Annotated in this window: 58 protein-coding genes (1 of these 58 cut by a window edge); 24 read left to right on the forward strand and 34 right to left on the reverse strand. The window is 72.7% G+C overall.

Annotated elements, in window-relative coordinates:
* Positions 1-257: 257 nt before the first annotated feature.
* Genes ACIQUC_RS08885 through ACIQUC_RS08895 form a run of 3 tightly spaced genes read right to left on the reverse strand, consistent with a single transcriptional unit; the run spans position 258 to position 2169 of the window.
* On the reverse strand, positions 258-962 hold the full coding sequence (locus tag ACIQUC_RS08885) for an anti-sigma factor family protein (protein WP_402265735.1): 705 nt from the start codon (positions 960-962) through the stop codon (positions 258-260).
* Positions 959-1471, reverse strand: coding sequence for a sigma-70 family RNA polymerase sigma factor (locus ACIQUC_RS08890; RefSeq protein ID WP_402265738.1), 513 nt, complete (start codon positions 1469-1471; stop codon positions 959-961). Before ACIQUC_RS08890 ends, ACIQUC_RS08885 begins: the two co-directional genes overlap by 4 nt.
* A complete protein-coding gene (locus ACIQUC_RS08895) occupies positions 1471-2169 on the reverse strand; it encodes a YceI family protein (RefSeq protein WP_402265741.1) in 699 nt (232 codons plus the stop codon). The genes ACIQUC_RS08890 and ACIQUC_RS08895 overlap by 1 nt, the downstream gene beginning before the upstream one ends.
* 89 nt (positions 2170-2258) lie before the next feature.
* Between ACIQUC_RS08895 and ACIQUC_RS08900 the strand changes: the two genes are divergently transcribed.
* Positions 2259-3122, forward strand: a complete 864-nt coding sequence (locus tag ACIQUC_RS08900; RefSeq protein WP_402265744.1) for an NAD-dependent epimerase/dehydratase family protein — start codon at positions 2259-2261, stop codon at positions 3120-3122.
* A 114-nt stretch (positions 3123-3236) separates the two neighbouring features.
* Here the strand turns inward: ACIQUC_RS08900 and ACIQUC_RS08905 are convergent, their stop codons facing one another.
* Complete coding sequence (locus tag ACIQUC_RS08905) at positions 3237-3422, reverse strand: hypothetical protein (RefSeq protein WP_022905848.1); 186 nt, start codon at positions 3420-3422, stop codon at positions 3237-3239.
* A gap of 62 nt (positions 3423-3484) precedes the next feature.
* On the reverse strand, positions 3485-4450 hold the full coding sequence (locus ACIQUC_RS08910; protein ID WP_402267246.1) for a DNA-3-methyladenine glycosylase family protein: 966 nt from the start codon (positions 4448-4450) through the stop codon (positions 3485-3487).
* A gap of 126 nt (positions 4451-4576) precedes the next feature.
* Between ACIQUC_RS08910 and ACIQUC_RS08915 the strand changes: the two genes are divergently transcribed.
* The 4 genes from ACIQUC_RS08915 to ACIQUC_RS08930 all read left to right on the forward strand — a co-directional run bounded on the left by ACIQUC_RS08915 (position 4577) and on the right by ACIQUC_RS08930 (position 8370).
* Entirely contained in the window at positions 4577-5605 is a 1029-nt protein-coding gene (locus tag ACIQUC_RS08915) for a 6-phosphofructokinase (protein ID WP_031261459.1), read from the forward strand.
* 183 nt (positions 5606-5788) lie between these two features.
* Positions 5789-6766, forward strand: a complete 978-nt coding sequence (locus tag ACIQUC_RS08920) for an MDR family oxidoreductase (protein ID WP_402265748.1) — start codon at positions 5789-5791, stop codon at positions 6764-6766.
* 124 nt (positions 6767-6890) lie between these two features.
* Complete coding sequence (locus tag ACIQUC_RS08925) at positions 6891-7556, forward strand: GntR family transcriptional regulator (protein ID WP_022905844.1); 666 nt, start codon at positions 6891-6893, stop codon at positions 7554-7556.
* 22 nt (positions 7557-7578) lie between these two features.
* A complete protein-coding gene (locus tag ACIQUC_RS08930) occupies positions 7579-8370 on the forward strand; it encodes an ABC transporter ATP-binding protein (RefSeq protein ID WP_022905843.1) in 792 nt (263 codons plus the stop codon).
* A gap of 9 nt (positions 8371-8379) precedes the next feature.
* Here ACIQUC_RS08930 and hemL read toward each other — a convergent pair whose 3' ends face one another.
* The 11 genes from hemL to hemE form a co-directional block, all read right to left on the reverse strand.
* Positions 8380-9711: a glutamate-1-semialdehyde 2,1-aminomutase gene (gene hemL, locus ACIQUC_RS08935; RefSeq protein ID WP_402265752.1), complete on the reverse strand. Its 1332-nt coding sequence runs from the start codon at positions 9709-9711 to the stop codon at positions 8380-8382.
* Positions 9708-10703: a porphobilinogen synthase gene (gene hemB / locus ACIQUC_RS08940; RefSeq protein WP_402265755.1), complete on the reverse strand. Its 996-nt coding sequence runs from the start codon at positions 10701-10703 to the stop codon at positions 9708-9710. Before hemB ends, hemL begins: the two co-directional genes overlap by 4 nt.
* Positions 10700-11281 (reverse strand): uroporphyrinogen-III synthase, encoded by a 582-nt coding sequence (locus tag ACIQUC_RS08945; RefSeq protein WP_402265758.1) that lies wholly within the window; start codon positions 11279-11281, stop codon positions 10700-10702. Before ACIQUC_RS08945 ends, hemB begins: the two co-directional genes overlap by 4 nt.
* 258 nt (positions 11282-11539) lie before the next feature.
* Entirely contained in the window at positions 11540-12580 is a 1041-nt protein-coding gene (hemC, locus tag ACIQUC_RS08950) for a hydroxymethylbilane synthase (protein ID WP_402265761.1), read from the reverse strand.
* Complete coding sequence (locus tag ACIQUC_RS08955; protein ID WP_402267249.1) at positions 12577-13800, reverse strand: ferrochelatase; 1224 nt, start codon at positions 13798-13800, stop codon at positions 12577-12579. Before ACIQUC_RS08955 ends, hemC begins: the two co-directional genes overlap by 4 nt.
* A gap of 11 nt (positions 13801-13811) precedes the next feature.
* Positions 13812-14537 carry a hydrogen peroxide-dependent heme synthase gene (hemQ, locus tag ACIQUC_RS08960; RefSeq protein ID WP_402265763.1) on the reverse strand — a complete coding sequence of 242 codons (726 nt, stop codon included), beginning with the start codon at positions 14535-14537 and terminating at the stop codon, positions 13812-13814.
* 57 nt (positions 14538-14594) lie between these two features.
* Complete coding sequence (locus ACIQUC_RS08965; protein ID WP_022906123.1) at positions 14595-14825, reverse strand: DUF3618 domain-containing protein; 231 nt, start codon at positions 14823-14825, stop codon at positions 14595-14597.
* 45 nt (positions 14826-14870) lie between these two features.
* On the reverse strand, positions 14871-15329 hold the full coding sequence (locus ACIQUC_RS08970) for a phage holin family protein (RefSeq protein WP_031261654.1): 459 nt from the start codon (positions 15327-15329) through the stop codon (positions 14871-14873).
* Positions 15326-15580 carry a hypothetical protein gene (locus ACIQUC_RS08975; protein WP_031261656.1) on the reverse strand — a complete coding sequence of 85 codons (255 nt, stop codon included), beginning with the start codon at positions 15578-15580 and terminating at the stop codon, positions 15326-15328. The genes ACIQUC_RS08970 and ACIQUC_RS08975 overlap by 4 nt, the downstream gene beginning before the upstream one ends.
* Positions 15581-15679: 99 nt before the next feature.
* Positions 15680-16993, reverse strand: a complete 1314-nt coding sequence (locus ACIQUC_RS08980) for a protoporphyrinogen/coproporphyrinogen oxidase (protein WP_402265768.1) — start codon at positions 16991-16993, stop codon at positions 15680-15682.
* Complete coding sequence (gene hemE, locus ACIQUC_RS08985) at positions 16990-18114, reverse strand: uroporphyrinogen decarboxylase (RefSeq protein WP_402265771.1); 1125 nt, start codon at positions 18112-18114, stop codon at positions 16990-16992. Before hemE ends, ACIQUC_RS08980 begins: the two co-directional genes overlap by 4 nt.
* 90 nt (positions 18115-18204) lie before the next feature.
* Between hemE and ACIQUC_RS08990 the strand changes: the two genes are divergently transcribed.
* Together ACIQUC_RS08990 and ACIQUC_RS08995 are read left to right on the forward strand one after the other, a co-directional pair.
* Positions 18205-19527: a glutamyl-tRNA reductase gene (locus ACIQUC_RS08990; protein WP_031261659.1), complete on the forward strand. Its 1323-nt coding sequence runs from the start codon at positions 18205-18207 to the stop codon at positions 19525-19527.
* Between the two features lie 47 nt (positions 19528-19574).
* Entirely contained in the window at positions 19575-19955 is a 381-nt protein-coding gene (locus tag ACIQUC_RS08995) for an NUDIX domain-containing protein (protein WP_022906128.1), read from the forward strand.
* Positions 19956-19964: 9 nt separating this feature from the next.
* On the opposite strand, the gene ACIQUC_RS09000 is transcribed toward ACIQUC_RS08995, so the two are convergent.
* Positions 19965-20237 (reverse strand): hypothetical protein, encoded by a 273-nt coding sequence (locus ACIQUC_RS09000; protein WP_402265775.1) that lies wholly within the window; start codon positions 20235-20237, stop codon positions 19965-19967.
* Positions 20238-20343: 106 nt separating this feature from the next.
* On the opposite strand from ACIQUC_RS09000, the gene ACIQUC_RS09005 reads away from it, so the two are divergent.
* Both ACIQUC_RS09005 and ACIQUC_RS09010 read left to right on the forward strand, forming a co-directional pair.
* The gene (locus ACIQUC_RS09005; protein ID WP_402265778.1) at positions 20344-21030 is read left to right on the forward strand and encodes a DUF4232 domain-containing protein; all 687 of its coding nucleotides are present in this window, start codon (positions 20344-20346) and stop codon (positions 21028-21030) included.
* Positions 21031-21049: 19 nt separating this feature from the next.
* Positions 21050-21466, forward strand: coding sequence for a GNAT family N-acetyltransferase (locus ACIQUC_RS09010; protein ID WP_402265781.1), 417 nt, complete (start codon positions 21050-21052; stop codon positions 21464-21466).
* A gap of 110 nt (positions 21467-21576) precedes the next feature.
* Here ACIQUC_RS09010 and ACIQUC_RS09015 read toward each other — a convergent pair whose 3' ends face one another.
* The 3 genes from ACIQUC_RS09015 to ACIQUC_RS09025 all read right to left on the reverse strand — a co-directional run bounded on the left by ACIQUC_RS09015 (position 21577) and on the right by ACIQUC_RS09025 (position 25357).
* Positions 21577-22533: a serine hydrolase gene (locus ACIQUC_RS09015; protein WP_402265784.1), complete on the reverse strand. Its 957-nt coding sequence runs from the start codon at positions 22531-22533 to the stop codon at positions 21577-21579.
* Positions 22533-24497 (reverse strand): M13 family metallopeptidase, encoded by a 1965-nt coding sequence (locus ACIQUC_RS09020; protein ID WP_402265787.1) that lies wholly within the window; start codon positions 24495-24497, stop codon positions 22533-22535. Before ACIQUC_RS09020 ends, ACIQUC_RS09015 begins: the two co-directional genes overlap by 1 nt.
* 77 nt (positions 24498-24574) lie before the next feature.
* Entirely contained in the window at positions 24575-25357 is a 783-nt protein-coding gene (locus ACIQUC_RS09025; protein ID WP_402265790.1) for a helix-turn-helix transcriptional regulator, read from the reverse strand.
* 79 nt (positions 25358-25436) lie between these two features.
* Here ACIQUC_RS09025 and ACIQUC_RS09030 point away from each other — a divergent pair, with 79 nt between their 5' ends.
* Together ACIQUC_RS09030 and ACIQUC_RS09035 are read left to right on the forward strand one after the other, a co-directional pair.
* On the forward strand, positions 25437-26513 hold the full coding sequence (locus ACIQUC_RS09030; protein WP_402265793.1) for a zinc-binding dehydrogenase: 1077 nt from the start codon (positions 25437-25439) through the stop codon (positions 26511-26513).
* 79 nt (positions 26514-26592) lie between these two features.
* Positions 26593-27930, forward strand: a complete 1338-nt coding sequence (locus ACIQUC_RS09035; protein WP_022906134.1) for a uracil-xanthine permease family protein — start codon at positions 26593-26595, stop codon at positions 27928-27930.
* A gap of 60 nt (positions 27931-27990) precedes the next feature.
* Here ACIQUC_RS09035 and ACIQUC_RS09040 read toward each other — a convergent pair whose 3' ends face one another.
* Entirely contained in the window at positions 27991-28653 is a 663-nt protein-coding gene (locus ACIQUC_RS09040; protein WP_402265797.1) for a GAP family protein, read from the reverse strand.
* Positions 28654-28770: 117 nt separating this feature from the next.
* Between ACIQUC_RS09040 and ACIQUC_RS09045 the strand changes: the two genes are divergently transcribed.
* Both ACIQUC_RS09045 and ACIQUC_RS09050 read left to right on the forward strand, forming a co-directional pair.
* Positions 28771-30102 (forward strand): MATE family efflux transporter, encoded by a 1332-nt coding sequence (locus tag ACIQUC_RS09045; protein ID WP_402265800.1) that lies wholly within the window; start codon positions 28771-28773, stop codon positions 30100-30102.
* Positions 30099-31325, forward strand: coding sequence for a lipopolysaccharide biosynthesis protein (locus tag ACIQUC_RS09050; RefSeq protein ID WP_402265803.1), 1227 nt, complete (start codon positions 30099-30101; stop codon positions 31323-31325). Before ACIQUC_RS09045 ends, ACIQUC_RS09050 begins: the two co-directional genes overlap by 4 nt.
* An 85-nt stretch (positions 31326-31410) precedes the next feature.
* Here ACIQUC_RS09050 and ACIQUC_RS09055 read toward each other — a convergent pair whose 3' ends face one another.
* Positions 31411-32415, reverse strand: a complete 1005-nt coding sequence (locus ACIQUC_RS09055; protein WP_402265806.1) for a helix-turn-helix domain-containing protein — start codon at positions 32413-32415, stop codon at positions 31411-31413.
* Between the two features lie 45 nt (positions 32416-32460).
* Between ACIQUC_RS09055 and ACIQUC_RS09060 the strand changes: the two genes are divergently transcribed.
* Both ACIQUC_RS09060 and ACIQUC_RS09065 read left to right on the forward strand, forming a co-directional pair.
* A complete protein-coding gene (locus tag ACIQUC_RS09060; RefSeq protein WP_402265809.1) occupies positions 32461-33501 on the forward strand; it encodes a hypothetical protein in 1041 nt (346 codons plus the stop codon).
* Positions 33498-33665, forward strand: coding sequence for a hypothetical protein (locus tag ACIQUC_RS09065; protein WP_402265812.1), 168 nt, complete (start codon positions 33498-33500; stop codon positions 33663-33665). The genes ACIQUC_RS09060 and ACIQUC_RS09065 overlap by 4 nt, the downstream gene beginning before the upstream one ends.
* A gap of 23 nt (positions 33666-33688) precedes the next feature.
* Here the strand turns inward: ACIQUC_RS09065 and ACIQUC_RS09070 are convergent, their stop codons facing one another.
* Complete coding sequence (locus tag ACIQUC_RS09070) at positions 33689-34855, reverse strand: LacI family DNA-binding transcriptional regulator (RefSeq protein WP_402265815.1); 1167 nt, start codon at positions 34853-34855, stop codon at positions 33689-33691.
* 93 nt (positions 34856-34948) lie between these two features.
* Here ACIQUC_RS09070 and ACIQUC_RS09075 point away from each other — a divergent pair, with 93 nt between their 5' ends.
* Together ACIQUC_RS09075 and nucS are read left to right on the forward strand one after the other, a co-directional pair.
* Positions 34949-36274 (forward strand): MFS transporter, encoded by a 1326-nt coding sequence (locus ACIQUC_RS09075; RefSeq protein WP_402265818.1) that lies wholly within the window; start codon positions 34949-34951, stop codon positions 36272-36274.
* A 9-nt stretch (positions 36275-36283) separates the two neighbouring features.
* Positions 36284-36979 (forward strand): endonuclease NucS, encoded by a 696-nt coding sequence (gene nucS, locus ACIQUC_RS09080; protein ID WP_022906141.1) that lies wholly within the window; start codon positions 36284-36286, stop codon positions 36977-36979.
* 45 nt (positions 36980-37024) lie between these two features.
* Here nucS and ACIQUC_RS09085 read toward each other — a convergent pair whose 3' ends face one another.
* Both ACIQUC_RS09085 and ACIQUC_RS09090 read right to left on the reverse strand, forming a co-directional pair.
* Positions 37025-38764 carry a glycosyltransferase gene (locus tag ACIQUC_RS09085; protein WP_402265821.1) on the reverse strand — a complete coding sequence of 580 codons (1740 nt, stop codon included), beginning with the start codon at positions 38762-38764 and terminating at the stop codon, positions 37025-37027.
* On the reverse strand, positions 38761-39930 hold the full coding sequence (locus ACIQUC_RS09090; RefSeq protein ID WP_402265823.1) for a hypothetical protein: 1170 nt from the start codon (positions 39928-39930) through the stop codon (positions 38761-38763). Before ACIQUC_RS09090 ends, ACIQUC_RS09085 begins: the two co-directional genes overlap by 4 nt.
* Positions 39931-40143: 213 nt before the next feature.
* On the opposite strand from ACIQUC_RS09090, the gene ACIQUC_RS09095 reads away from it, so the two are divergent.
* From ACIQUC_RS09095 to ACIQUC_RS09105, 3 genes are all read left to right on the forward strand, one after another.
* Complete coding sequence (locus tag ACIQUC_RS09095; protein ID WP_402265826.1) at positions 40144-40806, forward strand: HAD hydrolase-like protein; 663 nt, start codon at positions 40144-40146, stop codon at positions 40804-40806.
* Positions 40803-42068: an MFS transporter gene (locus tag ACIQUC_RS09100; RefSeq protein WP_402265828.1), complete on the forward strand. Its 1266-nt coding sequence runs from the start codon at positions 40803-40805 to the stop codon at positions 42066-42068. The genes ACIQUC_RS09095 and ACIQUC_RS09100 overlap by 4 nt, the downstream gene beginning before the upstream one ends.
* A 157-nt stretch (positions 42069-42225) precedes the next feature.
* On the forward strand, positions 42226-44460 hold the full coding sequence (locus ACIQUC_RS09105) for an ArnT family glycosyltransferase (protein WP_402265831.1): 2235 nt from the start codon (positions 42226-42228) through the stop codon (positions 44458-44460).
* Here ACIQUC_RS09105 and ACIQUC_RS09110 read toward each other — a convergent pair.
* Both ACIQUC_RS09110 and ACIQUC_RS09115 read right to left on the reverse strand, forming a co-directional pair.
* Complete coding sequence (locus ACIQUC_RS09110; RefSeq protein WP_402265834.1) at positions 44355-45188, reverse strand: SDR family oxidoreductase; 834 nt, start codon at positions 45186-45188, stop codon at positions 44355-44357. The two genes, ACIQUC_RS09105 and ACIQUC_RS09110, sit on opposite strands and share 106 nt — an antisense overlap.
* A gap of 37 nt (positions 45189-45225) precedes the next feature.
* Positions 45226-45867: a nucleoside/nucleotide kinase family protein gene (locus ACIQUC_RS09115; protein ID WP_402265837.1), complete on the reverse strand. Its 642-nt coding sequence runs from the start codon at positions 45865-45867 to the stop codon at positions 45226-45228.
* 54 nt (positions 45868-45921) lie between these two features.
* Here ACIQUC_RS09115 and ACIQUC_RS09120 point away from each other — a divergent pair, with 54 nt between their 5' ends.
* Positions 45922-46290 (forward strand): VOC family protein, encoded by a 369-nt coding sequence (locus tag ACIQUC_RS09120; protein ID WP_022906876.1) that lies wholly within the window; start codon positions 45922-45924, stop codon positions 46288-46290.
* 22 nt (positions 46291-46312) lie between these two features.
* Here the strand turns inward: ACIQUC_RS09120 and ACIQUC_RS09125 are convergent, their stop codons facing one another.
* The 4 genes from ACIQUC_RS09125 to ACIQUC_RS09140 all read right to left on the reverse strand — a co-directional run bounded on the left by ACIQUC_RS09125 (position 46313) and on the right by ACIQUC_RS09140 (position 50242).
* Complete coding sequence (locus tag ACIQUC_RS09125; RefSeq protein WP_022906875.1) at positions 46313-46753, reverse strand: NUDIX hydrolase; 441 nt, start codon at positions 46751-46753, stop codon at positions 46313-46315.
* Positions 46754-46845: 92 nt separating this feature from the next.
* Entirely contained in the window at positions 46846-47436 is a 591-nt protein-coding gene (locus tag ACIQUC_RS09130; protein WP_402265841.1) for a TetR/AcrR family transcriptional regulator, read from the reverse strand.
* Between the two features lie 112 nt (positions 47437-47548).
* Positions 47549-48871: a carboxylesterase family protein gene (locus ACIQUC_RS09135; RefSeq protein ID WP_402265843.1), complete on the reverse strand. Its 1323-nt coding sequence runs from the start codon at positions 48869-48871 to the stop codon at positions 47549-47551.
* A 75-nt stretch (positions 48872-48946) separates the two neighbouring features.
* The gene (locus ACIQUC_RS09140) at positions 48947-50242 is read right to left on the reverse strand and encodes an MFS transporter (protein WP_402265846.1); all 1296 of its coding nucleotides are present in this window, start codon (positions 50240-50242) and stop codon (positions 48947-48949) included.
* Between the two features lie 256 nt (positions 50243-50498).
* Here ACIQUC_RS09140 and ACIQUC_RS09145 point away from each other — a divergent pair, with 256 nt between their 5' ends.
* From ACIQUC_RS09145 to ACIQUC_RS09155, 3 genes are all read left to right on the forward strand, one after another.
* Positions 50499-51299 carry a sugar phosphate isomerase/epimerase gene (locus tag ACIQUC_RS09145; protein WP_031262134.1) on the forward strand — a complete coding sequence of 267 codons (801 nt, stop codon included), beginning with the start codon at positions 50499-50501 and terminating at the stop codon, positions 51297-51299.
* Positions 51296-52399: a Gfo/Idh/MocA family protein gene (locus ACIQUC_RS09150; RefSeq protein WP_022906870.1), complete on the forward strand. Its 1104-nt coding sequence runs from the start codon at positions 51296-51298 to the stop codon at positions 52397-52399. Before ACIQUC_RS09145 ends, ACIQUC_RS09150 begins: the two co-directional genes overlap by 4 nt.
* A gap of 139 nt (positions 52400-52538) precedes the next feature.
* On the forward strand, positions 52539-52805 hold the full coding sequence (locus tag ACIQUC_RS09155) for a hypothetical protein (RefSeq protein WP_402265850.1): 267 nt from the start codon (positions 52539-52541) through the stop codon (positions 52803-52805).
* A 64-nt stretch (positions 52806-52869) separates the two neighbouring features.
* On the opposite strand, the gene ACIQUC_RS09160 is transcribed toward ACIQUC_RS09155, so the two are convergent.
* The 3 genes from ACIQUC_RS09160 to ACIQUC_RS09170 form a co-directional block, all read right to left on the reverse strand.
* Complete coding sequence (locus ACIQUC_RS09160; protein ID WP_402265853.1) at positions 52870-53139, reverse strand: hypothetical protein; 270 nt, start codon at positions 53137-53139, stop codon at positions 52870-52872.
* Positions 53140-53500: 361 nt separating this feature from the next.
* Positions 53501-53710: a hypothetical protein gene (locus ACIQUC_RS09165; protein ID WP_402265856.1), complete on the reverse strand. Its 210-nt coding sequence runs from the start codon at positions 53708-53710 to the stop codon at positions 53501-53503.
* 449 nt (positions 53711-54159) lie between these two features.
* Positions 54160-54898, reverse strand: partial view of an RHS repeat-associated core domain-containing protein gene (locus ACIQUC_RS09170; protein ID WP_402265858.1) — the 3' portion only. The gene runs 578 nt beyond the window's last position; only the last 739 of its 1317 coding nucleotides appear in the window; the start codon falls outside the window, past its right edge — the gene reads right to left on this strand; the stop codon is at positions 54160-54162.

Raw genomic sequence — 54898 nt, forward strand, 5'->3', positions numbered from 1 at the left:
GCCGAACGCGGCACCGCCGAGCACGAGCGCACCCGTGGTCGCGAGGGTGATGGAGGTCTTCAGGGACTTGCGCATGGGATCTGTCCTTTGCTGTCGTCGCGCTCGGCGCGGTGTGCTGTGTGCGCACCGAACGCACCCTGGTGCAGGGTGGAGAACCAGCGGTGAGCGGCTGGTGAGCGCCTCCCGGGGAGGTTCCCCGGGCTGATGCAACTCATTCGGCACCCTCACCCCACCGGATTGGTCCCGATCCAGAACCGTCAGAGATCGACGTCCGCGAGCACCCGGTCGTCGCCGCGGAGCCGCACCTGCACGCTCGCGATGTCGTCCCGCTGGACGTCGGTCGAGGCGGACAGGCCCCGTGCGTCCTCGCCGGCGGCGGACCACGACGCCACGGTCTGCACCGTGCCGTCGTCCTGCACGACCACGAGGTCGTACATCACCGACCCGTCCGCGGCCCAGGACGTCCCGCCGTATGAGCAGCCCCAGTCGAAGCGCGTGCCCCACGGCTCGCCGCTGACCGCCAGGTCGACGTCGAGTCCCCGCTCGCCGACCAGCGCGTACCGGTCCGCCGCAGCCGACGCCGAGGCCGGTCCCGCCTGCACGGACGGGTCGACACGGGCCGTGCCGACCGCGAGCCCGCCGAGCACCGCGGCGACGACCGCGGCGGCGGCCGTGGCCGCGACCCAGACGCGCCGGCGACGCCGACGGTGTCGGACGCGGTGCGCGACCGAGGCGAGGGTGCTCTCGGAACCGGTGTCGCGCCTCCCGTCCGGCTCCGCGATCTCCACGGCCTGGTCCGCCGGGAGCTTCGACAGCAGGCCCGGCAGACCGACGAGCTCCGCGACGGCGGCCGCACAGCGGTCGCACGTCTCGAGGTGTCGCTCGTACTCGAGCCGCTCGTCCGGCGGCAGGGAGCCGAGGACGTACGCGGCGTCCCACTCGGCGTAGCGGTCCTCGCTCATCGGGTCACTCCTCGTTCCTGCAGCGCGAGCCGGAGGGCCCGCAGCCCGTAGTGCAGGCGCGACTTCGCGGTGCCCTCGGGGATGTCGTGTCGTCGGGCGATCTCGGGGACCGTGTGCCCGAGCCAGTACGCGTCGACCACCACCCGACGGTGGTCGGGGCTGAGCGATGCGAGGGCGTCCGCGACGACGATACGGTCGAGGACGGCGTCGGTGCGGTCGGCCTCGACCCGGTCGACGGGCAGCTCCGTGCCGTGTTCGCGGCGGTTGCGCGCCGACCGGGCGTCGTCGACGACGAGGTTCCTGGCCACGGTGAAGAGCCAGGCGCGTGCACTGTCCGGGGCGCGTTCGAGCACGGCCGGCCGCTGCCACGCGCGCACCATGGTCTCCTGCACCACGTCCTCGACGGTGTGCCCGTCGCGGGTCAGGTGCCGGACGTACCGGGTGAGCGCGTCGCCGTGCTCGCGGTAGAGGGTCGCGAGCAGCTCGTCGGCGGACCTGCCCGTGGCCATCACTTCGCCAGGTCGAGGGAGAACTCGACGGACCCCTTCGGGTCCACCGTCACGAAGCCGAGCGAGGGTGCCTCGACGCCGTAGTCGGCGAAGGTGATCGGGACGCTGCCGGCGACCTGGACCGTGCCGTCCTTCGCGACGGCGACCTGCGCGTCGGCGGTGACGGGCTTCTGGACGCCGTGCAGGTCCATCGTGCCGGTGAGCGTGACGTCCTGCGTCGTGCCGTCCAGCGCCTTCGACACGTCGACCGGTTCGGTCAGCGTGAACGTCGCCGTCGGGTGCTGGTCGGTCTGGAGCGCGGTGTCCCGGAAGTACGCGTCGCGGGCGGACTCGGGCGTGGTGATCTTCGCGACCTCCACCGTGACCGTCGCCTTCGTGAGGGACCCGCCGCTGACCTCGGCGGTGCCCTCGACGTCCTTCGTGCGTCCGACCACGTTCACATCCTGGCCCTGCAGGACCTCGTGCACGCGGTAGCCGGCGAACGAGTCGCCGGTGCTGGTCCAGCTGCCGTCGGCCTCGGCGGCGGTGAGCGAGCCGGAGCCGCCGGACGGGGCGGCGCTGACGGAGGGGGCCGCTGCGGCCTGCCCGTTCACGGTGTTCGCGTAGATGACCGGGCCGACGATGGCTGCGGCCACGCCGACGACCACGACGCCGGAGGCGATGCCGATGATGACCTTGGTGCGTGTGCGGAGTCCCATGCCCTGACGACGAGACAGGGCGCCGGATCGTTCACCCGGGTTCCGGCACGAGCGGCGGATCGTCCACCGGCGTTCGGCATGATGGGGCGGTGGACATCGTCATCGCCGGTTGCGGCGACCTCGGGATCGAGACCGGCCTGCGGTTCGCCGCCGCCGGACACCGCGTGGTCGGACTGCGGCGGCGGGCCGAGCTCGTGCCCGCCCCGCTCACCGGACAGGGGGTGGACCTGCGCCGATCCGTCCCCGAGATCCCTCGGGACACCGGGGTGGTCGTCGTGGCCGTCGCCGCCGGGAACCGCGACGTGGACGAGTACCGCGCGACGTACGTCGACGGGCTCCGGAACGTCCTGGACGGCATCGACGCCTCCGGTGCGGCCCCGCGGGTGATCGTCGTGTCGTCGACCGCCGTGTACGACGTCGACGACGGCAGTACCGTCACCGAGGACACCCCGGCGACCGGTGGCACCCCCACCGCGGACGTCCTGGTGGAGGCCGAGGCCCTGCTGCGCGACCGTGCCCCCGGAGCCGTGCTCGCCCGGCTGTCGGGGGTGTACGGCCCCGGACGGGAACGCCTGATCGACCAGGTCCGGGGCGGGGCGGCACGCCGGGGCCCGGTCGACGGGGCGTCGCCGCACACGAACCGGATCCACCGCGACGACGCGGCTGCGGCCCTCGTGCACCTGGCGACCCTGGAGGACCCGGCGCCGACGTACCTCGTGACCGACGACGAACCGTCGCGGCTCGACGACGTGTACGCGTTCCTCGCGGCCGAGCTCGGTGTGCCGGTGCCGCCGCGGGCCGCCGCCGAGGAGGGGACCGCCGGACGGCAGGGCGCCGGCGACAAGCGCCTGTCGAACGGCCTGCTGCGCGGGACCGGCTGGGTGCCGCGGTACCCGACGTTCCGCGAGGGCTACCGCGCCGTGCTCGCCGGGGACGGCGCCCGGCACGCCTGACGCGGCACGCGGCACGCGGCGCGCGCCACGCCACGCGCAGGGCGCCGGGCAGGGGGCGGGGCGGCACCGTCAGGCACCGCCCCGCCGCCGGGTCAGCCGACCTCGGCGCGTCGATCAGTGCTCGTCGTAGTGGTCCTCGTGACGGGCGTGACGGTGTCCGTCGTGCACGAAGTCGACGTGGTCGCCGTGTTCGACGGTCTCGTGCTCACCGCCGTCCTGCTCGTGGTCGTGCTCGGCGACGTCGTGCTCGGCGACGCGGTGCTCGTCGTCCGCGGCGGGGCTGGGGGTGGTGTCGGTCATGGTTCCTCCTTGTGAGATCGGTTCTCAACAGGAGGATACGGCCGGACGCGCCCGTTGTCCGCTCAGTGGTGCCGGTGGTCCTGGATCGTCAGGCGCGGCCCGAACGACGGCTTCCGGAACCCCGACCCGCCGATGAGCCGGACGACCCGCTCCCGGTGTCCCCGCCACGGTTCGAGCAGCTCGAGCATCCCGTCGTCGTCCACCGGTCCCCCGGTCAACGCCCACCCGACGAGCGCCGGCACGTGGAAGTCCCCCACACTCGGCGAGTCCGGGTCACCGTGGGCGCGCTGCGCGGTCTCGGCCGCCGTCCACTTCCCGATGCCGGGGACCGACTGCAGTCGGCTGGCGACGACGGCGCCGCCCCGGCCGAGCGCGAGGGTGCGTTCGAGCGCCGGCGCCACACGGACCGCGCGCATCACCGTGGCGGATCGACCGGGTTCGATGCCGGCCCGGTGCCACTCCCAGCTCGGGATCGCGCCCCACCCGGCGGCGGTCGGTGGGACGGCCATGTCCGCCGGGGCCGGTCCGGGCGCGGGCGTCCCGTACCGCCGGACGAGGTACCGCCAGGCACGCCAGGCCTGCCGCGAGGTGACCTTCTGCTCCATGATCGCCGGGACGAGGGCCGCCATCACGGTGTTGGTGCGGAGCAGGCGGAGGCCCGGTTGCCGGTGCCGGGCGTCGACGAGGAACGGGTGCGACGAGACGTCGAGCTCGGACCAGTCGTCCCCACGTCCGAGCAGTTCGGGCGCGTGCGTGACCGCCCAGGCGGCGCCGTCGCCCCACGCCGAGACCGCGATGGCGTCCGAGCCCGTGCGGCGCACGAGCACCGAGGCCGGTCCCTCCGGCGTGCGGAGCGCGAGCCACGTGTCGGCGCCGACCACGCGGAAGGCGGGGTCGCCGGAGCCGCGCTGCAGGGGCCGGAGGGTCGCGCGGACGTCCACCGCGCCTCCTGGCCGGTAGACCGTGTCGACCCGTGGGACGGCAGACGCGTCGGAGCCAGCACGCGACACGGCCCCGCCGACCCACACCGCGGCGTCACCGGTGCCACCGGCGGCGGAGGACGGAACGGCGAGGGACACACGCAGGATGGTAATGCGGAACCACCGTCAGTCATGATGGGCGTGTCCCACTGCACCCCGACGACGGAGTTCCCCATGCGCATCGGCATCCTCACCTCCGGAGGCGACTGCCCCGGCCTGAACGCGGTCATCCGCGCGATCGTGCTGAAGGGCATCGCGATCTACGGACACGAGTTCGTGGGCTTCCGCGACGGATGGCGTGGCGTGGTGGACGGCGACATCGTCCCGCTCGGCCGCAAGGACATCCAGGGCATCGCGAAGCAGGGCGGCACGATCCTCGGCACGAGCCGGACGAACCCCTTCGAGGGCCCGAACGGCGGCGTCGAGAACATCTCGGGGACGCTCGAGCGCCACGGCATCGACGCCATCGTGGCGATCGGCGGCGAGGGCACGCTGGCCGCCGCGAAGCGCCTCACGGACGCCGGGCTGAAGATCGTCGGCGTCCCGAAGACGGTCGACAACGACCTCGGCGCCACCGACTACACGTTCGGCTTCGACACCGCGGTCGCGATCGCCACCGAGGCCATGGACCGCCTCCGCACCACGGGCGAGTCGCACTCCCGCTGCATGGTCGCCGAGGTCATGGGCCGGCACGTCGGCTGGATCGCCCTGCACTCCGGCATGGCCGCCGGTGCGCACGCGATCCTCATCCCCGAGCAGAAGACGAGCATGGAGCAGATCGCCGCGTGGGTCCGGGCGGCCTACGACCGTGGTCGGGCGCCGCTCGTCGTCGTCGCCGAGGGCTTCGTCCCCGACCACGAGGACAACGCGCACACCGAGCGTGGGCTCGATGCGTTCGGGCGACCGCGCCTGGGCGGGATCGGCGAGCGCCTCGCGCCGCTCATCGAGGAGATGACGGGCATCGAGACCCGCGCCACCACGCTCGGCCACATCCAACGAGGTGGCACGCCCACGGCCTACGACCGGGTGCTCTCGACCCGCCTCGGCCTCGCGGCGATCGACGCGGTGGTCGAGGAGCGCTGGGGCCGCATGGTGGCGCTCCGGGGCACCGACATCGAGCACGTGTCCTTCGAGGAGGCGCTCGGCGAGCTCAAGACCGTGCCGCAGGCCCGGTACGACGAGGCCGCCATCATGTTCGGCTGACGCGGGCCGGGCCGGGCGGGGCCGCCCGGCTGGGCTGGGCCGGGGCGCCGGCCAGGCCGGGGTACCTGGTCGAATCGGGCGTACCCGGCCGTTTCTTTCGACCAGGTACGCCCGAACGCATCAGGCACCGCGGGCGTCCTGGGAAGGAAACAGCGTCCTGGAGGCGCGGGTAGCGTCCGACACGTGACCCGCGCAGTCCTCGTCTCCAGTTCCGCCCCGCCCACCGTCACCGACGTCGACGTCGCCGACCCCGCCGACGGCGAGGTCCTGGTCGACGTCACGTACTCGAGCGTCAACTACAAGGACGGGCTGGCGCTGGCCCGGAACCCCGGGGTCGCGCGGGTCGACCCGCTCGTGCCGGGCATCGACGTCGTCGGCACCGTCTCGGCCCTGGGGGCGGGCGTGCACGACGTCGCGATCGGCGACCGGGTCGTCCTGAACGGGGCCGGACTCGGCGAGACCCGGCACGGCGGCTGGGCTGCACACGCGGTGGTGCCGTCCGGATCGCTCGTCGTGCTACCGGACACGATCGACGACTCCTTCGCCGCCGCGATCGGCACGGCCGGGTTCACCGCGATGCTCAGCGTCCTCGCACTCGAGCCATTCGTCGAACCCGGCAGCGGTCCGGTCCTCGTCACCGGCGCGTCCGGCGGGGTGGGCACGGTGGCGATCGCCCTGCTCGCCGCCCGCGGCCACCAGGTCACCGCGTCGACGGGCCGCAGCGCGAACGAGGCCTCGCTCCGGGCCCTCGGTGCCACGGACGTGGTCGACCGGGCGACGCTGTCCGACCTCGGCAAGCCGATGCAGCGTGCGACCTGGGCCGGCGCGGTGGACAGCGTTGGCGGTGCGACCCTCGCGAACGTGTTGGCGACCACGAAGTGGGGTGGTGCAGTGACGGCGTGCGGGCTCGCCCAGGACTCCGCACTGCCGACCACCGTGCTGCCGTTCATCCTGCGCGCGGTGTCGCTGCTCGGGATCAACTCGGTCGACGCCCCGCTCGAGCTGCGCCGTCGTGCGTGGGAACGGCTGGCCACCGACCTCGACCCGGCCCTCCTCGCCGGGGTCACACGCGTCGTCGGGCTCGAGGAGGCACTCACCGTCGGACCGCAGGTCGTCGCGGGTGCCGTGCACGGGCGCACGGTCGTCGCGGTGGACCGATGACCGAACCGCGGTACGGACGCTCCTGAGGACGCGGAACCGGACCCCGAGCATTCATTAGCAAGCGTTTGCATATTGACACGCTAGGATTTGAGTACGGAACACCTGAGCCTGTGAGGAGCCCGGCATGCCGGTACCCAAGTCAACCGTCGAGAACTCGCCGCGGAAGCTCCTGCGCGACGTCGTCCTCGAGAAGATGCTCGCGGCCATCCAGGACGGCACCCTGCAGCCGGGCGAGCGCCTCAACGACGACGAGCTCGTGCAGTGGCTCGGGGTCAGTCGCACCCCGATCCGCGAAGCCATCGCGAAGCTCGTCGACTACGGCCTGGTCGAGATGGAGGCGAACCGGTACACCCGGGTCGCGACGCCGACGGCCGAGCAGTTCGACGACGCCCTGCAGGTGTTCGCCGGGTTCGCCGAGCTGGCGACCCGCTGGGCCCTCCCGAAGCTCGACGACGCCCAGGCCGCCGAGCTGATCGACATCCTCGAGCAGGTCCGCGAGCACGCCGAACACGAGGACCGTGCGATGAACGCCGACGTCCAGCACTTCGTCGAAGCGGCGATCCGCGCTGCGGACAACCCGCTGCTCTCGACACTCTCGAACTCGGTCATCCCGCGGGTCCAGTTCGTCGCGCTCGCCGAGGACCGCTTCACGTTCTGGGACGGCAGGTTCTCGGTCGACCCGCTGATCGCCGCAATCCGGAAGCGCGACGGTGACGCTGGCGGCGCCGTCATCCGCACGCTCGGTGTGACCCTGAGCGACCTCCTGCAGCGGCTCCGCGCGAGCCAGTGACCGGGCGGGGCGAGGCCACCGCGTGACCGACGACGACGTCCTCGTCCACGCGACCGGGGTCCGCGTGACCCGGTCCGGCCGCGACCTGTTGCACGACGTCGACCTGACCGTCCGGCGCGGAGAGCACTGGGCGCTCCTCGGGCCGAACGGCGCCGGCAAGTCGACCCTGCTCGCCGTCCTCGGGGCGACCGGTCACCCGAGCGCGGGCACCGTCGAGCTCCTCGGACGGCGGCTCGGTCGCGTCGACGTCCGGGAACTCCGCGAACACATCGGGCACGTCGACCCCCGCCACCGGATGCTGTCGCCCCTGACCGTGCTCGAGACCGTGCTGACCGGACTCACCGGCACGACCGACCTCATGATGCGGTGGGAGCCGTCGGCCGCACAGGTCGCCGCGGCCGAGGCCCACGTCGCCGACGTCGGGCTCTCCGCCCGACGGGACGCCCGGTGGCCCGTCCTGTCGCAGGGTGAACGCGGACGGACGCTCATCGCACGGGCCCTCATGGCCGAGCCGCGGTTGCTCCTGCTCGACGAACCGGCGACCGGACTCGACGTCGCGGCGCGCGAGCACCTGCTCGAGACCGTGGACGCCCTGCGCCACCGGCACCCCGAGCTCGGCAGCGTGATGGTGACGCACCACCTCGAGGACCTGCCCGCGTCGACCTCGCACGCGATGCTGCTGCGGGACGGGGTCGCGGTCGCACAGGGCACCTCGGACGAGGTCATCACGTCGTCGGCGGTCTCGCACGCCTTCGACTTCCCCCTGGCGATCCTGCGGGCCGAGGGGCGCTGGGCCGCACGCCGGGCGTCCTGACCCGACGCGCTACGCGGCCGCGCTCGCTGCCGCCTTCGCCGCCGCCGGCAGCGCGTCGAGCACCCGCCCGACGGCACGGTCGTCGTGCGCAGCGGTGACGAACCACGCCTCGAAGACACTCGGCGGCAGGGTGACCCCGGCGTCGAGCATGGCGTGGAAGAACGGCGCGTAGCGGAAGGTCTCCTGCGCCCGCACGTCGTCGTAGTTCCGCGGGGCGACGTCGGTGAACGCGAACGAGAACAGGTTCCCGGCGTGCTGCACCGTGTGGGCCACGCCCTCGGCCGACAGCGCCTCGCTCGTCGCCGTCGCGATGGTCGCCGCCGTGCGGTCGAGCTGCGCGTACACCTCGGGCGTCGCCGCGCGGAGGGTCGCGATCCCGGCCGCGACCGCGAGCGGGTTCCCGGACAGGGTGCCCGCCTGGTAGACGGGGCCGAGCGGCGCGAGGAAGTCCATCACCTCACGCCGACCACCGAGGGCGGCGAGCGGCATCCCGCCGCCGATGACCTTGCCGAACGTGATGATGTCGGGCTTCCACCCGGCACCGTCCGGCACGACCTTGGACGCCTCGAGCCCCCACCAACCGGCGGATCCGACCCGGAAGCCGGTGAGGACCTCGTCGACGATGAGCAGCGCGCCGTGCGACTGCACGATCTGCGCGAGGGCCCGGTTGAAGCCGCGCTCGGGCGCGAGGACGCCCATGTTCGCCGCGGCCGCCTCGACGATCACGGCGGCGATGCGCTCGGAGTGCTCGTCGAACGCCCGGCGGACCGCGCCGAGGTCGTTGTACGGCAGGACGAGGGTCTGGGCGGCCGTCTCGGCGGTGATGCCGGCGGACCCGGGCATGGCGAGGGTCGCGACACCGGAGCCCGCCTCGGCGAGCAGGGAGTCCGAGTGGCCGTGGTAGTGCCCGGCGAACTTCACGAGCAGGTCACGACCGGTGTAGCCGCGGGCCAGCCGGATCGCGGTCATGGTCGCCTCGGTGCCCGTGGACACCATCCGCAGCTTCTCGATGGGACCGTCGCCGTCCACCGACACCCGCTGCTTCACGAGCTCGGCGAGCTCGGTCTCGCCCGGGGTCGACGCCCCGAAGCTGAGGCCACGGGCGGCCGCCTGCTGCACGGCCTCGACCGCGGCGGGGTGGGCGTGTCCGAGGATCGCCGGCCCCCACGAGGCGACGAGGTCGACGTACTCCCGCCCCTCGGCGTCGGTGACGTAGGCGCCCTTCGCGCTCGTCAGGAAGCGGGGCGTGCCGCCGACCGAGCCGTAGGCGCGCACGGGCGAGTTGACCCCGCCGGGGATGCTGTTCTTCGCACGGCCGAAGAGCTGGTCGTTGGTGGTCATCGGGCGGCCTCCTGGTTGAGCGTGCGGGCGATGTCGACCGCGAAGTAGGTGAGGATCGCGTCCGCTCCCGCGCGCTTGATGCCGACGAGGGCCTCCATCGCGGCGGCGTCACGGTCGATCCAGCCGTTCTGCGCGGCTGCGGTGATCATCGCGTACTCGCCGGAGATCTGGTACGCCCACACCGGCACGGGCGAGGTCGCGGCGGTCTCGGCGAGGACGTCGAGGTAGCTCATCGCCGGCTTCACCATGACGATGTCGGCACCCTCGGCGATGTCCTGCTCGACCTCGCGGAGCCCCTGCCGTCCGTTCGCGGCGTCGATCTGGTAGGTCCGACGGTCGCCGACGAGCGAGGAGTCGACGGCTTCGCGGAAGGGGCCGTAGAACGCGCTGGCGTACTTCGCCGCGTAGGCGAGCAGCGCGGTGCCGCTGTGCCCGGCCGCGTCCAGCGCGTCACGGGCGGCCGCGATCTGGCCGTCCATCATGCCGCTCAGGCACACGAGCTCGGCACCGGCCTCGGCCTGCACGACGGCCATGTCGCGGTAGCGCTCGAGCGTGGCGTCGTTGTCGACCGATCCGTCGGCGGCCAGCACCCCGCAGTGGCCGTGGTCGGTGAACTCGTCGAGGCACAGGTCGGACTGCACGACGAGCGCGTCGCCGACCTCCTCGCGCGCGATGCGGATCGCCACGTTGAGGATGCCGTCGGGGTCGGTCGCACCGGAGCCCTGCGCGTCCTTCGCGATCGGCACGCCGAACAGGTTCACGCCGCCGATGCCCTGACCGGCGGCCTCGACGAGCGCACGCCGGAACGAGTCGAGCGAGTGCTGCTGCACGCCCGGCATGCTCGTGATGTCGATCGCCTCGGTCGCCCCCTCGCGGATGAACATCGGCAGCACGAGCTCGGCGGGGTGCAGCCGGGTCTCGGCGACGAGTCGTCGCATCGCGGGCGTGGCGCGGAGTCGACGGGGGCGGACCTGGGGGAAGCGGCCGGTCACGGTGTGCCTTCCTGTTCGGGGGCGGGGTGGTTCAGGCGCTCGACGACGGCGTCGAGCAGGGATTCTGCGGAGCGGTCCGGGGCGACCACGTGCACGGGGAGTCCGGCGGCGCGGGCCTCGGCAGCGGTCCCGGGGCCGATGCACGCCACGAGCGTGCCGGGGGCGAGCGGGACCGTCCGACGAGCGACCTCGCGCGCGACGCTGCCGCTCGTCACGAGCACGACGTCGGGCGGGGATCCGGGGGCGACCGGCTCGTCGCCGGTCCCCACGGTACGGTACGCGACGACGTCGTCCACGTCGATCCCGCGGGCGCGGAGTCCGTCGACGACGGTCGGTGCGGCGAGGTCGGACCGCGGGAAGAGGACGGGGCCCGGGGTGTCCGGGAAGGCGCGGACGAGGGCGGCACCCGAGGCCTCCGGGGGGACGAGGTCGACGACCCAGCCCGCAGCACGGGCGGCTCGCGCGGTCGGCTCGCCGACCGCCGCCACCCGCAGGTCGGACGGGAGGCGCGACACGCGTTCCGCGATCACACGCACGGCCGTCGCACTGGTCACCACGATCCATGCGTAACCAGCCACGCCGGTCACGCTTGCGACGGGATCGGGCGATCCGCGCCTCCTGGACCGTGCAGCGGCCTCGAGCCGGTCGACCGCCGCATCGAGCGGAGCCGGGTCGGACGGCGGTTCGTCCGCGATCAGCGGGACGACGAGCGGGTCGAGGCCCCGTTCCCTGGCGGCCGCCGCGACGCGCGCACCCCACGCTCCGCCGCGCGGGACGAGCACGACCGGGGGTCGTGCCGGGTCCGGGACGGGGTCGACGGGCTGCGTGGCGACCGCCTACTCCGCCGGGGTCGCGAGGCCCGGGCCCGCGGTGTGCGGACCGTCGGTCGTGTCCTCGGCGACCGTCGTGGCGAGGTCCGCGAGGTCGGCCGCGCCGTTCTCGAGGAGTTCGGCCGCGACCCGACCACCGAGCGCCAGCGCCTCGTCGAGACGGTCCTGCGCGGAGCCGTCCAGGACCGCCGCGTGCGAGGCGGTCCGGTACTCGGAGCCGTCGGGGCGGTAGACCGTCGCCGAGACGAGCAGCATCTCGGCGTCGACGATCGCGGTCGCGCCGATCGGGGCGGAGCACCCTGCCTCGAGCTTGGCGAGCACCTCGCGCTCGGCCGAGACCGTGAGGCGCGTGGGTGCGTGCTCGATCTTCCGCAGGGCGGCGAGGAGGTTCCGGTCGGTCTCGTCCGCACGGGTCTCGATCGCGAGCGCTCCCTGTCCGGGGGCGGACGGCCAGAAGCCGAGGTCGAGCAGCTCGGTCGCCGCATCGAGCCGGTCGATGCGGGTCAGGCCGGCCGCTGCGAGGACGACGGCGTCGAGGTCGTCGTCCACCCGACCCAGGCGGGTGTCGATGTTGCCGCGGATGTCCACGACGTCGAGGTCCGGGCGCTTCGCCCTGAGCTGCGCGACGCGGCGCGGTGATCCCGTGCCGACCTTCGCGCCCTCGGGGAGGGACTTGAGGGTCGCGGCGTTGCGGGCGACGAGGACGTCGCGGGCGTCGGCGCGCTTCGGGACCGCGGCGATCGTCAGGCCCGGGTACGGCGCCGTCGGGAGGTCCTTGAGCGAGTGCACCAGGACGTCGACCTCACCCGCGACGAGGGCTTCGCGGAGCGCGCTCGCGAACACCCCGGTCCCGCCGAGGCTCGCGAGCGACGCACGGTTCGTGTCGCCCTCGCTCGTGACCGTGACGAGCTCGACCGGACGACCGGCCGCCGTCGCCAGACGGTCGGCGACGTCCTGCGACTGGGCGACCGCGAGCCGGCTGGCCCGGGTGCCGAGTCGGATCGGGGCGGGGCCGTCGGCACGCGTCGGAGTGGTCGCCTCGGTCACGGAGCGAGTCCGGCAGCGGCCGGCTTGAACCCGGCGCGCACGTTCTCGCAGCACCCCGGACGGCACACGTCGTACCAGGGGCCGAGGTCGGTCTCGTGCGGCCGCTCGCTCGTGGGGGTGCCGTTGACACGCTCGAGCACGAGGTCCACCAGACCCGCGACGTAGGCCGGGTCGACACCCGGGGTCTGCGTCCGGAGCGACCAGAAGCCGAGCTCCTGGGCGGTCTCCGTGGCCTCTTCGTCGAGGTCCCACATGACCTCCATGTGGTCGCTGACGAAGCCGAGCGGGACGATGAGGACGGCACGCGTCGGCCCGCCCTTGAGGTCCTCGTTCATGTAGTCGTTGATGTCGGGCTCGAGCCAGGGCTGGGTCGGAGGGCCGGAGCGCGACTGGTAGACGAGCTTCCACGGCGGCGTGCTGGTGCCGCGGAGCGACGCGTGCTCGGGCTGCTCGAGGAGCTCAGCCCACGCCTGGTCGAGGACGACCTGCGCGACGGCGAGGTGCTGGGCCTCGTACGCGCCGTGCTCGTCGAAGCCGCGGTCGCTCGGACCGGACTTGGCGGCGTCGCTCGACGGGATCGAGTGCGTGGAGAAGAGCACGTGCAGCTCGGTGGCCACGTCGAGGCCCTCGTTCTCGGCGATCGCGCGTGCCATGCCGTCACGGACGCCGTCGACGAACGGTCGGACGAAGCCCGGGTGGTCGAAGAACTGCCGGACCTTGTCGATCTGGATGGTGTCGACGAGTCCGGTCTCGGTCAGCACGCGCGCGTAGTCCTCGCGGTACTGCCGGCACGAGGAGAAGGACGAGTAGGCGCTCGTGGCGATCGCGATGAGCTTCGTGTAGCCCTTGTCGGACGCCTCGGTGAAGGCCTCTTCGAGGTAGGGCGCCCAGTTGCGGTTGCCCCAGAGGACCGGCATGTCGATGCCACGCGCGGCCAGCTCGTTCTCGAGCGCCGCCTTGAGCGCACGGTTCTGCGCGTTGATCGGGCTGACGCCGCCGAAGTGCCGGTAGTGGTGGGCGACCTCTTCGAGGCGCTCGTCCGGGATGCCCCGACCACGGGTGACGTTGCGCAGGAACGGGATGACGTCGTCCTGCCCCTCGGGCCCACCGAAGCCGGCGAGGAGGATCGCGTCGTACGCGACCGGGACCTCGACGTGCTCGGGGCCGTCGGCGGCGGCAGGGGTCGCGGCGAGGACCGTGCCCCGTCCGTTCGTGATCATGCTCGTGTCGGTCACGACAGCACCTCCGGCAGCTCGGTGGTCGTCACGCGACGACCGGTGAAGAACGGCACCTCTTCCCGCACGTGCATGCGGGCCTCGGTGTAGCGCAGGTCGCGCATGAGGTCGACGAGGTCGACCAGGTCCGGGCTCTCGAGCGGCAGGATCCACTCGTAGTCGCTCAAGGCGAACGTCGCGATCGTGTTCGTCAGCACGCGGCGGTACTTGGCGCCGGCGATGCCGTGGTCGCGGAGCATCGTCGAACGCTCCTCTTCCGGCAGGAGGTACCACTCGTAGGACCGGACGAACGGGTACACCGTGATCCAGGCCTCCGGTTCCTTGCCGCGCAGGAAGGCCGGGGTGTGCCGCTTGTTGAACTCGGCTTCGCGGTGCATCGCCATCACGTGCCAGACCGGCTCGGCGTCCTGGAAGAGCGCCGTCCGACGGATCTCGCGCAGCACGGCCTGGATCGCCTGGGCGTCGTCGCCGTGCAGCCAGACCATGACGTCGGCGTCGGCGCGGAAGCCGGAGACGTCGTAGAAACCACGGATCGTCACGCCGCGCTGTGCGGCGGCGGTCACGACGGCGTCGAGCTCGGTTACGGCGTCGTCACCCGTGCGGTGGATCGGGCCGAGCGGACGGCGGAAGACGGCCCACAGGGCGTAGGCCGTCAGCAGGTTCGGGTCGATGCCGTCGGGGGAGGTCTCGTGTGCGTCGTGCGTGGGCACGGTGGAACTCATGTGTCCATTGTCCTATCGGTCACAAAGGTGACGCCGCTCCCCTTTCGACGGCGAGCGCTACCGCCGTCGGAGCACCGCTACGACGATACCCCCGACCACCGCCACGCCCGCTGCGAGCCCGGCCAGGTAGGGCACCGGCTTCTCGTCGATCCCGCGCTTGACCTTCGACGCGGCGATGCCGATCTGCTTCGGGACGTTGAGCTTGTCCTCGATCGCGTCGAGGGTGTCGAACAGCTGCGCGCGGGTCGCCGCGACGCGGTCGGCCAGGTCGTCGTGCTGATCGGTCACGTGGGTCCTCCGGGGGGGGTGGGGTGGTGGACGGGGCGGTCGTCGTTAGAAGCGGCCGCCGACGTCCGGCTTGCGGGCGCCGTACTGGGTCGACGGGGTCGGCTTCTTGCCGAGGCCCTTGACCGCGTTGACGTCGTTCTTGACGCTGTCGATGGTGCGCTTCGGGGTGAGCGGGAGGCCCTTCTTCAGGCGCTTCCAGCCGAGCAGGCCGAGGATCCCCGCGACGATCAGCATCACCACGGCGATGACGAGTGCGGCGAGCCACGCCGGCATCACGGTCGCGAGACCCATGACGGCGGCGGTGAGCAGCACGCCGATCGCGTAGAGGACGATGACGAGCGCGCCCACGAGCAGACCCGCGGCGAGGCCGAAGATCTTGGCCTTCGTCAGCATCTCGGCCTTGAGCAGGTTCAGCTCGCCCGTCACCAGCTCCTTGACGAGCTTCGGGACGTCGCCGACCAGGCCGAACAGCGAACGCGGCTTGCGGTCGCGGGTGTCTGTCATGAGGCCCGGCTGTCCTTCTTCTGCCCGACCTTGCGGACGACCTTCTTCGTCTGCTCACCGACGAACTCGGCGACGTCGGGGGTCTTGTCGGCGATGAACTCCTCGGCGACGTGGACGCCCTTCTGCACGCCGTTGCTGTTCCAGATCTTGCCGCTGACGGTCTTGATCTGCTCGTACCGCGCCCGTCCGGCTCGCGATCCCAGGACGTACCCGAGAGCTGCGCCGGCGACGAACAGGAGCTTGCCTCGCATGTGCGATTCCTCCGTTGGGTCAGTGTGCGTGGTCATGCGCCGAGCGGAATACGTCCGACGCTCATCGCAACAGTAGCCCTCTCGCGGTGTGTGGTCCGCTCAGGAATCCAGGATGTGCACAGCGGCCGTGCGCGCCGCCTGGACGATCCCGGCCAGACCCCGGCCGCTCGACGCCTCGCCGATCCCGACGACGCCGTCCGCGAGGCCGGCAGCGGTCGTGTCCGGACCGTGCCAGCGGACGCGTGCGGCGCCGACGACGGCGGACACCGGGATGCGCACGCCGAGCAGCGCGGCGGCGTCCTGGGCCGCGCGGGTGCCGACGGGGTCCCGTGGGTCGACCGGGAGGCTCCTGCCGGTCTCGACGGCGTCGGCGGCGGTCGCGTAGCTCAACCGCAGGACGTGCCTGCCCGCGGCGGCCTCGGCCAGCCACGGCCACTTCACGGTGGCGTGCGTGATCGCCTTCGCCCGGACGGACGGCGCATCGGGGTGCACGAGCATGCCCGTCCCGCGCGGCGCGGCGTCGAGTTCGCGCTGGTCGACGACGAGCGTCACGAGCTCGATGCCCGAGCGCTCGGCCCCGGTCGCGCGCGCGGGGTCCGCCGTCGACGCGAGCACGTGCTCGGCCACCAGCCGCTCGGTCTCGCCGTCCTCGGTCCGGACCTCCACCGCGTGCTCCTCGATCGCGGTCGCCCGGGTGCGCAGACGGACGTCGACGCGGTAGGTCTCCATGTCGGCCACCAGCTCGTCGACGAGCCGCACGATGCCACCGCGGATGCCCTGCACGGCCGACCCGGCCGTCGCCCGGGCGCGGAGCGCGAGCACCGCGCGGGCGAGGGAGCCCTCGCGGAGCAGTGCCGCCCGGAGTCCGGGGGCGACCCGGTCGGGGTCGAGGTCGTCCGGGTGCGTCGAGTGCACACCCGCGACGATCGGCACGACCAGGTCGTCGAGGACCCGGTCGCCCATCCGCTTCCGGACGAGTTCGCCGAGGGACGCGGCCTTCGCGCCGACGGGGGACGGCAGCAGCGAGTCCATCTGCGCCCGGAGCGCCGCCTTCTGCCCGACGACCGCGAGCACGTCGGCGGCCATCGGACTGCCGGGGATGCCGAGCAGCCCGGTCTCGGGGATCGGCGAGGTCCGGCCGTCCCGGGTCATCAGCCAGGCACCGCGCGGATCCGGTGCGGTGATCTCGTTGCCGAGGCCGAGCTCGATCGCCAACCGGCCGACGGCGTCGTTCCGGGTCGCGAACGAGTCCGCCGCCATGTCGAGGTCGAGCCCCGCGACGCTGTGCCGACGGACCATCCCGCCGAGCACGTCGGACCCCTCGACGAGGACGACGTGTGCGCCGCCCTTCGCCAGGTCCCGCGCTGCGACGAGGCCGGCGACCCCGCCGCCGACGACGACAACGTCGGTCACGCGTGCGCTCCGGTCGCCGCGGCCGTCCCGTCCCCGAGTTCGTGGACGAGCGACACGATGCGGGTGAGCACGGTCGGGTCGGTCTCCGGCGGCACGCCGTGCCCGAGGTTGACCACGTGCGCCCGGGCCGCGCCACCCCGGGAGACGACGTCGCGCACGTGCGCCTCGAGCACCTCCCACGGAGCGGCGAGCATGGCCGGGTCGATGTTGCCCTGCACCGTGACGCCGGTGCCGACGCGGCGGACCGCCTCGTCGAGCGGGAGCCGCCAGTCCACGCCGACCGCGTCGACGCCGACCCGGTCGGTGCCGAAGGTGGTCATGTCGCGGAGCACCTCGCCGCTGCCGACGCCGAAGTGGATGCGCGGGACGCCGAGGTCGGCCACGTGGGCCAGCGCGTCGGCCGAGTGCGGGGCGACCCGCGCGACGTAGTCGGCACGGGACAGTGAACCGACCCACGAGTCGAAGAGCTGTGCGGCGGACGCCCCCGCGAGCACCTGCGCCCGGAGGAACGCCCCGGACACCCCGGCCGCCCAGTCGAGCAGGCGTGCCCAGGTCTCCGGCTCGGCGTGCATGAGGGTGCGGGCGCGGATGTGGTCCTTCGACGGACCGCCCTCGACCAGGTAGGCCGCGAGCGTGAACGGTGCGCCGGCGAACCCGATGAGCGGGGTGTCGCCGAGCTGCTCCACCGTGCGGGCCACCGCCTCGGTGATCGGGGCGAGCGCGGCCTCGTCGAGCGTCCCGAGCGCGTCGACGTCGGCCGCGGTCCGGATCGGCGACGCGAGCACCGGCCCGCGCCCCGGCACGATCTCGACGTCGACGCCCGCGAGCTTGATCGGCACGACGATGTCGCTGAAGAAGATGCCGGCGTCGACCCCGTGCCGACGGACCGGCTGCAGCGTGATCTCCGACGCCATCGCCGGGTCGAGGCAGGCGTCGAGCATGGCCGTGCCGACGCGCAGGTCGCGGTACTCCGGCAGGGAGCGCCCGGCCTGGCGCATGAACCACACCGGCAGGGTCTCCGGCCGGTCACCCCGGAGCGCCCGGACGAGCGGCGAACCCGACGTCCGCCCGGAGACGAGCGGGTGTGCGGCGGGGAGAGCGGTGGTGGATGCGTCGGTCACCGCACGATTCTCCCATCGGCGAACAGGGTGTATCCCGAGCACGCACGACGGGATCGGGCGGGCACCGGAACGCGAGTTACCATAGAAGACGTGCTCATCTGTCTCACGGCGTCGCATCGCAACGCCAGCTTCGATCTCCTGGAGCGACTGAGCATCGGCGCACCGACCGCGGCGAGCCGTCTCGTGACGGACTCCGGCGTGTTGGACGGAGCCGTCGTCCTCGCCACGTGCAACCGCTTCGAGGCCTACCTCGACATCGCCGGCGACGACCGCGACTCCGCCGTCTCGGCCACCGTCGACGCCGTCGCGACCGCGAGCGACCTCGACCCCGCCGAGGTCCTCGACTCCGTCAACGTGCTCGGCGGCAAGGACGTCGTGCAGCACCTCTTCGCCGTCTCGAGCGGCCTCGAGTCCGTCGTCGTCGGCGAGACCGAGATCTCCGGGCAGGTCCGCCGCTCGCTCGAGGACGCCCGCGCGAACGGCACCACCACCTCGGACCTCGAACGGCTCTTCCAAGAGGCGGCGCACACCTCCCGGGGCGTCAAGACCCGCACCCGCATCGGTGCGGCCGGTCGGTCGCTCGTGCGCCTCGGCCTCGAGCTCGCCTCGTCCCGCGTCACCGACTGGGGCCGGACCCGCGTGCTCCTGATCGGCACCGGCAGCTACGCCGCCACGACCATCGCCGCCCTGCGCGACCGCGGCGCCGACACCATCCAGGTCTTCTCCCCCTCGGGTCGGGCAGCGTGGTTCGCCGCCAAGCACGACCTCGTCGCCGCCCACGACCTGCGCGAGGCCATCGGCGCCAGCGACGTCGTGATCACCTGCACCTCGAGCGAGGTCCCGGTCGTCGAGCCCGCCGACCTCGACGACGGCGTCCGGCGCATCGTCATCGACCTCGGGCTCCCCCGCAACGTGGACCCGGACGCGGCCGACGTCGACGGCGTCGAGCTGCTCGACCTCGAGACCATCAGCATCCACGCCCCGATCGCCGAGCTGAACGCCGAGTCCGAGGCACGGGCGATGGTCGACGACGCGGTGTCCCGGTTCCGTGCCCAGGCGCTCGAGCAGTCGACGACCCCGGCGCTCGTGGCGTTCCGCAAGCACGTCTTCGACATCCTCGACGACGAGATCGACCGCGCGAAGCGCCGCGCGGACGGTGACGACGCCTCGGCCGAGCAGACCGAACGCGCGCTGCGGCACCTCGTGGGCGTCCTGCTCCACCGTCCGTCGGTCCGCGCCCGCGAGCTCGGTCGCGCCGGCCGCGGCGAGGAGTTCGTCGGGGCGCTGGACGCCCTCTTCGGCGTCCGCCCGGAGCCCGAGGCCGACGTGCCGGCACCGGTGGTACCGCTCGCGGAGCGCACCGCGCCCGAGCTGACCGTCCGCGACCGCACCGACGAGGCGGACGCGAGCTGAGCCTCCAGGGCCGTCCCCCGACCCTGCTCGTCAGCGCGCTGCTGCTGGTGCGCGACCGCCGGGTGCTGATGGTCCGCGCGCGCAAGCGCGACGTGCTCTACCTGCCCGGCGGCAAGGCGGAGCCGCACGAGACCGACGTCGAGGCCGCCGTGCGCGAAGCCCTCGAGGAGACCGGACTCCGCCTGACCGCGGCCGACGTGGAGCCGTTCGGCACCGTCACGGAGCCGGCGCACGGCCAGGCCCCGGGGACGATGGTCGCGATGGCGCTGTTCCTGGCACGTCCGGGAGGCGCGCTGGACACCGCCGCGCCGGTCGCGTCGGCCGAGGTGGACGAGATCGAGTGGGTCACCTCCGCGGACGCGGACCGGTGCCCGCCGGCGGGCGTCGAGACGCTCCGCCGCCTCGTGGCGGCGGGCCTGGTCGACTAGGTCCCGGGCCTACGCCTGGTCGCGGTCCGTGTAGTGGCCGACCTCGCCGTCCGACGTCGGCTCCGCCTCGCCGGGGATGTCCGACTCGACGTACTCGCCCTCGCCGCCACCCTCGGGACGGGTCTCGCCGGGGATGTCGCTCGAGACGAACTCACCGGCGGGCTCGTTCGAGGGCACCGGGGTCTCGCCGGGGATCTCGCTGTCGGTGAAGGCACCGGCGCGGGGCTCGACGCCGTCCGCCCGACCCTCGTCGCCGCGTGCCTGTTCGTGCTTGCCTGCCATGTCGACCTCCGTTGCTCGTGCGCTCGCGCGCGTGCTCCGGAGTGTGCTCGTGACGGCTGGGCGCCACCCGAGTCGTGTTCCCCGCACCCGGTGGTTGTGTTGGGTCATGCACCGTCGCACTGGGTCCCCACTGCTCGCTGCCGTCGGCATCGTCGCCGTCGGTCTGCTCGCCGGGTGCTCGTCCGGCGGTACCTCGGACCCGACGGCCACGGCCACCGAGACCGTCACGGCGACACCGACGGCGACGCCCTCGTCCGTCCCGTCCGGCTCGTCGTCGTCGGCCTCGGCGGGCGGCGCGTCGACCGGGTCGTCCGGTGGCTCCTCGAACGCGGGGTCCTCCGGTACCGGGTCGTCGGCATGCGCGACGTCCTCGCTCGCCGGGAGCATCGAGGCCGGCAGCGGTGGCGCGGCCGGGAGCACGTACGTCCACCTCGTCCTGCGGAACACCGGGTCGTCGACCTGCACGCTGCAGGGCTGGCCGGGGGTGTCGTTCGTCGGCGACACGAACGGCACGCAGATCGGGAACGCGGCGACGCTCGACCGGGCGGCGCCCCACCCGACCGTCACGCTGGCGTCCGGCGAGGAGGCCGTGGCACCGCTCAAGGTCGCGAACTCGGAGAACTACCCGGAGTCGACGTGCGACCCCACCTCGCCCGACGGTTTCCGCGTCTACCCGCCCGGCTCGAAGGCGTCGCTGTTCGTGCCGTACACCGAGTTCGCCGCGTGCCGGTCGAAGGACGTGACGGAGCTCGACGTCCAGGCCTTCGTCCCCGCGGGGCAGGCGACCGACTGACGTCTGCCAGCATGGACGGGTGCTGCTGATCACGGAGGAACGGCCGGACTGGGACGAGCTCCTCGCGCTGTACCGCGCGGTCGGGTGGACGGTGTACACCGACGCCCCGGAGACCCTCGTCGCCGCGGTGTGCGGATCCCACCTCGTGCTGACGGCCCGGAGCACGGACGGCTCGCTCGTCGGCCTGGTCCGCACCGTGTCGGACGGTGCGACCGTCGTGTACGTGCAGGACCTGCTCGTGCTGCCGGACCGCCACCGGATGGGGATCGGCGGTGCGCTGCTCGACGCCGTGCTCGAGCGGTACCCGGACGTCCGACAGACCGTCCTCACGACCGACGCCGAGCCGGGTCAACGGGCGTTCTACGAGTCACGCGGGTTCGTCGAGGTGCACGACGTCCGGCCGGCCCCGCTGCGGTCGTTCGTCCGGCTGCGCTGACCCGGCCCGCTCAGGACTCGGGGTCGTCCGTGGACGCGCGGACCTCCTGCGTGCACCGGCAGGCCTCGGCGAAGGAGATCAGGGAGTCGGTCACGAGCGCGGAGGTACGCTCAGCGGGCCGCGGCCTCGTGCACCGTCTCGAGCACCTCGGTGCCCATCGTCCGCAGGGCGTCGATGACCGCCAGCCGCCGCTGCAGCGAGGCGTCGTCGAAGGTCACCGTGACCGCGTAGCTCACCGACGAGCCGGGCCCGCGCAGGATCCCGGCCTCGGCGCGGACGCCCGTGCCCGAACCGGTCGCCGAGACGACCTGCAGGCCGTGGTCCAGTGCCCGGTGGGCGAGCGGGTCGAGCCCGAACGACCCCGCGACGAGACTCAGGTCGGACGCGAGCGACAGCCAGCCGAGCACCCGGTTCGACACCGCCTCGTCGACGACCTCGCCGAGCGCCAGTCCCCGCATGAGCCAGGCGAGCTCACCCGTCGGGGCGACCGAGGCGTCGGGCGCGTCGTCCGGCCCCCGGCGGTCCCGGACGCGGTCGATGAGCGCGGTGCGTTCGATCCCGAGGGCCTCGGCACGCTCACGGACCGCATCGATGCCGACGGTCGACAGCAGCGCGTTCATCGCCCAGGCGTCCGCGCTCGCACCGACGAGGGTCGCCAGGTCGGACACCTGCATGGTCGGCTGCTGCAGGAACTGCCAGAGTCCCGCGCCGGTGGCGGTGTCCCGCGCCATCCGCTGCAGTCGGTCACCGTGCAACCCGCCGTCCTCGAGCCGTGCCGCGACCTCCACGAGCAGCAGCACGCGCCCGAGGCTCGCCACGGGCTGGACGAGCGTGTCGTCCACCGCCAACAGGGCCTTGCCGGTCGACGTGTCGATCACCGAGGCGCTGACGGACGCACCGTCCCGTGCGAGCGCTCCGAGGGCCTGCAGCGTCGACGCGAACCGCTCGTCGGCACCACCACGGTGCCGCCCGCGGGCCCGACCGTCCGTCCCGCCGGCCTGCTGGCGTCGGCGGGACCGGCGAGCCGACCCCGGCTCCGACGACGGAGCCGCGTCCGGCTCGGCCATCACCAGATCGCGACGCGCTCGGTCGGGTCGAGGTACATCGCGTCCCGCTCGGTCACGCCGAAGGTGTCGTAGAAGACGTCGATGTTGCGGACCACCTGGTTGCAGCGGAACTCGGTCGGCGAGTGCGGGTCGATCGTGAGCAGTCGGGCGGCTTCCTCCGGCCGGATCGCCATCCGCCAGGCCTGCGCCCAGCTCAGGAAGAACCGCTCGGCGCCGGTCAGGCCGTCGACGACGGGCGGCTCCTCGCCGTCGAGGGAGAGCAGGTAGGCCTTCCACGCGATCGAGAGCCCGCCGAGGTCGCCGATGTTCTCGCCGATCGTCAGGGCGCCGTTGACGTGGCCGTCCGGGACCTCGGTGGGGACGAGCGCGTCGTACTGCGCGATGAGGGCCTTCGTGCGCTCCTCGAACGCCGTGCGGTCGGCCTCGGTCCACCAGTTCTCGAGTCGCCCGTCGCCGTCGTACTGCGAGCCCTGGTCGTCGAAGCCGTGCCCGATCTCGTGGCCGATGACGGCACCGATCGCTCCGTAGTTCGCGCTCGCGTCGCGTGCGGCGTCGAAGAACGGGAACTGCAGGATCGCCGCGGGGAACACGATCTCGTTGAAGCCCGGGTTGTAGTACGCGTTGATGGTCTGCGGCGTCATGAACCACTCGTCGCGGTCGATCGGCTTGCCGATCTTGCCGAGCTCGCGGTCGACCTGGAACGAGGCGACGGCACGGACGTTGCCGACGAGGTCGTCGGCGGAGACCGGCAGCGCCGAGTAGTCGCGCCACTTCACCGGGTAGCCGATCTTCGGCGTGAACTTGTCGAGCTTGTCGAGGGCACGGGCACGGGTCTCGTCGGTCATCCAGTCGAGGCCGGTGATGCTCTGCCGGTACGCCTCGACGAGGTTCGCCACGAGGTCGTCCATCGTCGCCTTCGAGGTCTCGTCGAAGTGCTCCTGCACGTAGATGCGCCCGACGGCCTCGCCCATCGCGCCCTCGACGAGGGAGACGCCGCGCTTCCAGCGCTCGCGCTGCTTCGGCGCGCCGGTGAGCGCGGTGCCGTAGAACGAGAAGTTCGTCGCCGAGAACGCGCTCGTCAGGTAGGCCGCGGAGCCGCGGATCACCTGCCACCGCAGCCAGTCCTTCCAGACCTCGAGCGGCTGCTCGTGCAGCAGCTCGGCCAGCCCGGTCACGAACGACGGCTCGCGGACGACCACGGTCTCGAAGGCGCCGGCGGGGGCGTCGATCGCCTCCCACCAGAGGCGGAGGTCGATGCCGTCGGCGAGCGCCTGGACCTCGGCCCACGGCAGCTTGTTGTAGGTCTTCTGGCTGTCGCGCGTGGTGACGTTGTCCCAGTGCTTCGACGCCAGCGCGGTCTCGAGGGCGACGACGTGCTCGGTGCGGTCGCCGCCGTCCTCGAACCCGGCGAGCGGGAACATGGCGGCGACGAACTCGCGGTACTTCGTGCGGATGTCGGCGAAGCGGTCCTCGCGGTAGTAGGACTCGTCGGGCAGCCCGAGACCGGACTGCTCGAGGAACACCACGTAGGACTCCGGGTCGCCCGGGTCGTTGTCGACGAAGAGCTGCAGGAAGCTCGGCAGACCCAGCCGCTCGAACCGGCCGACCAGGCGCACGACGTCGTCGACCGAGTCGACGGCCGCGACCTCGGCGAGCAGGGGCTCGATCGGCGCGGTGCCGAGCGCCTCGAGCCGCGCCTCGTCGGTGAACGAGGAGTACAGGTCGCCGACCTTGCGCTCCTCGGTGCCGGGCGCCGCCTGCTGGGAGCGCTCGATGATGTCCCGAACCGCGATCTCGGCCGCCTCGGCCAGCACCGTGAACGAGCCGTACCGCGCCTTGTCGTCGGGGATCGGCGTCGATGCGATCCACGAGCCGTTCACGTGGCGGTACAGGTCGTCCTGCGGGCGGACCGTGGCGTCCAGCTCGTCGGTGTGGATCCCGGAGGTGCTTGCGACGTCGGTCATGCGGTCCACGATAGCCACCACCGCCCTGATGGAGCGGCGGCAGCGCCCGGACACCCCAGCAGCGTGGTCCGCTCGGTTCAGAGCGGGCGGTAGACGGTCATGGTCTGGCCCGGCCGGTCAGCGACCTCGAACGACGTGTGGGCCAGGCGTTGCACCCGCCCGTCGGCGAGTCGAACGCGCTTGATGCCGGCGCGCTCACTGCCGACGTCGTACCGCGGCCACCACCGATCGGCCTCCGTGCTCGCGCGCCGCAGATCCGCTTCGAGGTCCCGGTACGCCGGGGATCCGGGGTTCCGTCCTGCGCGGGAGCGGAGCCGCGCGAGGAGTCCCTGCGCCACCTCCGTCCAGTCCGGCAGGACCTCACGAGCATCCGGGGCGAGGAACACCCACCGGACCAGGTTGGGGTGTCCGTCGTGCGTGAGCGCACTCCGGAACAGATCGGCCGCTGCGGTGTTCCACGCGAGCACGTCGAAGGTGGCCCCGGTCACGTACGCCGGAGCAGGGTCGAGGAGGTCGACGACCCGCGCGACCTCCGGATCGGAGACCTGGTCCGGGAGCGTGCTCGGGGGTGCGTCAGCGGCGATCGCGAAGAGGTGCGCGCGTTCCGCGTCCGCGAGCCCGAGCGCCAGTGCGAGCGCGTGGAGCACCTGCTGGGAGGGGCGCACGTCCCGGCCCTGCTCGAGGAACGTGTACCAGGTGGGGCTGATCCCGGCGAGCATCGCGACCTCTTCACGACGGAGGCCCGGGGTCCGACGGCGTGACGAACCCGGCAGGCCGACGTCGGACGGACTCGCCCGTTCCCGCAGCGCCCGCAGGAACGCGCCGAGTTCTCGACGCTGCTGCTCGGTGACGTCGCTCACGGCCGTGCCTTCCTGGTGGTCTGGGTACCAGTATGAGGCGGCTCTGGATGCACCTCTGGTGCCGACGGACACTGGCGTCATGAAGGCATGGAAACTCGACGGGATCGGCTCGGCACTCAGCGTCGAGGAGGTGGCGGACCCGCCGGTGCGCCCCGGGGGCGTGGTGCTGCGGATGCTCGCGGTGCAGGTCCCCGCGTACACCCGGGTGCTCGTGGAGGGCGGCCGTGGTGGCATCGCGACACCGACCGTGCTCGGCGTCGGCGGCATCGGGGTCGTGGAGGAGGTCGCGGACGACGTCACGACCGTCCGTCCCGGGGAGACGGTGCTCTGCACCGGACTCCTGCAGAGCGGGAGGACGGCCGAGCCGGAGGAGGTCCTCCTCGGGTGGACGGGGATCGGCGGCCGTGGGAGAGCGACGTCGACCACGGATCGGATGCGTCGGGTCTGGCGGACCGGCACGTTCGCCGAGCGCACCGTCATGCCCGCGTCGACCGTCCTCGCCCTCCCCGGTGCCGAACTGCACCCGGATCCGACGAAGCTCGCGTTCCTGTCCTGGCTGAGCGTCGCCGCCGGGGCGGTCGAACGCAGCGGCACGGCGGCGGGTGACCGTGTGGTCGTGCTCGGTGCGAGTGGCCAGATGGGCGGAGCAGCAGTCCTCTCGGCGCTCGCCCAGGGGGCCGGACTCGTCGTCGCCGTCGGTCGTGACGGTGGCAGCCTCGACCGTCTGGAGGCAGTGGACCCCCGGGTGCGTTCCGTCCGGTCCGTCGGCGCACACGCAGCGGACGCAGCGGCGATCGGTGCAGCGCTCGGCGGCGAGGCGGACGTCGTGATCGACGCCCTCGGACCGACCCCGACCGCGGACCTCACGATGGCCGGCTTCGACAGCGTGCGGACGGACGGCACCATGGTCCTCCTCGGCGGGGTCCACCAGACGCTCCCGATCCCGTACCACCAACTCATGCGGCGGCGGATCACCCTGCGAGGCTCGTGGATGCACTCGGAGGAGACCGCCTTCCGCGTGTGGCGACAGGTCCGGTCCGGGGTCGTGGACCTCAGCGCCCTCGAGGTGACGACCGTCGGGATCGACGACCCGGTCGGCGCGCTCGCGCAGGCGGAGCGGACCCGAGGACTGTCCATCACGGTGCTCACTCCCTGACCCTGGTCGGGCCAGCGCCCGCCGGACGCCCACCGGGCGGGAGCGTCACGAGCGGTCGACAGCCACTAGCGTCGTCCACATGGGACTTCCGTGGAAGCTGCACGGTGACGGCGCGACCGTCTCCGCGACGACGATCGTGGCACCAGACGAGCGCCTCACCTGGGGTCGCACGATCGGGCTCGGCGTGCAGCACGTCGTGGCGATGTTCGGTGCGACGTTCCTCGTGCCGCTCCTCACCGGGTTCCCGCCATCGACGACGCTGCTCTTCAGCGGCATCGGCACGATCCTGTTCCTCGTCATCACCGGGAACCGGCTGCCGAGCTACCTCGGGTCGTCCTTCGCCTTCATCGCGCCGATCGCCGCTGCGACGAAGATCGGCGGCATCCCGCTCGCGCTCTCCGGGATCATCGTCGTGGGTGCGCTGCTCGCGGTCGTCGGGGCCGTGGTGCACCTCGCCGGTGCCGGGTGGATCGACCGGCTGATGCCGCCGGTGGTGTCCGGCGCGATCGTGGCCCTGATCGGCTTCAACCTCGCGCCGGCCGCCCGCGACAACTTCACGAAGGCCCCCGTCGTCGCGGTGATCACCCTCGCCGCGATCATCCTCGTGACCGTCCTGTTCAAGGGGCTCATCGGCCGTCTGTCGATCGTGATCGGCGTCGTCGTCGGCTACGTCGCCGCACTCATCGGCGGCGAGGTCTCGTTCGACGCCGTCCACGAGGCCGCCTGGATCGGTCTGCCGGAGTTCACCGCGCCGGCGTTCGACGGGTCGCAGCTCGCGATCTACCTCGCGTTCGTCCCGGTCGTCCTCGCGCTCGTCGCCGAGAACGTCGGACACGTCAAGGGCGTCGGGCAGCTCACCGGCCGCGACCTCACCCCGCTCACCGGACGCGCGCTCTTCGCCGACGGCGTCTCGACCGTCCTCGCCGGGCTCGGCGGCGGCTCGGCCACGACCACCTACGGCGAGAACATCGGCGTCATGGCGGCCACCCGGGTGTTCTCGACCGCGGCGTACTGGGTCGCGGCGATCGTCGCGGTCCTGCTCGGCCTCTCCCCCAAGATCGGTGCGGTCATCTCGTCGGTCCCGCCGGGGGTGCTCGGCGGCGCGACCACCGCGCTGTACGGCCTGATCGGCGTCATCGGCATCCGCATCTGGGTCGAGAACCGCGTCGACTTCGCGAAGCCGAAGAACCAGCTGACCGCGGGCATCGCCCTCATCATCGGGATCGCGGACTTCACGTTCGCGTTCGGCCAGGCGAGCTTCGGCGGCATCATCCTCGGCACCGTCGCGGCGATCGTCGTCTACCACGTGATGGACCTGGTGGGCCGTGCCCGCGGGACCGACGAGGCGACGCCGGCGGCGTCGGACGAAGCGCACGCGGCGACCGGCGGCGTCCCCGCCGAGCCGCGCGGCGACTGACCCGGCCGTCTCGACCCGTCGGCCGACGGGACGGGGCGAGCCGCGCCTCCCGGACCGCGCTCAGCGCAGGCCGGTCAGTCCGATGACGAGCTGGACCACCCCGAGGACGACCAGCACGACCACGAGCGACCGCGCACCCCACTCCGCGATCCACGAGCGCATCGCCTCGAGGGGGCGCTCGGCACGCCGCCCGAGAGCCACGGCCAGGACGATCGGCAGCAGCACGACGGCGCCCGAGGCGAGCACGAACAGCGCGCCGACGACGAGCGTCTCGACCGCCCGCGGGTCCTCGTCGCCGAAGGTCAGGCCCGCTGCCAGCGCCAGGACGACCGACTTCGGGCTGAGGAACAGGAGTGCGCCGAGCCCGAAGGCCCGGCCGGGACCGAGTGCCTCCATGGCGTCCGCCCAGCGCGTGCTCGCCGGCGATCCGTCCGGCAGGCGGCGACGCGCCCACTGCCACGCCGCGATCGCGAACAGCACCACCGCAGCGGCGAGCGCGACCAACGCCTGCACCGGCGGCCCATCGCCCGTCCCGGTCGGGAGCTGCTCGCCGACGGCCACCGCCACGACGAGGGCGGCGGCCACGGCGGCCATCCACCCCAGCGCGCACGCGAGCGCCGATCCGTAGCCGCGTCGGTGCCCGAGCAGGAACACGACCGAGGCGATCGGCAGGGGGCTGAGCGCGATGCCGATCGCTGCCGGCACCAGTGCGGCGATGTCCACGATCGGAGCGTAGTCCGGCCGGGAGGCGCGGGTCGGCGCGTCCCGCGGCCCGCCTCGTGCGGGTGGCCGAGACCACCGCGCGCCACGGCGGGCCCGCATCGCCGCCACAATGGGTCGGTGCACCGACCGACGCCACCCGCGCCCACCGAACGACGCGCGGTCGACCGCGACATCGTGCGGTTGGCGGTGCCCGCCCTCGGTGCGCTCGTCGTCGAGCCGCTCTTCCTGCTCACCGACACCGCCCTCGTCGGGCACCTCGGCGCGACGGCGCTGGCGGCCGTCGGGCTCGCGGGTGCCGTGCTGCAGACCGTGACGGGACTGCTCGTGTTCCTGGCCTACTCGACCACCCCGGCGGTCGCGCGGGCGCTCGGCGGCGGTGACCGGCCAGGCGCCGTGCACGCGGGCATCGACGGGATGTGGCTCGCGCTCGGCCTGGGGGTGGTGCTGGCGCTCGTCGGCTGGCCACTATCGGGTCCGCTCGTGTCGCTGTTCGGTGCGGCGCCCGAGGTCGCGGCGGCGGCGACCGCCTACCTGACGGTGTCGCTCATCGGCCTGCCCGGCATCCTCGTCGTGACCGCGTCGACCGGCCTGCTGCGCGGCCTGCAGGACACCAGGACCCCGCTCGTCGTCGCGACCGTCGGCTTCGTGGCGAACGGGCTGCTGAACGCCGTGCTCATCTACGGCGCGGGCTGGGGCGTCGAGGGGTCGGCCGCCGGCACCGTCATCGTGCAGTGGGCGATGGCGATCGTGTACGTCCGCATCGCCGTCCGTGCGGCCCGGTCCTCGGGGGCACCGCTGCGTCCCGGCGCCTCGGGGGTCGCCCGCGCGCTGCGGTCCGGCGCCTGGCTGTTCCTGCGGACCGCGTCGCTGCGCGTGGCGATGCTCGCGACCGTCGCCACCGCCGCCGGCCTCGGGACGACCGGACTCGCGACGACCCAGGTCGGCCTGACGGTGTTCTCGACCCTGGCGTTCGCGCTCGACGCCCTCGCGATCGCCGGGCAGGCGCTCGTGGGGCACGGCCTCGGCGCGCGCGACCCGGCACGCGTCCGACTCGTCACCCGGCGCCTCGTGCTGCTCGGGATCCTGGGCGGGGTGCTCCTCGGCGTGCTGACCGCCGCCGTGAACGGGGTGCTCGGTCCCGTGTTCTCCGACTCGGCCGCCGTCCGGGACGCGCTGCCGCTCGTGCTGGTGCTCATCGCCGTCGGGATGCCGGTCGCGGGGTACGTGTTCGTGCTCGACGGCGTGCTCATCGGTGCCGGGGACGCGCGGTACCTGGCGATCGCCGGGGGTGTGAACCTCGTCGTGTACCTGCCGCTGCTCTGGTGGGCGGGCGGGACGCTCGGCGGGCTGTGGGCGGCCTTCGCGCTCGGGTACATCGGCGTCCGGGCGGTGACGCTCGGGCTGCGGGCGCACCGCCGGGGCTGGATCGACCAGGCGATGGCACGGTGAGCGTGCGTCCGGCTGCCGCTCCGGCCGCGGCCTCGTCCGTCGCGTCGTCCGCGGTGCTCGCCACCGTGGGCATCGGCGTGCAGGGCGTGGCGAAGCTCGTCGTGACCGTGGTCGTCGGTCGGGTGTTCGGCACCGAGACCCTCGGACAGACGACCGCACTCCTGTCGCTGTCGGTGTTCGTCGCCCTGCTCTGGCCGAACGCCGCCGGCAACACCGCGTCGCGGGCCCTCGCGATCGCCCTGCGCGGACGGCGCTCGGACGCCGCGGTGAACCGGCTGCTCGGCCGGTCGATGCTCGTCTCCACCGTCGTCCTCGCCGTGGCCACCGTGCCGATCGCGCTGGCCTGGGGCAACGGTCCCGGCACGGTGTTCGGCGGGGTCGCGGTCGTCGTGGGCTACGGCCTGTACTGCTACGCCCGCGGCGCCCAGCTGGGGTACGGCCGGGCTGGGCGGGTCGCGCTCTGGGACTCCGTGACGAGCGTCCTCGCGCTCGGGTTGCTCGTGCTCGCATGCGTCGCCCGGCTCGAACCGTTCGTGCTGCTGCCACTCGCGATCGGGTACACGGTGTTCGCGATTGCGTGCTGGCCGCGGGGCAACGGCCGGACGGGGCAGCAGGAGCCAACCGCCGGGGTCCTCGGCTTCGCGGCCTGGAACGTGCTCGCCGTCGTGACCTCGAACGGGTTGCTCCAGCTCACGATGATCTCGGCGCAGGTGACGTCGTCGGCGCGTGACGCCGGGGTCTACGCGGCCGCGTTCACCCTGGCGACGCCCGCCTCGATGCTCGGGCAGGCGCTCGGGCAGGTCCTCGTGCCGGCGTTCGCGCACCGGAGTGCCCACGGGTCGCTCCGGTCGCGCGGAGCGGCACTGCTCGTGGTCGGGTTCGCCGCCGGCACCGCGGTCGTCTTCGGGCTCGTGGCGGCGCTGGCCGGGTGGTTCCTGCCGATCGTCTACCCGGCCGAGGGCGCCGCCCCCGTGGCGGACCTCCGGTACCTGATGGTCGGCGTCTGGGTGTTCACCGTCGGGCTCGTCCCGGCGGCGTTGCTCCTCGCGGCGGGCCGGTCCAGGCAGGTCGCCTCGGCGTCGGTCGCCGGGTTCGTCGTCGGGGCGGTCCTCATGGCGGTGCTCGGGCCCGTCACGGGCGTGGCTGGTGGGACCACCGGGTTCCTCGTGGGGAGCGTGGTGAACCTCGTCGCGGTGGTCGGCCTCGGCCTCCGGCGCGGGTGAGCCGCTGGCGCTCGTCGCCGCGGTCGCTCGTCGCCGCGGTCCCCCGTCGCCGCGGTCGCCCGTCGTCGCGGGCGCTCGTCGCGGCTCAGGATCGATCTCGGAGGGTCGCGCTCGGGAGCTCGCCGAACTCGCGTTCGTAGTACCCCGAGAACCGACCGAGGTGCCCGAAGCTCCACGCGGTGGCGATCGTCGCGACCGTGGCCGTCCCCGGCTCCGCGTGCTGCAGCGCCTCCCTGACGTGGCGGAGGCGTTCCTGCCGCAGGGCGACCATGGGGGTGGGGAGGTCGGCCCGCACGAACGCCTGCTGCAGCCCGCGTGCGCTGAGTCCGGCTGCCGCGGCGATGTCCGCGGTGGTGACCGGGTCCGCGGCCCGGTCGACGATGAACTGCAGGGCACGGCCCACGGCCCCCGGGTACTGCCGGACGAGGTCGCCGACCGGCTCCACGAAGGTGTCCAGCAGGAGGTTGCCGAGTGATTCGGTGAGCAGGGCCCGGCGGACCGGGTCGGTGTCGGGTCGCAGCAGCTCCGGTGCTGCGACGGCGAGTCGCCGTTGGAGGGTGGCGAGGGCGACCGGGTCGGGGCGTCGGAGGAACTCTAGGCGTCGCGGCTCCTCACCCCGTCGTGCGGCGTCGAGGCCCTCGAGGAAGTCGGCGGCGAAGTCGACCGCGTGCAGCACGGCACCCGCGGGAGCGTCGAGCGTGAACGCCCGTCCGGTGGGGTACATCACCGCGGTCCCCGGACGGAGGACCTGCTCCTGGTCGGTCCCGGCGTCGATCACCGCGGTGCCGTGCTGCGCCCAGGTGAGGAGGTAGTGCCCCTCGGGTTCGATGCGTCCCCAGCGGTTCGCGGACAGGGTCGAGCTCCGCAGCGTCATGGCGGCGTCCCAGACGCTGCGCACCCGGTAGGAGAACGAGTCGCCTGCCGGGGTGAGCGCCACCCGGTGCGCGTTGTGCAGCCGCTCGTAGAACGAGGTCGCCTCGTCGAGGTCGTCGCCGCTGGCCTCCCGCTGCGACGCCGCGCCGGCGGCGGCCGCACCCGTCTCCTCGTCCATCTCCACGGCAGCATAGGTCGTCCGCGCCACCGCGGTCATCCGAGGTGCTCGTGGCGGACGATGCACACGTGCCACGATGTCCGCATGGGGCAGGGCGCACGCGGGGTCGACGAGGGCGGTGGCCGCCGCGCCTTCCGCAACCAACTCGCCGTCGTGGCGGGCATCATGCCGGTCATCGGCTTCGTGCTCGTCGTAGACCGGCAGCAGATCGGACTCCTCGCGACCCTCGGCACCGCGCTCCCGCTCGTCGCGCTGGTGCTCGCAGCCGTGGTCCCGCAGTCCGTCGACCCCCGACTGTTCGCGCTCGTCCTCGCGCTCGACGTCACCGGAATCGCCTTCATCCGCGGCGACGTGCAGTCGATCGGGGTGAGCGCGCTCTTCGTGCTCCCGGCCATGTGGGCGGGCTACTCGTTCGGCCTGCCCGGAGCCGCCTCGACGACGGGGGTCATCGTGACGCTCCTCTGGATCGGCGCACCGGGCGAGTGGGACCGGATCGACACCGCCGACACGGCGCGCCTGGTCTCCTTCCCGCTCATCGTCGCCGCGGTGAGCGGCACGGCCGCGGTACTCGCCCGACGTGGCGCCGCGCGGCAGTCCGTCCTCCACGAGCAGGCGGCACTCCTCCGGACGCGGCTCCTCGAGGTGAGCACGCGTGAGGCACTGGTCCGCGCGGTCCTCGACTCGGTGGACTTCGACGTGCTCGCGTTCGACGACCGCGGCCGGACCACCGTCACGAACCGCGGACGCGGTGGCTGGGCCATCGAGGACCTCGCGGGCCCGGGGACCGAGCGACGGCTCGACGACCTGGTCCGGAGCACGATCGACGGTTCCGAGGCGGAGGACGAGCTCGTGGTGGTGCGCCGCCCGGACGGCAGCACGAGGAACTACACCGTGAACACCCGGTTGCTGCCCGTCGAGGGCGGCGGCGGCGTCCTCGACGTCCGCGACGTGACCGCCGAGCGACGCGCATCGTCGTCGACGCTGCCGCCGACGTCGATCGGTACGGCTGGCTCGTCTCGTCGCAGTATGTCAGTTCGGTCCTGGCCGTCGACAGCTGGGGCGCAGCGATCAGCCGGTTCACCCCGCCGCCGACGTGGTTGCTGCTCGGCGACACCGCGACGATGAGCCGTGCGCAGCTGGCGTCGGCGGTCCGGATCAGCCGTGCGCTCGGCGTCACGGTGGTCAGTGACACGTCCGCCGACCGTGGCGGACGTGCCGATGCCGTCGCCGCCGGGGCCGTGGCCTGGGACGGGACCGCCGCGAGCGCCGGCGACGTCTTCACCGACTGACGAGGACGGGCGCCGCGCGACCGCTAGTCGCGCGGCGGGCCCGTCGTGTCCCCGATCCGGAGTTCCGAGCGGAAGGCCGCGGGCTGCGGCTCCGCCCCCTCGAGCATGGCCAGCGCGGCCCGGGCGGCCGCCTGGCCCTTCTGCACGAAGGGCTGCACGAGCGTGGTGAGCTGCCGGATGCGCGTGCGGTGGAACAGGCTGTCGTCCACGGTGATGCCGTCGAAGCCGACGACGCTGACGTCCTCGGGGACGCGGAGGCCGGCGTCCAGGGCGGCCGAGATCACGCCGACCGCCAGGACGTCGCTCTGCGCGACGACCGCGGTGGGCCGGGGTCCGTCCGGGGCGAAGAGCGCGGTGCCGGCGATCCGCCCCTCTTCCACCGAGCTGCCGGCGGCCTCGATCGCGACGGCGTCCGGGTAGACCCCACGGACCCCGCGCAGGCGTTCGAGCGAGGTGAAGGCGATCCCGGCGGCCTCGCGCTCGGCGTCGATCGGGCCGCGGCGGTGCGCACCGTCGAGGGGCAGCGACACGATCGTGACGGCCTCGTGCCCGAGGTCACGCAGGAACGCAGCGGCGCGGCGCGAGGCCTCGCGGTTGTCGAGCTGGATCGGCACCGCACCCTCGATGTCGTCGGCCTCGATCGCGACCACGGGGATCTGCCGACGCCGGAGCACCGCGACCGCGGGGTCGATCCGGACGTTGCAGCCGACGAGGACGACGGCGTCCATCGGGGCGTCGACGAGCGGGACGGCACCCTGTTCGTCGTCGAGCGGGCTCCGCACGAGCAGGAGCGAGGCGCCCGCCGCCCCGGCCACCTCGGCGATGCCGTCGAGCGTCAGGACGTTCACCGGGTCCCGGAAGGCGTCGCTCAGTCGTTCGTCCATGACGACGCCGATGACACCGGACCGGCCACGGCGCAGGGAACGGGCACGGGGGTCGGGTCCGCCGTAGCCGAGCTCCGCCGCGGCCGCGAGCACGCGGGCCTTGGCGTCCTCGGAGACCGGACCGCTGCCGCTGAACGCGAGCGACGCCGTCGACGGCGCCACCCCGGCCACGCGGGCCACCTCGGTGAGGGTGGGACGGCGCGGCCGGGCGCGGGCCGGGTCCGTCACGGCGCGCGGAGCATCGGCGGCGTCCTCGCGGAGGTGCTCGGTCCGCGACGCGCCGGGTCCTGTTGCCGGTTCGTCCATCGCCCGTTAGCGTAGCCGGAACGAACGGTCGAATCGATTCGACCGAGCCGCGACACGCACGACCGCACAGCAGCGAAGCACGATGGGACCACCATGACGACGACGTCCGCCCGCACCACACCCACCACACGGGCCTGGATCACCGCGGTGTTCGTCGTGTTCACCCTGTCCGGGCTCGACATCGCGACCTGGCTCGGCCGGATCCCGAGCGTCCGCGACTCCCTCGGGGCCAGCACGTTCGAGATGGGGTTGCTCGTGCTCGGCATGGCCGTCGGCTCGATCGGCGGCCTGACCTTCGCCGGGCACATCGTGGCGAAGCTCGGTGCCCGCCGGGGCGTGCAGGTCGCCGCCGTCTGCCTGACCGCCGGCATGGTGTTCGCCGGGATCGCCGTCTCCCTCGGGTGGGGCTTCGCCGCGATCTGGGTCGCCCTCATCGCCTTCGGGTTCGGCAACGGCCTGTGCGACGTGTCGATGAACGTCTCCGGCGCCGCGGCAGAGAAGGCCGGCGGCCGCACGATCATGCCGCTGTTCCACGCCGCGTTCAGTCTCGGCACGCTCGCCGGTGCCGGCCTCGGAGCCCTCGCCGAGGCGCTCGACGTCCCCGTCGCGTGGCACTTCACCGTCCTCGTCGTCGTGACGAGCGCCGCGATGCTCGTCGCGGTGACGCGGTTCCAGGACGAGCACCGGTTCGAGGAGCACGTGGCCACCGACACCAGCCCGGTGCCGACCCCGGTGAGCCGCTGGCAGGTCTGGACCCAGCCGTCGACCCTGCTCATCGGCGTGATCGTGCTCGGCATGGCGCTTGCCGAGGGCTCGGCGAACGACTGGCTGCCGCTGGCCATGATCGACGGGCACGGCCTGGACAACGCCGCGGGCGCCGCCGTCCTGACGGTCTTCCTCGCCGCGATGACGGTCGGGCGGGTGGCCGGCAGTCCGCTCATCGACCGGTTCGGGCGGGTGCCGGTCCTCCGGATCAGCGCTGCCGTCGCGGTCGTCGGCCTCGGCATGCTCATCTTCGTCCAGAGCGTCCCGCTCGCGATCGTCGGCGTCGTGCTCTGGGGCCTCGGCGCGAGCCTCGGCTTCCCGATGGGCATGTCGGCCGCGGCCGACGACCCCCGGACCGCCGCCGCCCGCGTCAGCGCCGTGGCGACGATCGGCTACGTGGCCTTCCTCGCGGGACCGCCGCTCATCGGGTTCCTCGGCGAGCACGTCGGGCTGCTCGGTGCGCTCCTGGTGGTCTTCGTGTTCATCATCGCGGCGGGACTCGCGTCGGGGGCCGCCCGCGAGCGCGGCGCCGCCGCCCGGCCGACGCGTGGCGGTGGTGACGGGGACGGCGGGGCCGAGCCGCGCCTCCAGGCTCAGCGCGCCGACGCGGCCAGGAGCGCCGACAGCGCCACGGGCGGTCGCGACGCCGGTTAGGCTTCCCGGGTGCGTCTCGTCATCGCCCGCTGCTCCGTCGACTACGCGGGCCGGCTCTCCGCCCACCTGCCGCTCGCGACCCGTCTCCTCATGCTGAAGGCGGACGGCTCCCTGCTCGTGCACTCCGACGGCGGCAGCTACAAGCCGCTCAACTGGATGAGCCCGCCGTGCTCGATCGAGATCACCGAGCCGGACGACGAGCAGGCGAGCGCCGGCATCACGCAGGTGTGGACGGTCACGCAGAAGAAGACGCAGGACAAGCTCATCGTCAGCCTGTACGAGGTCGTCGCCGACGAGTCCCACGACCTCGGCGTCGACCCGGGCCTCGTGAAGGACGGCGTCGAGGCGCACCTGCAGCAGCTCCTGGCCGAGCAGATCGAGCTCCTCGGCGACGGCCACACCCTGGTGCGCCGCGAGTACATGACCGCGATCGGTCCGGTCGACATCCTCGCGCGGGACGAGGCCGGGGCGAGCGTCGCGGTCGAGATGAAGCGCAACGCCAACATCGACGCGGTCGAGCAGCTCACCCGGTACCTCGAGCTGATGAACCGCGACCCGCACCTGCGGCCGGTGCAGGGCGTGCTGGCGGCACAGACGGTGGCACCGCAGGCGCGCACCCTCGCCGAGGACCGCGGGATCCGCGTCCTCGTGCTCGACTACGACGCGATGCGCGGCATCGAGGGCGGGCACACCCGCCTGTTCTAGGGGATGTCGACGTCGGGACGCGCGCGTCTCGTCGACCGTGACGGTTCAGTGCGCCGTCTTGGTCAGCCCGTGCTCGGTCTTCTCCCAGTAGTGCGGACGGGTGATGAGCTGCCAGAGGCCCTTGTACGCGGCGACGGAGTGCAGGACCCAGTAGAGCGGGTTGAGCAGCGCCCAGCCCATCAGGTCGAACCGGGCCCGCTTGTACGGCCCCATCATCGTGAGGTAGATCATCGTCGCGTTGCCGAGGAGGAAGTCGAGCACGCACAGCCAGAGCACCGGCGTCGGGAAGATCGGCGCCGTCCACGACGTGGGGAGCACGAGCGTGGCGACGGTGACGACGATCCCGGGCAGCATGCCGAGGAACGTCAGCGGCGTCCCGGCGATGAGGAGTGCGAACGCGGCGGCGCGGCGCAGCCCGATCTCGCGGACGAGCGCCCGGGGCCTGCGGGCGTGCACGAGCGCGGTCTGCATGTAGCCCTTGATCCAGCGGGAGCGCTGTCGGACGAAGTTCGGGATCGAGGTGTTCGCCTCCTCCATCGTCGTGGAGTTCACCACGGACACGCGGTACCCCACCGCTGAGGCGCGGATGCCGAGGTCCGCGTCCTCGGTGACGTTGTACGGGTCCCAGCCGCCGAGTTCGCGCAGCAGGTCGGTGCGGAAGTGGTTCGACGTGCCGCCGAGCGGGATCGGCAGGCTCCGGGCATCGAGGCCGGCGAGCATGTAGTCGAACCAGTACGAGTACTCGAGCGTGAACATGCGGGTGAGGGCGTTCTCGTCCGCGTTGAAGTAGCTCAGCGCGGCCTGGACGCACACGGTGTCGTCGCCGGCGCGGTCGAAGGTCAGGAACACCTTCTTGAGCTGGTCGGGGTCGGGGCGGTCCTCGGCGTCGTAGATGACGACGTACTCCCCCTGCGCGATCGACAGGCCCACGTTGCAGGCGCGGGGCTTCGTCTGCGGCGAGCCCGGCGGGACGATGACGATGCGCATCCAGTCGGGCGGTGCGGCGTCGAGGACCGCCTGCCGTGTCTCGTGGTCCTCGGCCTCGACGAGCACGAGGACCTCGAGCCGGTCCTTCGGCCAGTCGAGCACCTCGAGGTTGCGGACGAGGTCGGCGACGATGTTCGCCTCGTGGAACACCGGCACGAGCACCGTGTAGGTCGGCAGGGCAGCGTCGTCGAGCGCGGCCACGTCCTGCACGGACACCTGCTCGACCAGGTCGAACCGTGCACCGACCATCGACACCCAGAACTTGAAGACGATGCCGGCGAGGAACCCGAGCGAGAGCACCGCGGTCACGATCGCGGCGGTCGTCCCCGGCGCGAGTACCAGGCACGTCGCGAGCGCGAGCACGGCGATCGCGCCGCCGATCCGCTGGCCGCGGGACAGGACGGTGCGGGCGGACAGCGCCGGGTTCGTCCGGGCGAGGCCGTGGGCTGCGAGGTCCGCCACCTCCTCCTCGAGTTCGTAGGCGATGCGCTGCCGGACGTCGGACTCCGACGCGGTCCGGAGCACGACGGGCTCGCCGAACTCCTCGGTCAGCGCGGTCCGGAGGACGTCCGGGTCGGACCTGCCGCTCGTCAGGACGAGCACGCCCTCCCGGATGCGGGCGGACGCGACCCAGCCCTCGTCGACGTGCCGCTGGACCGAGCACCGGTGCGGCGGACGCCAGTCGGTCGGCGCACCGCGGTGCCGACCCTGCTCACGGACCGCGGCACCCGCCGGGAGCGCGAGGTCCGGTCGCGGTACCTGGGTGCCGGGGTCTGGCTTCGGATCGACGGCGGTCATCCGTGGACCGCCTGCACGAGCGCCTGCATCCAGACCAGGACGACCTCGCGCTGGGAGGCGGCGACCCACGCGAGGGGGACCTGCAGGATCGCGAGGACGAGGACCAGCCAGCTGGCCAGCCGGCCCTCGACCCGCGGGAGGATGGCGATGGCGACGCTGAGGGTCGTGACGAACACGTTGCCCGCACTGGCGACGGGGACGAGCCCGATCGCGTACTCGCCGATGATTCCGGCGAAGAGCGCCACGACCAGGACGATCGCGCCCGGGCGGCCGGCCAGCAGCGCCAGCGCCGCGCCGGCCACGAGCATGGCGATCAGCAGCACGCCGTCGGCGGTGGCGAACAGGTGCTGCAGCCCGGTGAGTCGCTCCCCGGTGATGCTGATGGCCCCCCTGAGCGCCGCGAACGGGTCGTGGAGCACCACGAGGTCGAGGAATCCCATCGAGAGCGCGACGGCGATGCTCGGGAACACGACCACCATGACGTTCGCACGGCGGATCCCCCGCTGGCCCTGGCGCGCCAGGTCGAGCAGCGGTGCGGCGAGCGCCGCGATGACGACGTAGACGAACCCCATCGGGTCCACGAGCGTGCACAGCATCAGGGCGAGGCCGGCCCGGAAGCCCGCCTGGGTGTCACCCCAGGCGAAGAACCGCACCATCCGGACGACCGCGAGGGCGAAGAGTGCGATGCCGAGGAACGCCTGCAGGTCGTTCAGCGCGACGAACGCGTAGAGCGGGTTCGCGCCGAGGGCGATGGTGAACGCGACGACGTGCCGCATCGGCAGTCCGCGCTGCCGCATCTCCTGCGCGAGGAACTGCAGGAGCATGCCGGCGACGACGCCCCCGACGACCGCCGCGCCGTCGACCCCGAACGGCATGAAGCGCAGCAGCACACCGGAGACCAGCGGGTACAGCTGTCCGATCGCCTGGACGACGCCGCCGTCCACCGCAGCTCTCGCGCGGTCCAGCGTCGCCTCGTTGCCCGTCAGGCCGAGCAGCGTCGTGGTCGGGACCCGCACGGCGATCACGGCGAGCACGACGTACGGGAGCGCCAGGGCCGCACGCAGCAGCCAGCGCGCGGCACCGGGCGACAGTCGGGACGGCGGCGCTGGGCGTGCCGGGACGGGTTCGGGTGCCGTTCTGCGCAGGCGGGCGAGCGCGACGGTCATGCGGCTCCTTCGGGTGCAGTCCGCGGGGTGGACTGTACAGACCATTCCAGTCCCCCAAAGCGTGGACCGACAGCCCACGAACGGGGTACGCGCTCGCCGCCGCCGTGGCGACGCGGCGCGGTCGAGCGCCGGGGATGACCGCCTCACCACCGCCCCGCCACCGCCCCACCGCGCCGACGTCCGCCCGACCGCGCCGACTAGGGTGGAACGGACATGACGCGCCCGTTCTCCGCAATCCTCTTCGACCTCGACGGCACCATCAGCGACTCCGCGCCGGGCATCCTCGAGAGCATGACGCACACGTTCCGCACCGTGGGCGTCCCCGTGCCGGACCACGCGACGCTCATGTCGTTCGTCGGTCCGCCGATCCTCGACACCTTCCGCGACGCGATGGGGATGGACGCCGAGCAGGCCGAGCACACGCTCGCCGTGTACCGCGAGCACTACCTCTCGCACGGCGCACTCGACTCCGCGATGTTCCCCGGGATCGACGTCGTCCTCGGCACCCTGCACGCCGCCGGGCTGCCGATCTCCACGGCGACGAGCAAGCCCGAGACGCCGGCGACGTACATCCTCGAGCACTACGGCCTGACCGGCGACATCGACATCATCACGGGCGCGAGCGACGACGAGGTGCGCTCGTCGAAGGCCGACGTCGTCGAGGAGGCACTGCGCCGGCTCGTCGCCCGCGGCTTCGACACGAGCCGCCCGGTGCTGATCGGGGACCGCCGGCACGACGTCGAGGGAGCGGCCGCGCACGGTGTCCCGACGATCTTCGCCGCGTGGGGCTACGGCTCCCCCGCCGAGGCCGAGGGCACCATCGCGCAGGCCGCGACCCCGCTCGACCTGCTCCCGATCCTGCTGCCGTCCTCGTGACGACCGGGGCGGGCGGCCGGGCCGGAGCGGGACTGCGCGGTGCCGCCTGGCTGCTGCCGGCCGCCATCGTCCTCATCGCGCTGAACTTCCGCGGGCCGATCGTCGCGACGGCGCCGGTCATCGGTGACGTGCGGGCGGACCTCGGCCTGACCGCGACGGTCGCCGGTCTGCTGACGACCATCCCGGTGCTCTGCTTCGCCCTCGCGACGCCGTTCGCCAGCTGGGTGATCGCCAAGGCAGACCCCGAGCGGGCGGTGTCGCTCTCGCTCGTCATCGTCCTGGCCGGCACCGTCGTGCGGTCGCTGCCCTCGGCTGCGGCCCTGCTCGTCGGGACCGCCGTGATCGGCATCGGCATCACGATCGGGAACGTGGTGATCCCCGTCGTCATCCGGCGGGACACCTCGCCCGAGCGGGTGGGCCTGGTCACCGGGGTCTACACGTCCGCGCTCAACGTCGGGTCGATGATCACCTCGCTCGGCACCGCGCCGATCGCCGCGGTGTGGGGCTGGCCAGTCGCGATCGCGGTCTGGGCCGTGTTCGCCGTGATCGCCGGGCTGGCCTGGACGTACGCGGTCGGGGCGCGGGCCGCGTGGCGCCGTCCGGCCGCGACCGAGCCCGTCGTCGAGACCGGGCCGATCGACCAGGTGCTCGGCACGGGGGCGATCCGGACGGTCGACCGCGGTGCGGGGTCCGCGCCGGTCCGCCCGGCTCGTCGGCTCATCACCTGGGGTCTGACGCTGGCGTTCGGCGGCCAGGCGTTCTCGTACTACGCGCTCACCGCGTGGATCCCGACCCTGCTGCACGACGAGATCGGCTTCTCGAAGGCGTCCTCGGGCGCGAGCTCGTCGGTGTTCCAGATCCTCGCGGTCGTCGGGGCGCTCGGTGTCCCCGTGCTCGCGTCGCGGTGGCGTCCGCGCGCGATCATCGCCCTCGTCGCGTTCCTCTGGCTCGCGATGCCCCTCGGGCTGCTGTTCGCCCCGCAGCTCTGGTTGCTCTGGTCCGTGCTCGGCGGCGCGGCGCAGGGCGGTGGCATCACCGTGATCTTCATCGTGATCGTCCGGATCGTGTCGAGCGACGCCGACGCCCGTCGGATGTCGGCGTTCGTGCAGGGCGGCGGGTACCTGCTGGGCTCCGCCGGGCCGCTCGTCGCGGGGTCGCTGCACGGGGTCACCGGCGACTGGACGGCACCGTTGCTCGTGGTGCTCGTCGCGGTGCTGACGCTCGGGGTCGTCGGGACGATCGCGGCCCGCCGCGTCGCCTGACACCGCCGGTCCTGAGATCGCGTTCCGGCTCAACCGCGGATCCGCTGGTGACGACGTGTCGCACCCGCACGTCGTCTCAGCGCGGCGCACGGCTTCGGGGTGAGCTGGCGGCGCGGTCCCGGGCCACCGTCATCCGGTGCGGCCAGGGTCATGCAGTGTGGACACTCGACGACCCGCCCGGTGGCGGGACCAGGCGCTCGCGGCGCGCGGCACGCTGCTCCTGATCGCTCTGGGCATGACCGTGCTGCTCGGCTGGAACCTCGCGCGCGGCGGTGACTCCGGGTTCTACGAGGCGTCCGCCCGGTCGATGTCCGAGTCGTGGTCGGCGCTCTTCTCGGGTGCGTTCGACCCGTCGGCGACGGTGACCCTCGACAAGCTCAGCGGGTTCGCGGTCCCCCAGGCGCTCAGCATCCGGCTGTTCGGCGACTCCACCGCGGCACTCGCGCTCCCCCAGGTCGTCGAGGGCCTCGTCACGCTCTGGGCCTGCTCACTCGTCGGACTCCGGTGGGCCGGGGTCGGGACGGGGCTCGTCGCCGCGGGTGCCGCCGCGACGACGCCGATCTTCGTCTCGATGTTCGCCCACCCGATGGAGGACGGCATGGTGACGGCGGCCCTGGCGGTCGCCCTGCTCTGCTGGCAACGCGCGGCGATCACGGGCCGGTGGTGGCCGCTCGTCGCCGCCGGGCTCGCGGTCGGCGTCGGGTTCCAGGCGAAGATGCTGCAGTCGTGGTTCGTGCTGCCCGCACTGGTCCTCGGGACGCTCGTCGCCACGGCCGGCCGGAACGGCACCCGTCTCGGCATCGGCGCCCGGACGGGTCGCGCGGTGGTCGTCGGCGGGGTGTCGGTCGTGGCGTCGCTCGCCTGGGTCGTCGGACTGGCCCTGACTCCGGCCGGCGCCCGGCCCTGGATCGACGGCTCGACCGATGACAGCCCGTTCGCGATGGTGTTCGGCTACAACGGCATCGACCGGTTCCTGCCGGGAGCGGTGCCGGGCTCCGTCAGCACGACCGGGGGTCCCGCCGGACGGCCCACACGCCTGGGTGGGCCCGGCGGCGTGACGAAGCTCATCGAGCCGCACCTGGCGTCACAGGTCGCGTGGCTCCTCCCCGCGGCCGTGTTCGCGCTGGTCGTCGCGACCGTGGTGCTCGTCGCGCGACGGCGCTCGGCGTCCGACCCGCGTGCGGACGCCCGGACCGGGACCACGGCACCCGTCCGGTCCGGCAGCGCCTTCGGGTCGGCGTTCGACACCCGCGCCGGTTCGGCAACGCTCCTCGTGCTCGGCGTCTGGCTCGCGACCGCGGCCGTCGTGCTCTCGGTGGCGAAGGTGCCGCACACCGCGTACGTCGCGGCGGTGGGGGTACAGCTCGCCGTCCTCGCGGCGCTCGGGTGGCGCGGGGCCGTCGGCCTGCTCCGGGCGCAGTCGCCGTGGTTCCGTGCGGTGCCCGTGCTGCTGGCCGCCGCGCAGCTCGGGTGGTGGGTGTTCCTGGCCCGCGGTGCGTCGATGCCCCCGGTCCTCGCCACACCGGCGCTCGTCGTCGGGGCGGCGGCCCTGCTCGCGGCGGTGGCCGCGTTCCTGTGGCGACCGCGCTGGGAGGGGAGCCGCGGGCCAGGACTGCACCGCGCCTCCCGGACCGCCGTCGCCGTGGTCGCCGGACTCGCGCTCCTCGCCGGTCCCGCGGCGTTCTCGCTGCAGGCGCTCGACGCTGCACGCGACGGGAGCGGCAGCGACGCCTCGGTCGGCTCGTGGGCCGCGCGCTGGCAGGCTCCCGGGGGTCGTGCCGAGACCTACCGGGTGTCGCGTCCGGATTGGTGGGGCGGCTCGGCGACCCCGTACCCGGCGGTGTTCCGGCACCTCGTGGGGACCGCACGGCGGCTCGACGGGTACCGCGAGTCGGGGCCGCTCTTCCTGACGGACACGTGGCGCATCTCGTCGCCCGTGATCGACGCGACGGGGTTGCCGGTGCTGACCGACGGCGGGTTCTCGGGATCGGTGCCGGTCTTCACGTCGCAGCAGGTCCGCCGACGGATCGCCGACGGACTGCGCGTGCTGGTGGTGCAGGCCGGCGCGCCCGCGGCCGACCCGGTGCTGCGGGCGGCCTGGGCGGGCGGGTGCCGTGCGGTCACCGACGTGGACCCGGGCGCCCGGGTCCCGGCACACCCGTGGGCGGTGACGGGTGTCGGGTGGACGGTGTGGCGGTGTGGCCTGCCGGGCCGGTCGGTGGACCGGCTGACCGGGCCGGCGCTGCCGCGACGCGCGCGACCCGCGCGGCGCGACGGCCTGGGCCGTCAGCCGGCGAGCAGCACCTCGCGCAACGACAGCGGCCGGCGCCCCGTGACCCGCTCGACGTCGCCCGACACCCGTGCGAGCGCTCCCTCGGCGATCGCCGTGTAGGTGCTCACCCACGCGTCCGCCTGCCACGGCTCGGGGTCCCACTTCGCGCGAGACGCGTACGCCTCGTCGAGGGTCTCCGGGTGGTAGGTGACCTCGCGCCCACGGACCTCGGACACGGTGGCGGCCGCCTCGTGCAGGGTGATCGCCGCGGGCCCCGTCAGCTCGTACGTCCGGTCGAGGTGCGCCGCGGGGTTCCGCAGGACCTCGGTCGCGACCCGGGCGACGTCGGCTCGTGCGACGGCTGCCATGGCCCCGTCGCCCGCCGGCCCCCGGATCACGCCGTCCTCGCCGATCAGGTCCTCGACGAAGTCCAGGTAGAACGAGTCCCGCAGGAACGTGTGCGCCATCGAGGTCGCACGGATGGCCTCCTCGGTCGCCCAGTGGTCGCGGCCGAGGGTGAAGGTCGCGTCCGCGGCGGCACCCGAGAAGGACGTGTAGACCACGTGCTGGACGCCGGCCGTCGCCGCCGCCGCCACGAACGAGCGGTGCTGGGCGAGCCGGTCCACCGCCTCGGCGCCGGAGACCATGAGGAGCAGGTCGACACCCTCGAGCGCCGCGCGACCGGCGTCGGCGTCTCCGTAGGACGCGACCGCGACGTCCGTCCCGGGCAGGTCGGGCGCGCGGGACGCGTCCCGCACGATCATCCGGAAGGGCACCCCGTCGTGGGCGAGGGCGCGCGCCACGGCGCCGCCGATCTTGCCGGTCGCGCCGGTGAGTGCGATGGTCATGGTCGCTCCTGTCGTGGTCGTCGCCGTGGTCTGGTGGTCAGGTCCGGACGATCCTGGAGGCGCGGGTCGCCGTGGGTGCGACCCTCGCCGCGTTCACGCCGTCGACCTCGACCGCCCAGGTGCGGGCCGCCTCGTGGTCGCGGCCGTGCCGCATGTGGCGGCCGACCAGACGGTCGACGCGGACCTGGTCGTCGACGCTGCAGAACCAGGTCTCGGTGAAGAGTTCGGCGAGCGCCGCCCACGGGCCGGTGTCGTCGAGCAGGTAGTTGCCCTCGGACACCACGAGCCGGGTCCGTTGCGGGACGGCGATGCTGCCCGCGACGGGCTCGTCCACCCGGCGGTCGAAGTCGGGCGCCCACACGACGGCGTCGCGGTTGCTGCTCAGCCGGCGGACGAGCGCGACGTAGCCGTCACCGTCGAAGGTGTCGATCGCCCCCTTGCGGTCGTGGCGGCCGAGGGCGTCCAGTGCCGCGTTCGCCAGGTGGAACCCGTCCATCGGGACCTGGACCGCGGTTCCGACACCGAGTGCCGCGTCCACGCCGGTGACGACCCGGCGCGCGAGCGTCGACTTGCCGGCGCCGGGCGCTCCGGCGATGCCCAGCACGGTGCGCTGCCCGTCCGCGGCGAGCCGGACCGCGCGGGCGACCGCGTCGTCGACGGACATCTCGGGTGGGAGCACGGCTTCATCCTGGCAGAGCGGGCCGACACCGGCCCCCGGTGGTTCACTTGCCGCATGGTCGATGCGACGAAGGCGTTCAGCGGGTTCTCGGTGCGAGACGTGCCGGAGGCGAAGGCGTTCTACGAGGACGTCCTGGGGGTCGAGGTCACCGAGGACCACGGCATGCTCTTCCTGCAGCTCGGCGACGGTCACGGTGTGCTCGTCTACCCCAAGGGTCCCGCGCACGAGCCGGCGTCGTTCACGGTGCTGAACTTCCCGGTGCCGTCGGTCGACGACGCCGTGGACGAGCTCCGGGCGAAGGGGGTGACGTTCCTGCAGTACGAGGGCATGACGGACGAGAAGGGCGTGAACCGGAAGGGCGGTCCGCTCATCGCGTGGTTCACCGACCCCTCGGGCAACGTGTTGAGCGTCCTCGAGCAGTAGCGCTCCGCCCCTTCGGTGGGGATCAGCGGTGCAGGAGGCCGGCCCAGCCCAGGGCGATCGGCACGACGAGTCCGTGTCGTCGGTGCGGCAGGTCCGCGATCGGGATCCAGGCGGCCTCGTCGGTCGAGCCGTCCTGCTCGGAACGGAGCGTCCCGCCGGTGATCGACGCGCGGAACACGACCTGCACGGCCTTCATCGCCCGGCCGTTCGCGTGGATGCGGCGCTCGGCGGGGACGACGTGGTGGCGCACCCCGAGCAGTTCGCCGACGGCGGCCTCGTAGCCGGTCTCCTCGCGGATCTCCCGCACGACGGCCTGCTCGACGCTCTCGTCGAACTCGACACCGCCACCCGGCAGGGTCCACGTGCCCGCCTCGGGGATCCGCAGCTTCGCGAGGAGCACCCGGTCACCGTCGGTGACCACGCCGTAGGCGGCGAGCCGTGTGTCGTAGTCCGTGTACTCCATCAGCCGACCATGCCAGGTGCGCGCGTCGGTGGTGCCGAGCCGCGCCGCGCCCGGCGGACCGGTCCGGCACCGCACCCGGTCGGCGCGACCGCTCAGACGCTCGCGGTGGCAGCTGCCCAGCCGATTCGCATCCGAGCGACCGCACGGTCGAAACCGCCGAGCGGGTCGACGTCGTCCCGCAGGAGCGACTGCAGCTGCAGGCCCTCGTAGAGGGCGACGAGCTGTTCCGCGGCGTGCCGGGGCGAGGTGCCGCGCGGCTCCCGTCCGGCGACGACGTCCCGCGCGAGGGCGAGGGTGACGTCCTCGAACGAGCGCGTGTACTGGCCCCGGAACCATCCGGCGGCGGGGTGGTCGGGGCTCGAGGCAGCGCTCAGCAGCGCGGTCCGGAGCCGGACGAGCGCGGGGTCGTCCCGTCCGACCTCGAGTCGCGCGCGGAGGTACGCGACCGCACCGGACCGCTCGGCCACGACCCAGAGCGCACGGCGGCTGCCGTTGTTCCACCGGTCCATGACCGCCACGACGAGGAGCTCCCACAGCGGGTAGACGCGTCGGACCTCGGCCTCCGGGACCTCGGCGCGTGCGGCGACCTCGGCGGGTCCGACGGCGTGGAAGTCCGCGTCGCGGTAGGCCGCGATCGCGCCCGTGACGATGCGGGCGCGCAGGTCGGCGTCGGACTCGGGCATGCCGTCGATTCTCCGGGGCGCGTCGTCGCCCCGCGAGCCGCCAGTTCAGGGGTGGCGCCGGACGCCCGGCTGCACCGGACGGCCGCACCACGGGGCCAGCCCCCGGCGCGGATCAGCCCCGGTCGAACGACAGGGTCTCGTCGTCCGCCGCGGTCACCCGACCGGTTCGCGCGAACTCGGCCCAGATCGCACGGAAGGCCCGCCCGCGCCGCTCGACCTCGGGCCAGTCCCGCTCCGGCACGAACCGCGACCCGGCCCAGGCCTCGCGGCCGCCGAGCAGGAGCGGCAGGTCGCTCATGTGCACGGCCCCGGTCGGCTGCACGGTGACGCCGCGGTGCAGCCGGTACGAGGTCACCCGACCACCGGCCGCACGGTGACGTGCGGCGAACCGACGGACGTCCCGCCCGTAGATGACCTCGGACAGCGGGCGCACGAGCAACCAGCGCAGCAGCGGCCGCACGGCGCGCACCCGGGCGAGCGACCGCAGCCCGGGGACGAGCGGCACGTACATCGCCGTCTCGTCCGCTCCCGAACCGATCAGGACGTCGACCGACGGGGCCGCATCGCTCCAGGCGCGTCCGGTGTCCCGCTCGGCGGGGAGCGGCGCGAACCCGTACTGCGTGCCGAAGGGCATGCCACCGGGCAGCCCGAACGGCGCGGCGGCGCGGGTGCCGAGCGCCTGCCGGTCGAGCACCTCGTCGAGCGGGGTGTCCGGGTGCACGGCGCCGACGGCCCTGGTCATCGCGCGGTTCATGCGCGCCCGCCCCCGCGACAGCCCGAGCGGTGCGCTCTGGACGATGACCCGGCGGAACAGCCCGGCTGCGCCGTCGCTGATCACGAGGTGCGCCGCGGCGTCGCCCCCGGCGGACTGGCCCGCGACCGTGACGAGGTCGGGATCGCCGCCGAACGCCGCGATGTTCCGCTGCACCCACCGCAGTGCCTCGATGATGTCGAGGAGCCCGAGGTTCGCCGGCACGCTCACCCCGTCGCCGAGGAACCCGAGCACGCCGAGCCGGAACGTCACCGAGACGAACACGACGCGCTGCTCGGTGACGAGGTCGCGCGCGTCGTAGATCGGCAGGTCACCGCCGCCGATGACGTACGAGCCGCCGTGGATCCAGACGATGACGGGCAGCCGCTCGCCCGGCCGGACGTCGGCCGGCACCGTGATCGACAGCCGTTGGCAGTGCTCGTCGGCGACGAGGCCCTCGACCGGGTGGAGCAGCTGGTCGACGAAGGTGGCCTGCGGCTGCGGTGCCACCGGCGACGGGGTGGTCGCCCGGAACGGCTCGTCGAACACCGCGACGGGCTCGGGCAGCGCGAAGCGCTCGGCGTGCGCGTAGGGGATGCCGAGCGCCCGGACGACGCTCCCGTCCGCCACGCCGGTGATGCGTCCGGCCGGCGGGTCCCAGGTCAGCGAGTCGGCGTCGAGCATCCGTCCACGCTACCCAGCGCGACCAGTGGACGGACTGGAGGCGCGGGGCGGGCCCGCACCGCGCCTCCAGGCCGGCTATCGAACCCGCTTGATGGGGATCACCACAAGGGCACCGAGGAGTGCGACGACACCCGCGGCCCAGCACATCAGGACGTAGTTGTCGGCGTGCGAGCTGCCGATCGACAGGAAGAAGAGCGAGATCGCCGGCGCGAGCGACTGGGGCAGGGCGTTCGCGATGTTGATGACGCCGAGGTCCTTGCCGGGACGGTCCGCGTTCGGGAGCACGTCGACGACGAGCGCGGTGTCGATCGCCGAGTAGATGCCGTAGGCGAAGCCCATGATCACCTCGGCGACGTAGAAGCCGTTCACGGTCTCGGCGTGCGCGAGGACGACGAGGCCAACCGCGAAGAGCGCCGTCGAGCCGCCGACGAACACCTTGCGTCGACCCAGCTTGTCGGACGCCCACCCCGAGAGCGCCGCGCTGACCAGGAGCGCGATCGTGTAGAGCAGCACGCCGAACGCGACGGCCTCGGTGGCGTCCTTGGCCTGCTCGATGCCGATGTGCTCCTGCATGTAGAGCAGTCGGTACGTCGTGAACATGAACGTGGCGAGGATGATCAGGAAGCGCGACCACCACGCGAACGCGAAGTCCGGGTTCTTGATCGGGTTCGTCCAGAACGACGAGATGAGGTTGAGGAAGGTGAACTTCTTCAGCGTGTACGTCGGCAGCTCGTCCCGCGCGACGACCGCGTAGACGGCGACGAGGATGATCGCGAGGATGCCGGGCGCGATGAACAGCACGGGCAGGTTCGCGACGAAGAACACCGACAGGTAGGTGCCGGCGAGGACGGCGAGGTTCTGCGCGAGCGCGATGATGCTCGACGACCGGCCGCGCTGGAGCTGCGGGACGTTGTCGGCGAAGCTCGCCAGCAGGGTGGCGAGGGTCGCGTTGGCGGCGAGCTGGGCGAGCAGCCACGCGAGCGTCAGGTTGAGGACGTCGGGTGCGTAGGCGATCCAGGCCAGGGCGATCGCGAAGACCACGACCCCGCTCATGAGCCACGGACGACGACGGCCCCAGCGGGTGCGGGTGCGGTCCGAGAGCGCGCCGGCGAGGGGGTTCATGATGAGCGCGCCGAACGCCCCGATCGGCAGGACGGAACCGATCACGTTCGCGGCGTCGTCCCCGACCAGGGCCTGCGCCTTGAGCTGCATGCTGACGTAGACCGGCGCCATGAGCGCGACGAAGAGGCCGAACTGTCCGAGGAACAGCGCGACCTGGTAGCCGATGCCCACCCGCATCGTGCTGACCGGCTGCGTGATGCCCTCTTCGGGGTGCAGCAGTGCCGGGCTGCCGGGTTCGGGTGTGCTCATGACGCCTCCTTGAGTCGATGCTGTGCCGTCAAAACCATCTTTCGCACGGTTTTGACTGGCTGAGCATACATCGACAGGTGTCGTTCATGGCAAGACGCACGGCACGGAGCGCGGCAAAACTACACACCGGGTGGTTTTTGGGGTAGCGTCGTCCTCGATCTCGCCGTGGAGCATCGCTCCTCGACGGACTGCGACCCCCGGTGCTGCGACACCTGGACGTCGCGACACCCAGTCAGGACCGAAGGAGCCTCACGCAATGCCCACCACCTCTGTGCAGCTGTACTCGCTGCGCGACGCCATCGCGGAAGACCTCGACAAGGCGATCGCCCGTGTCGCCGAGATCGGGTACGAGAACGTCGAGCCCTACGCGTTCGTCGAGCGTGCCGCCGACCTCGAGCGGGCCTTCGCCGCCACCGGCCTCAAGGCCCCGTCCGGTCACGTCGCCGTGATCGACGCCGACGACACGACGCCGATCTGGGACGCCGCCGAGCGCCTCGGCATCCAGACCGTCATCGACCCGTTCATCCCGACCGACCGTTGGCAGACCGCCGACGACGTCGCGAAGATCGCCGAGCGCGTCAACGTCCTCACCGCCGAGGCCGCCACCCGTGGCCTGCAGTTCGGCTACCACAACCACCAGTGGGAGTTCACGAACAAGGTCGACGGCCGCACGGTCTACGACCTGTTCGTGTCCCAGATCAGCCCGGAGACGGTGCTCGAGGTCGACACGTTCTGGGCAACCGTCGGTGGCGCCGACGCCCCCGCCGTCCTCAAGTCGCTCGGCGACCGCGTCGTCGCGATCCACGTCAAGGACGGCAAGGTCGACGGTGACATCCTCACCGCGCTGCCCTCGTCCGAGAGCGCACTCGTGGTCCCCGAGGCGCTGCAGCGCGCCTTCGAGAACCAGACCCCCGCCGGTCAGGGCGACGTCGACGTGGCGGGCATCCTCGCCGCCGCGCCGCAGGCCATCCGCGTGGTCGAGTTCGACGCGTACTCGGGCGACGTCTTCGAGGGCATCACGGAGTCCCTCGCCTGGCTGAAGGACAACGACAAGTGACCCGTGTCGGGATCGGCATCATCGGTGCCGGCAACATCTCCTCGCAGTACCTGGAGAACCTGACCAAGTTCGCCGACGTCGAGGTCCGGTTCGTCGCCGACGTGCTGCTCGACCGTGCTGCGGCCCAGGCAGCGGAGTACGGCGTCGCCGCGTCCGGTTCGGTCGAGGAGCTCCTCGCCCGCGACGACATCAGCATCGTGATCAACCTGACGATCCCGGCGGCCCACGCCGAGGTCGACCAGCAGATCATCGACGCCGGCAAGCACGTGTGGAGCGAGAAGCCGATCGCGACCGACCACGAGTCGGCCGCCGCGGTCCTCGCGTCCGCGAAGGCCAAGGGGCTGCGCGTCGCGACCGCGCCGGACACCGTGCTCGGTGCCGGTATCCAGACGGCCCTGCGTGCCATCGCCCGCGGTGACATCGGCGAGCCGCTCTCCGCGACGACGCTGTTCCACGTCCCCGGTCCCGAGGCGTGGCACCCGAACCCGGACTTCCTCTTCGCGAAGGGCGCCGGCCCCCTGTTCGACATGGGCCCGTACTACGTGACGACCCTCGTGCACGCGTTCGGCACCGCCAGCCGCGTGCAGGCCGTGTCCTCGAAGTCGCTCGAGCGCCGCACGATCGCGTCCGGTCCCCGCGCCGGCGAGACGTTCCCGGTCGAGGTCCCCACGCACCACGCCGCGCTCATCGAGTTCGCCGGCGGGCAGTCCGCCCAGTCGACGTTCTCGTTCCAGCACGCGCTGCCGCGCATGGGCTTCGTCGAGATCAACGGCACGCTCGGCACGATCTCGCTCCCGGACCCGAACACGTTCGAGGGCGCCTCCCAGCTCTGGCGCTACGGCCAGGAGGAGCCCGAGACCCTCGAGGCCGTCGGTTCCACCTGGGGCCGGGGCACCGGCGTCGTCGAACTCGCCCGCGCCATCGCCGAGGACCGGCCCGAGCGCGCCTCGGGTGCGGTCGCGCTGCACGTCCTCGACGTGCTGCTCGGCATCCGCGACGCGGCCGAGTCGGGTTCCGCGGTCGACATCACGTCGACGGTGGACCGTGTTCCCCCGCTGCCGGAGGACTTCGATCCGTCGGCCGCGGTGCTCACCGCGTAGGTTCCCGCTCTGCAGACGGCCGGCTCCGACAGGGGCCGGCCGTCTTGCGTTCGACGGGCCAGGAGGCGCGGCTCGGCTCCGGTACGCATGGTACGCCCGGCCGTGGATCGCACACACCCGGCAGGAGCATCATGTCGGCATGGACGTCGAACGCGTGGCCGCGGAACTCGTCGACCGTGCGGACGAGCGCGGGCAGGGCGTTCTGCGCACCGACGCGTCGACGCCTATCGGCGAACTCCGTGCCGCCGTCCGAGCTGTCGCACGGTCACGGGGCACGCGGATCCGCACCGGGATGGTCGACGATGTCTTGGCGGTGGTCACGGTCGGCGCAGCGCTCTGGCAGGCGACGGTGTCGGAGATGCGATCCGAGCTGATAGCACCAGCTCTAGCGAACACCGTCGGCTGAACCGCCGTGGCGCCCGACGCTCGCGAGCCGTTCGCGGGCGGACCAGCACACGCGAGGATGTCCGCTAGTCCCGCAGGTACCCGGTGGCCGGGTCGATCTCGGCGAGGAAGCTGCGGATGTCGGCCGTCGCTACCTCGTCCGTCATGAACTCGGCGAGTTTCGCCGAGCGCTCCTCTGCCGTTCCGGTCCCGGCCAGGGTTCCGCCGAAGCCGTAGCCGGGGTTCGGCCCGGTCAGCCAGGTGAACTGGTACTCGGTACCGCGCACCGTCAACGTGAACGTCTCGCCGTCGACCTCGAGCTCCCGATGCGTCGACTCGTCTCGCCTGCCGTTCATGGCACCTCCGATCGTCAGCTGGCTCAGGAGCGATTGTGGCAGGCGGAGCGGGATCCCGACGCGTACGAGCAAGCAGCTGGAGGCCAGGAGGCTCGGGGCGGCTCGGGTGTGTCGGTTGGCCACTCGCGGAACACGGGGGCGACCGCCTCGACCTTCGGGTCCGGGAGGAGCACGCTGTCCCGGGAGGCCCGACCAATCCGGCCGGGATCGGTAGCGGGACGGGCACGACGCCGGGATAGGGACGCCGTGCTGATCGGCGGCCCCCATACGTGCTGTCGTACTCCGCCCCGTCCGGACTGGTCGGATCACTGGCCCGCTTCGCCGACCGAACTACACACCAGTCCACATTGAGCCGCAGGCATCATCTCCGCCTACGCCGCAGCAGGTTCTGGAACACCCCACCCAGAAATACCAAGCCGGTAACGACTGCAATAGTTCCAATAATCCAGACCGGAATACCATGACGTGTTGTGGAATCCCGGATCGGGGTCAACAGCAGAACCAGCCCAATCACCACGAAAAGGGTAGCAATGACAGCACCACGCTTTTCCTTACCTTCCTTTATGATCACGAGGATCCTCCCGTCACTGCCGTCGAAACGACTTCGCCGATACCGGCACATACGCCTGCCGCCAGCGCTGCCCCGACGGGGGTTGCCGTGGTACCGACGATTCCCTCGCAGGTGGCAGTTGTCGCAAAACCAACCACTGTGGAGACAGCCTCAGTTGTCAGACCGCGCTTGAGTGCGCCTTGACGAGCTGGACCTTCTGGGCACCGTCGAGTAGCTCTCTCCACGTCTCTCGTCGCGCGGGCTGACGGAAAGCGCTCCGCTTGGTCAGGCTGGGGGTGCTCCTCCTCCGCGGCTGCGGAGTGCGGTTGACACTCCTAACACGAGGAACACGAATCCGAAGATTGCACAGGCGGCACCCGGTGGTGTGAATCCGCTGGACGCTCCAACGACGAGGCCGACGATAACCAGCACCAGCCCAGCCAGGATGAAGAGGACAGACCACACCCGGTTCAATTGAACGGCCCTTCGAAGTCCTGCGTGAGATAGGTCGCTGCAGCCGCTCCAGCGAAACCGCAGAGAGCCGCGCCGAGGGTGCCGATACCGGCCGTCAAACCGACCACGGCAGCGACACAAGTACCGCCGATGGCTCCGCCCACTACAGCCCCAATCGCATAGCCAAGGTACGCGTTCGCGGTCTTGCCCGCACGACTCGTGCGACCCGTGGGATCGGAGTTGTTGACAGGATCACCGCCGGCGAACGCGTAGCGGTTCGCGTTCTGTGGGTCGAGGGGTGCGTCAAGGGAGTCGCGTTCGATCCACCCGCCCGTCGCACTGGTCTGCCAGCGATACCCGAACTTCGTGAGCCCGTTGTCGGTGCTGGACGAGCGGAGGCCAGCCTTGAACCCGAACGGGTTCTGCAGCCACTGCGCGCTCGAGCCGCCCTGAATCGTTTCGGCGCCGTAGGGGTCGTAGGAAACGGTGTACGCGGTGTTCCCGGTGTCAGCGATCGCTGCGGCAGGGTTGCCGATCCCGTCGATGACCCACATGCTCGTCACGCCGTCGGTGGTCTGCAGATCCATCGGCTGACCCGTCGTCGGATCGCTGATCACCGACGCCGTGCCCGTGCCAGCGACGGTGCGGCTGGTGACCACGGGGACGCCGTGCTGGTCAGCAGTGCCATACGTGTAGTCGTACTCCGCTCCCCCGTCCGTGGACTGCTTGAGGAGCTTGTTCATGTCAGCGCCGGCG

The organism is Curtobacterium sp. NPDC098951, assembly GCF_044759965.1.
GTDB lineage: Bacteria > Actinomycetota > Actinomycetes > Actinomycetales > Microbacteriaceae > Curtobacterium.

What these genes read in the sequence shown, in the direction of transcription:
- ACIQUC_RS08885 (WP_402265735.1), bottom strand. Translation starts at nt 962, where the DNA reads ATGAGCGAGGACCGCTACGCCGAGTGGGACGCCGCGTACGTCCTCGGC.
- ACIQUC_RS08890 (WP_402265738.1), bottom strand. Translation starts at nt 1,471, where the DNA reads ATGGCCACGGGCAGGTCCGCCGACGAGCTGCTCGCGACCCTCTACCGC.
- ACIQUC_RS08895 (WP_402265741.1), bottom strand. Translation starts at nt 2,169, where the DNA reads ATGGGACTCCGCACACGCACCAAGGTCATCATCGGCATCGCCTCCGGC.
- ACIQUC_RS08905 (WP_022905848.1), bottom strand. Translation starts at nt 3,422, where the DNA reads ATGACCGACACCACCCCCAGCCCCGCCGCGGACGACGAGCACCGCGTC.
- ACIQUC_RS08915 (WP_031261459.1), top strand. Translation starts at nt 4,577, where the DNA reads ATGCGCATCGGCATCCTCACCTCCGGAGGCGACTGCCCCGGCCTGAAC.
- ACIQUC_RS08925 (WP_022905844.1), top strand. Translation starts at nt 6,891, where the DNA reads ATGCCGGTACCCAAGTCAACCGTCGAGAACTCGCCGCGGAAGCTCCTG.
- hemL (WP_402265752.1), bottom strand. Translation starts at nt 9,711, where the DNA reads ATGACCACCAACGACCAGCTCTTCGGCCGTGCGAAGAACAGCATCCCC.
- ACIQUC_RS08955 (WP_402267249.1), bottom strand. Translation starts at nt 13,800, where the DNA reads ATGATCACGAACGGACGGGGCACGGTCCTCGCCGCGACCCCTGCCGCC.
- hemQ (WP_402265763.1), bottom strand. Translation starts at nt 14,537, where the DNA reads ATGAGTTCCACCGTGCCCACGCACGACGCACACGAGACCTCCCCCGAC.
- ACIQUC_RS08970 (WP_031261654.1), bottom strand. Translation starts at nt 15,329, where the DNA reads ATGACAGACACCCGCGACCGCAAGCCGCGTTCGCTGTTCGGCCTGGTC.
- ACIQUC_RS08975 (WP_031261656.1), bottom strand. Translation starts at nt 15,580, where the DNA reads ATGCGAGGCAAGCTCCTGTTCGTCGCCGGCGCAGCTCTCGGGTACGTC.
- ACIQUC_RS09000 (WP_402265775.1), bottom strand. Translation starts at nt 20,237, where the DNA reads ATGGCAGGCAAGCACGAACAGGCACGCGGCGACGAGGGTCGGGCGGAC.
- ACIQUC_RS09005 (WP_402265778.1), top strand. Translation starts at nt 20,344, where the DNA reads ATGCACCGTCGCACTGGGTCCCCACTGCTCGCTGCCGTCGGCATCGTC.
- ACIQUC_RS09015 (WP_402265784.1), bottom strand. Translation starts at nt 22,533, where the DNA reads ATGGCCGAGCCGGACGCGGCTCCGTCGTCGGAGCCGGGGTCGGCTCGC.
- ACIQUC_RS09020 (WP_402265787.1), bottom strand. Translation starts at nt 24,497, where the DNA reads ATGACCGACGTCGCAAGCACCTCCGGGATCCACACCGACGAGCTGGAC.
- ACIQUC_RS09030 (WP_402265793.1), top strand. Translation starts at nt 25,437, where the DNA reads ATGAAGGCATGGAAACTCGACGGGATCGGCTCGGCACTCAGCGTCGAG.
- ACIQUC_RS09035 (WP_022906134.1), top strand. Translation starts at nt 26,593, where the DNA reads ATGGGACTTCCGTGGAAGCTGCACGGTGACGGCGCGACCGTCTCCGCG.
- ACIQUC_RS09055 (WP_402265806.1), bottom strand. Translation starts at nt 32,415, where the DNA reads ATGACCGCGGTGGCGCGGACGACCTATGCTGCCGTGGAGATGGACGAG.
- ACIQUC_RS09060 (WP_402265809.1), top strand. Translation starts at nt 32,461, where the DNA reads ATGGGGCAGGGCGCACGCGGGGTCGACGAGGGCGGTGGCCGCCGCGCC.
- ACIQUC_RS09065 (WP_402265812.1), top strand. Translation starts at nt 33,498, where the DNA reads ATGAGCCGTGCGCAGCTGGCGTCGGCGGTCCGGATCAGCCGTGCGCTC.
- ACIQUC_RS09070 (WP_402265815.1), bottom strand. Translation starts at nt 34,855, where the DNA reads ATGGACGAACCGGCAACAGGACCCGGCGCGTCGCGGACCGAGCACCTC.
- ACIQUC_RS09075 (WP_402265818.1), top strand. Translation starts at nt 34,949, where the DNA reads ATGACGACGACGTCCGCCCGCACCACACCCACCACACGGGCCTGGATC.
- ACIQUC_RS09085 (WP_402265821.1), bottom strand. Translation starts at nt 38,764, where the DNA reads ATGACCGCCGTCGATCCGAAGCCAGACCCCGGCACCCAGGTACCGCGA.
- ACIQUC_RS09090 (WP_402265823.1), bottom strand. Translation starts at nt 39,930, where the DNA reads ATGACCGTCGCGCTCGCCCGCCTGCGCAGAACGGCACCCGAACCCGTC.
- ACIQUC_RS09095 (WP_402265826.1), top strand. Translation starts at nt 40,144, where the DNA reads ATGACGCGCCCGTTCTCCGCAATCCTCTTCGACCTCGACGGCACCATC.
- ACIQUC_RS09110 (WP_402265834.1), bottom strand. Translation starts at nt 45,188, where the DNA reads ATGACCATCGCACTCACCGGCGCGACCGGCAAGATCGGCGGCGCCGTG.
- ACIQUC_RS09120 (WP_022906876.1), top strand. Translation starts at nt 45,922, where the DNA reads ATGGTCGATGCGACGAAGGCGTTCAGCGGGTTCTCGGTGCGAGACGTG.
- ACIQUC_RS09125 (WP_022906875.1), bottom strand. Translation starts at nt 46,753, where the DNA reads ATGGAGTACACGGACTACGACACACGGCTCGCCGCCTACGGCGTGGTC.
- ACIQUC_RS09130 (WP_402265841.1), bottom strand. Translation starts at nt 47,436, where the DNA reads ATGCCCGAGTCCGACGCCGACCTGCGCGCCCGCATCGTCACGGGCGCG.
- ACIQUC_RS09135 (WP_402265843.1), bottom strand. Translation starts at nt 48,871, where the DNA reads ATGCTCGACGCCGACTCGCTGACCTGGGACCCGCCGGCCGGACGCATC.
- ACIQUC_RS09140 (WP_402265846.1), bottom strand. Translation starts at nt 50,242, where the DNA reads ATGAGCACACCCGAACCCGGCAGCCCGGCACTGCTGCACCCCGAAGAG.
- ACIQUC_RS09145 (WP_031262134.1), top strand. Translation starts at nt 50,499, where the DNA reads ATGCCCACCACCTCTGTGCAGCTGTACTCGCTGCGCGACGCCATCGCG.
- ACIQUC_RS09155 (WP_402265850.1), top strand. Translation starts at nt 52,539, where the DNA reads ATGGACGTCGAACGCGTGGCCGCGGAACTCGTCGACCGTGCGGACGAG.
- ACIQUC_RS09160 (WP_402265853.1), bottom strand. Translation starts at nt 53,139, where the DNA reads ATGAACGGCAGGCGAGACGAGTCGACGCATCGGGAGCTCGAGGTCGAC.